The sequence below is a fragment of the Spirosoma spitsbergense DSM 19989 genome, assembly GCF_000374085.1.
In the GTDB taxonomy this organism is placed as follows: Bacteria; Bacteroidota; Bacteroidia; order Cytophagales; family Spirosomataceae; genus Spirosoma; species Spirosoma spitsbergense.
The window spans coordinates 27496-85166 of sequence record NZ_KB893548.1; the positions used below are offsets into that span (position 1 = coordinate 27496).

Consider the following 57671-nt stretch of genomic DNA (forward strand, 5'->3'; position numbering starts at 1 on the left):
TCGAGCGTGGGCTCCTGCTCCGGCAGTTCGCCCGTTATGCTGGAAATCGGCGACTCCGCAACTCCCGATGAATCAGTGGCCGGAGCCGTGTACAATTCTATAATCATGTCGAAAAGAAATAAAATATACAGGCTTAACAAGCTGCGGCTCGTTTTGATAACGGGAATCCATTACTGAATGAACAAATTGACCGGCTGGTGAGAAATTAGTGCTGTTCGGCTACCCGGGGAAAGTCGCAGGCTACGGCGAAACACCTTTTTTTGAACAAACGAGTCACTTTTATTTGTTTAGTTTTTCATCGATACTCATTTTTGAACACGCAACAGTCGGTATGACGTCCAACTCCGGTCAAACAACAACTACCCTCTTTGATGCCGCCCGTAAAGGTGACATTGCTTCACTACAGCAACTCATTGCCAGCGGCCTGAATGTAAACATGCAGAATGAAAAGGGATTTACGCCCTTAATCATCGCGGCTTACGATGGTCAACTACAGGCGACCCAGGTTTTACTGGCGGCCAACGCTGATCCGAACATGCAGGACGACAGTGGAAACACGGCGCTCATGGGCGTATCGTTCAAGGGCTATATTGAAGTTGCCCGGCTTCTACTAGAAAAAGGCGCTGAGTTAAACCAACGAAACGGTAACGGGGGTACGGCACTCATGTTTGCTACTATGTTTGGCCGAAATGAGCTGGTAAAACTGCTACTCGACCACGGAGCCGACCGTTCCATTCGGGACCTGCGCGGTTTGAGTGCGCTTGACCTGGCCCTTCAGCAGGGTAATGAAGAAGGCCTGGCACTACTTCAACAGCCGTAATTCCAGGCCTTCGGGCCAAACAGGTTATTTACCCCCGGGTCGGGTGGGCCGTACTTCAATTTTGCTGGGCAGAGTGCGCGGGTTCATTTTAATCAGGTCGTACACCATCTCGCCAATATCTTCTGGCTGGATTTTCCAGGCGTCTTTTTCGCTGGGTTGGTGGTCGTTGAAATGCGTAGCTACTGAGCCGGGCATGATGGTGGTCACCTTGATGCCTTCGCTTCTTAAATCGAGCATAATGGCCTGAGTAAAGCCAACCAGGCCAAATTTGCTGGCGTTATAAGCCGACCCCTTCTCGAAGAAATTAGTGCCGGCCAGGCTGGCAATGGTGATGAAGTAACCTTCTGTCTTTTTCAGAGCGTCCAGTGTCGCTTTAGCCGTGTAGAAAACGCCCGTCAGATTGATGTCGATGGTTTCATGCCATTGTTCGGGGGTAAGTTCCTGAATGGAGGCAAAATGACCCACGCCCGCGTTGGCAATTACATAATCGAGCTGACCCCACTGACTCACTATGCTCTCTACTACGTTTTGCTGCGAGGTCAGATCGCGCACATCAGCCGCCATACCCAGCGCGTAGCCGGGTTTGATCTCGTTTAGTTTTTTTGCTGCCAGCTCTGCCGCCACCGATGAACGGCTGGTGATCGCGACTTTGATTCCCTGATTGATAAGGACTTCGGCAATACCGTAGCCGATACCTTTCGAACCGCCGGTAATGAGGGCGGTTTTTATATTTTCTGCCATAACTGGTTGGGTAAATTGGTAAGAATAACGCGCCAAACTGCGTATATGGAAGAATAACTCCCTGATTGGCGGAAGGGTTTACACAACCACCCAGGCAAAGCCTGTTTGCGTACTAGCCGCCCGCTTTTTTTGCTTTGTATCCTTTACCAACAAGCCAGTTCAGTACTTTATCGCGGTGGTCGCCCTGAATCAGGATTTCACCGTCTTTACCGGAGCCGCCCGCTCCGCAAACGGCCTTGAGTTGTTTTGTCAGTTCAGTTAGATCGGCGTTGGTGCCGATAAACGCCCGAATGGCGGTTACCACTTTATTACCACCCAATTTTACCACCCAGATTTTGAGATTCTGTTGAGCCGGGGGCAGGGTTTCCGCTTCGGGGTCGTCGTCGGATTGGTATTGAAAGTTGGGGTCGGTGGAGTAGACAACACCACTGCTTTTTTTCTTGCTCATGCGGTTATCCACCTGCGGAAAATCGTCAATTATTACTGGTAAATCGGATTTTTGAGTAGTAGGTCTGCCTGCTCAGATAGTGCATCGAGTGAACTAACGTTTTTTTTAATCTCTGATCGTAGCTGGGTTTGCATAAACTGACGAGCGTGTTCTCGCTCATCAACAGAAAGCGTTTGTAAAAAAGCCTGATACCGGGCCATCAGAGTTGCTTTTTCCTGCGATGAAGAAAGATTTCTGTATTCTTCCAAATACTGTTTTGCCTTATCCATATTTAGTTAGATAGCTAAAGTTCAAGTAGTCGATTGTTAATTTTGAGGAGTGTATCCCGGTAATTTGCCGCCTTTCGAATCAGAAAACGGTATTCCTCATCATGCTCATGGGGATCACTAAAAATTAACTGGTCCTCAAATTGGCTGAGTTGTATTTCCATTCTCTGCTTCAGGTCAAGCAGCAGCGTTTTTTCGTCCATATAATCAACTCGCTCTAAGCAGTTGCTTAGTGATAAAGGTAGGCCAGGGGAAGCTGCTTTGCAAAATAATGGCTGGTCAAAAATGTCTCTGCTTTACCCGGACGCTTACCCCTATAGTTCCATGAGCTGCCGTACCGCTTCGCCATACGTACTGCCACTAGTTAGCTTTGTCCCTTTTTTGTCGCTCATGGCCAGCATGAATTTGCCATCGAAATGACGGTGGATCTCTGTAATCCTGTGCCGGTTTACCATAGCCGACCGACTGACCCGCACGAAGGTATCGGGTAATTTTTCATTAAGGGTTGTCAGGGTATAGGTGGTTAGAAACTTCTGACCGTCTGTGGTTGCCAGGAAAACGTATTTGTCTTCGGCTTCAAAATAGGCAATGTCGGACAGAGGGATTAGTAAGATTTTTTCGCCCGTTTTTACCGAAATGGAATGGATTTCTTTTTTGGCCGGGGTTGCGCTCAACTGCATTTGTGCCAGCAGCTTCATGACGCTCTCGGTCATGGGGTTGGTCATTGCCTGACTAGTATCACTACGCTCCACGAATGTCCTGATTTTCTGAATCGTTCGGGCCAGTCGTTCGGCTTCGATGGGCTTCAACAGGTAATCAATCGAGTTTTCTTCAAACGCCCGAATGGCATACTGATCGAAGGCGGTGGCGAAAACAACCATCGGCATGGCCGTCAGTCGGGACAACATATCGAAACCATTAAGTAGCGGCATTTCAATGTCCAGAAAAATCAGGTCAGGTCGTTCGGCTTCGATAAGCGTTAACCCTTCGGCACCGTTGGTTGCTTCGCCTATAATCTCAACAGTGTCGTGGTGCTTGTCTAATAAACGGCGTAACCGGCTGATTGCCAATGGTTCATCGTCGATTAGTATTGTTCTTAATGAGTGTGTCATAAGGACTTGAGCCTAATTGGTCGGGTGTTAAAAAAGACTGACTACTCTGGATCTTAACCATCTGGATACAAATCAATACCTGCTTGAGCGGCCAGTTTTGCAATTCAACGCGGGCATCGTCGCCGTAGAGCAGTTTGAGTTTATCCTGGATACTACGTAGTCCGTAACCACCACTCATATCGTCGGGGAAAGCGGGGCCGTTATCGTGGACACAAAGGTGGAGTTCGCTTGGTCCGGCATCCCGTGGTCCGGCGCTCCGGTTTTTTTCATAGATCCGGACATCAATCCGGCCTGAATCGGCGCGTTTGGCAATGCCGTGTTTAATGGCGTTCTCTACAATGGGCTGTAACAAAAACTGGGGTAGTTTTAAGGCACTCAGGGCGGGGTTCTCTACCTCTACGCTAAATGTAAGCCGGTTGCCAAATCGCACCTGCTCCACCTGTAGATAGGTTTTGACCATTTCGAGTTCGTCGGCCAGGGAAGCGAATAATTCGCCGTCCCGACCGGTCGAGTAGCGGAACAGTTTCGACAGCAGCAGCGTCATTTCTTCCGCTTTGCCGGGGTTTTCATGCACCAGACTGGCTATGCTGTTGAGGGCGTTGTACAGAAAATGCGGATTGATTTTGGCCTGCAATGCATCCAGTTCAGCGCGGGTTTTCAGCTTTTCCATGTTGAGGAGTTGAAACTCCTGTTCCGATAGTTTGCGCGTAAGCTGACGACCCTGCTGCAGCACGTACAGAAAAATATTGGCAATCAGCAAATCGCCCATGACGTAAAAGTACCAGTCGGCTGTTCCGGCAATTCCTCCCGGACGTTTGTTTAGTTCTTCAATGTATTGCCTGCCCATCAGCATATACAAACTGGTATTGACAACAAGGAAGCTACCCATCACGGCAAAACTGATGACGATATGCCGTTGCCACACGGCCGTGAACTGGCGGGTAAGCCAACCCGATAAGGCCCATGTCAATAAAAAGACGACGGCACCATCGGTCATGTTCTGTGTAATCAGAAACCGGTAAAGACCTTTCATTAACGGGTCAGTACTTGTCAGTATAAGGTTGGTAAAATAAATGATGGCATTGCAGCCATAAATCAGCAACGCTCCCAAAAACATGCCGATCAGCGTACCCCAGCCAGGTTTTTGTAAAATGGTAGTCAGGGTGATAGGCTCCGGTCGGGTAGGCGTTTCTGGCCGGTACCGGCTGCGACCGGAAAAATTGAACGTAGCCCCTTCCACATTGGCCCCGGTCAGGTCTACCCCGTCCAGCGCGCTGAAATTCAGGTTGGCCTCGTACAGATCAGCATCCGTAAAATCGGCTCCGTTCAGGTTAGAAAAACTCAGGTTGGCCTGGCGCAGAACGGCACCCCGGAAATTAGCCCGGTTCAAGTTGGAAAAACTCAGGTCGGCCTGGGTCAGGTCGAGGCCGCTGAAGTCAAAATTGGCCAGGTCTGACGCCTGCATTTTCAGCCGGCGGCCGTTTTTTCCGATGGTGCCGATGAGTTGTTCGCGTGTCATAGAAATCAGTTGGTGAGTGAGTCAATGAGTGAACGGCTGGTGTCAGATTTGTCAGTCACTGACCGACTCACCGCCTGAGATTACTTACATTTCGCCAGCATCGGTTCGATCTGTTTTTCGCCCCACATCGGCGATAAATCACTGGCTGGTTTAAAAGTAGCAAATTTTTCGGCGGCCTGTTTCAGTACGGGACAGGCAGTGCCCGTACCACCGCCAAACTGCTCTGGTGTATACATCAGCGAGGAGCCTTCGAGTGCGTAAATGCGTGGATTGTTGGGGTTCAATACTTTGGCTTTTTCCAGCCCCGCCTGAAATAAAGGGCCGTATTGCTGCCACCGGCTCATGGGGTCAACGACCATCCGGGCCTGGGCAATGTAGGCTTTCAGAACAGCCAGTTCGTCGTTTTCCGGTGTTATGGCTTCGGCCGCTTTCAGGTTAACATCGGCCTGGTCAAGATAGGTATCTTTTTCGGCTTCGTCTTTACCCATAAAACCCAGGTATACGTAGTTCAATCCAGCATAGTAACGGGGTAGCCATGCTGTAGGCTCGGCACTGGCAATCCGCTCAAACTGGTTGGCCGAGGCCAGCATATCGGCTGGCGGTGATTTTTCGCTATGCGATTTCATGGTGTTGATGGCAGCACTCATAGCTTCTTTGTATTGATCTGATTGTGCCCAAACGGGGTTGTTGGCGGCAAGGGCCGTGATGATAAGAATGATGATCGTTTTCATGATTGGAGTTGTGATTACTGGTTAATAAAAAATATATAGTGGATTTGGGAAAAGGGTAGGGTACTTACAATTCATTGACGTTGACTTTCGCCTTTTTGGAGAGCATAACCATACCCCCGACAAAGACACTCCGGTAAGACTGGGGACCGACAGCGTAACGTGTCTTCCCATCGGTAAAGACGTTATGCGTGTTCAGGAGGTTGTCGACGGATGCGTATAGTACTACCCTATTCTTTTTTATGCTGGTAATATGGCTGGCTGAAAAACTCAGGTTATTCACCATCGGTGTACGGTCGACCAGAAAGCCCGTAGTCGTTTCGTCACGGTTGGGGTTATAGTAGGGGCGACCGCTGCTGATGGTGTAGGTAAGTGCGAGATTAGTGCTGATTTTTTCAAAATACCGTTTGCTAATCAGGCTGATGTTGTGGTTTGAAATGAATGTAGGCATAGCCTCCACGGGGTACTGCTGAAAGAGCCGTTTGGAATCGACGTAGCTGTAGGTAATCCAGTAATCCAGCCCCTTTACGGTTTTCTGGTCGCGCCAGAACACATCGAAACCCTTTGCGTAACCATAGCCGGTGTTATTTGTCTGACCAATCGGGAAACGATACGGGTTGGCGTCAAAACGGGCCGCCGAACCGGGTTGATTCATAAATTCCCGTACCAGTTGCGCGTAGTTTTTGTAAAATGTCTCTACCCGGAACGTGCGCTTGTTTTTTATGACTTGATAGTTCAGAATCAGGTGGTCGGCGCGTTCGTAGTTCAGGGTTGTATTCCGGTACAGATAGCGGTAGTCTGGCGTTTGGTAGAACTGCCCGTAGGCCATGGATACCTGACTGTACGGCCCAGTTTTATAGGCCAGTGACAGGCGGGGGGCCAGATTGAACCGGCCAATGACCGATGAATACTCTCCCCGAAGACCCACCTGCACCGCCAGATTTCGGCCCAGATACGTCTGCGATTCAACGAAAACGGCTCCATACTTGTCGTGCAAAGAAAAAGTATTGCCCGTAATTGTATTTCGGATGGTAACCCGGCTGGCTTCGGTACCAAAGAGCAGGGAGTTCGGTCCGGCATTTCCATGTCCGAACAACCGCGTTAGTACGGCCCGGCCCTGTAGTCGTTCGCTACCCCGCCCGAAGTCGGCTCCGCTGTAGGTTGTGGCATCGGTGTCGTAGCTGTACGAAAGTCCTGAATTGAGTAGCCATTTCCCCTCAGCCCAGCTATCGGTATAGGTGCTGGTCGTGAAGAAGTTTCGGTTGCGTTGTTGTAAGGCTGTTGTACCAGCATCAGCAGATGGGTCAAGGAAGTTCATGCCGAGTTTACTATCGGAGTACATACCGTAAAATTTCAGCATTCCGGTTTTAGTCGGTCTGAGCCGATAGGTTAGCGACGACCCGGTAAATTCCGGTACGTGCGTCCAGTCGATATTCTGGGGAACCAGGGCAAATAGTGGTTTCAGATTGCCGTAGTAGGCCGTTGCCGAAACCGACGATTTTTCGCTGGCCTGGTCGTAACTGAGCGCTGTATTGGCCAGGTTCAGACTCACACTCATGCCATTATTGCTGCTTTTATCGGTCGTGTTCAGCAATAGGACGCTGGACAATGCCTGCCCGTACTGCGCCGAATAACCACCCGTGCTGAACGACGTGCCTTTAAACATAAACGGCTGAAACCGCCCCCTCGATTGTATATCGGGCATCGTACTGAAATAGGGATTCTGCACAATCATGCCATCAATGATTACTTTGGCTTCCTCTCCTGAACCACCGCGTACAAACAGACCGGTTTGCTCACCGACGCGCTGCGTACCCGGCAGCAGATTCATGGCGGCTGTAATATCGGCGTTGGCTCCGGCGGTAGTGACAATATCCATCGGCTTGAGCATGGTCATGCGCTTCTCATCCGAGGCTTCAAACGAACCCGCTGTAATAACGACGGTATTTAATTCATTTGCCATTTCGGTCAGGCGAATGGTTAGCGATGGCGTTTGGACCAGCGTTATTTTTTGGCTGAATGGCTTATAGCCGAGGTACGATACAAGGAGAGTAGCCGTATCCCGGCGGGAAGAGGTAAAACGAAATAGCCCGGTGCTGTCGGTGTTGGCTCCATCGTAGGTGCCGCGCAAAAACACATTGGCACCCGGCAGGGCATGGCCTCGCTGGTCGGTTACCCGGCCAGTAAGTACCGCTTGCGCCGGTGCCAGAAAGGAAATTAGTAGAAGGGCTATTAAGAGAGTAGATGTATTTTCACCCCACCCCAACCACTTAACACAAGTATAGATTGCTTTCATGCGTGGCGGTAGTTTGTTGACCGATTGACTGGGTCAAAACTAACGTGTCCTCTGGCAGACCAACTGTTTTTTCCGATGAATACGGGTTGGTAAGGGGTGAACCGGGACAGGAGCCGGATGAAGTTATTTGTAGAATTGACAAACCGGATGCAAATTGAGCCTCGTAAATAACTCCGTTCTGCGCTAACAGTTGGCCGTTCCGTTTGTTAGTGACTTGTGAACTCTTTGCCTTTTGACTACTACCTTGGTTTGTTTTCCTCTTTCTGTCGGTCAGCTACGTCCCTGGCGCGAGGGCGATGAAGAATCATTAGTTCGGCATGCCAGTAACCGGCAAATCTGGAATAATGTGCGCGACTTTTTTCCGTATCCCTACACGCCCCGCGATGCACATTCGTGGGTGCGTTCCAACAAGTCATACCAGCAGCCAAACAACCTGGCCGTAGAGGTGGATGGGAAAGCGGTAGGGAATATTGGCTTTACCGTTAAAGACGATATTTACCGGTACAATGCCGAAATTGGCTACTGGGTTGGTGAGGAATACTGGGGCCGGGGCATCATGACGGAAGCCATACCGATTATGACAGACTATATTTTTAAGAATTTTCAGTTAAACCGCATCTTCGCCTGCGTGCTGGAAGGGAATACGGCTTCCATGCGCGTACTGACCAACGCCGGGTATCAGCAGGAGGCCATTCACCGGAAAGCAGCCGTGAAAAATAATCAGTATCTGGACGAATATATATATGCTATTCTTCGGGCCGAGCATCGGGAACTGAAGTCATCCATCAGTACCCGCTAACGGGCTTGCTGCCTGTTTATTTCTACGTATTGTTATCCGAAAAGAGCTTAACTATAGGCTATTTTTTGGTTATTTTGTCAAATCATTGCCGCTTCGGCGGACACGTCTGTTATGCCGAAAATAGTTATTGCCATTGATGGCTATTCCAGTTGCGGGAAAAGTACTACCGCTAAGGCAGTAGCTGCCCGTTTAGGTTATGGGTACATCGATACGGGAGCTATGTACCGGGCCGTTAGCCTGTTTTTTATTCGGGAGCGGGTGTCGCTCTCCAGCCCGAAAGAAGTGAACGAAGCACTCGAGAAAATTCATATCTCGTTCAAACACAACAATCGAACAGACCGCAACGAAACCTGCCTGAACGGCCTGAATGTGGAGGAGGAGATTCGGAAGATGTACATCTCCAACATTGTGAGTGAGGTAAGTGCCATTCCCGAAGTGCGCTGGGCAATGGTGGCCCAGCAACAGAAAATGGGGCGAAGGCGGGGCCTCGTCATGGACGGCCGGGATATCGGTACGAAAGTTTTTCCCGATGCCGAAGTCAAGGTTTTTATGACCGCCGATACCTACACCCGTGCCAAACGCCGACAGCAGGAGCTACTCGCCAAGGGGGAAATGGTCAATCTTCAGGATATTATTGATAACCTCGAAAAACGCGACCTTATCGACACGACCCGGTCTGAAAGCCCACTGGTGCAGGCCCCCGATGCTACGCTGCTGGATACATCGCACATGACCATTGAAGAACAGGTGGACTGGGTTCTTGAACTGGCCGACCGGCGACTGGCGGCAATCCATCGCAACAGCCATAAAAAAGCAGCTAACCCACTCGCCTGATTATCTATGACTGCCGACTTTCTGATTGTGGGTCAGGGTGTGGCCGGGTCCGTACTGGCCTGGACGCTCGACCAGCGGGGATGCTCGGTAATTCTGGTCGATGACCCTGCAAGACCTTCGGCCTCGGCGGTGGCGGCTGGTATCGTCAACCCACTTACGGGGCGTAAACTGGTGCGTACCTGGAAGGCCGATGAACTGTTCCCGTTTCTGCACCAGTTTTACCGGCATATCGAACAGGAACTCAATGTTCGGTTCTTTCACCCCAAAACTATCTATCGCCCCTTCCGGTCAGTGGCGGAAAAAAAGTCCTACGAATCGCTGACAGACAATCCGGCCATACAGCCATACATAGTAAACGCTGTCAATAACGAGTTGTACGACCGGTTCATTAACAACCCGTTCGGGGGGCTTGAGGTGACCCAGTCCGGGTGGCTGGATGTCAATGAGTTTGTCCGGATTATAAAAGGATATTTTATTCAGAAAAACCAGTATGCCGACGTCAACGTAAAGATTAATGAGTTGATGTTCAGCGATGGTAAAGCGGAGTGGCAGGGTATAACGGTAAACAAGGTTATTTTTTGCGACGGAGCACAGATAGGCGAAAATCCACTGTTCAACTGGCTTCCTTACAACCCCGTAAAAGGAGAGATTATAACGGCGGTGGTGCCTGATTACGCCATCTCCTCCGTCGTGAACCAGGGACTTTTTATTCTGCCCATTCGCGATGGGTTGGTAAAAATCGGGGCTACGTATAGCTGGCATGATATCGACTGGAAAACAACCGGGGAGGGTCGTACGTTCTTAGAAACGAAAGTGCGGGACATTCTGAAAGTGCCCTTCGAGGTAGTGGCCCAGCAGGCTGGTATCCGTCCGTCTACTAAAGACAGGAGGCCATTTATTGGGCTGCATCCCACCCAGGCAACTGCTGGTGTTTTTGGGGGTATGGGCACTAAAGGCGTGTCGCTGGCTCCGTATCTGGCCGAACAGTTTTCCCGGTACCTGCTGGATGGTGAAGATTTGGAGCCGGAAGCGAATATTAGCCGCTATGATTCGTTAATTAATCAAGCAAAAAAGGAGTTAGGAGCGAGGAGTGAGGAGTGAGGAGCCATCCGGTAACAAAAAACAGTCGGGATTACTTTTTTAATTATGCCGGATGGCTCCTCACTCCTCACTCCTCACTCCTCGCTCCTAACCACTACTTACTATATGCGAAATCGATACATAATTCTGTTGAGCCTGTGGCTGGGTGGGTTGAGCGTGGCTACGGCACAAAATTACCCGTCGCTGGAGCGGTTCGGGAAAAACCGGATTCAATACCGGAATTTCGAGTGGAAAATCATCCGTACCTCAAACTTCGAGATTTACTACTATCAGGATGGCCGTCAGATTGCTAACCTGACGGCGCAGTACGCCGAATCGGAATTTGACCGGATTACCGAACTGCTGGGCTATACCCCCTATAGCCGGGTGAAAATTTTCCTGTTCAATTCCCCCGCCGAACTCACCCAGAGTAACATTGGTCTCAATGCCCAGAGCGGCCTGAACAGCCGGGAACAGAACCTGTCCAAGTCGCGGGTAGAACTGGCCTTTACCGGCGACCAGATTAGCTTTCGGAAGCAGATTATCCATGATATTGCCATGCTGTTCGTCTATGACATGCTGTATGGCGGAAGCCTGAAAGATGCCCTCCAGAGCTCACTTCTGCTAACGCTGCCGGACTGGTTTATGCCGGGTATTGCTTCGTATATTGCTGGTGGAAACAGCCTGGAGCTGGATGATTATATGCGGGATGTTTCCGTAACCCGCCCCGTCAAAAAACCATCGTTGCTCAATGGTGCCGATGCCGAGCTGGTCGGTCATTCCATCTGGAATTATATCGTTCAGCGATACGGTCGGGACAATATTTCAAATATCCTGAATCTGACGCGCATTATCCGGAACGAGCAGAGCAGCATTTCAAGTACGCTGGGTGTGCCGTATAACCGGTTCCTGCGCGAATGGCGGGAGTACTACGCCAACATGGCTACCAGCGTTGGGCAGTCCTATCAGGCAGGTACAGACGAGTTTCAACTTAAAATAGGCTCCGCCGATGATAAATCGGTACTGGTAAGCCTGAAGTTGAGTCCCGATAAGCAGTTTATTGCGTACGCTATTCTGCGGGATGGTAAGTTTCAGGTTGACGTAGTCAATACCGCAACTCGTAAGAAACAAACGGTTTTGTCGGGCGGCTATCGGCTGGACGGGGTTGAAACACACGCCAACACACCGTTGCTGGCCTGGCAGAAAGATAATAATCTGCTCATCATTGCCGACGAGCTGGGGCAGACCAACCTGTACCAGTTTGAGGGGTTTGAGAAAAAAGCGAAACGTCAGTTCAAACGGCCGGTCAATGGACTCTCGGAGGTAATCTGGATGGATGCCTCGGAAGACGGGGGCAGCCTGATTTTGAGTGCCGACCGCAACGGCCAGAACGATCTGTTCCTGTACAGTATCAACCGGGGCTCCTACCAGCAACTGACCAATGACCTGTACGACGACCTGTACCCGGCTTTCATCGGTCGTACTGCCCAGCAGGTTGTATTCAGTTCCAACCGGAGGGATGATACACTGGGTGTCGATAAGGGAACCTATAAAAGCATTAGCGATGACCTGATGCTGTTTACGCACGAAGGAAGTGCCCGTAATTTGTCGGTAACCCAGTTAACGGATTCGCTGGCTCATGCCACCCAGCCAATTCCAGCGGGAGAATCGACTATTTACTTCCTCAATGATGTAAACGGTATCCGGAATCTTTACCGGCTCGAAACCGAAACCAAATCGGTTGCTCAGCTAACGGCTTTTCCGCAGAGTATTCATCTGTACGACCTCAACCCGGCAAACGGTGGGTTTGTGTATAGCAGCCTGAAGAATGGTGATGAGTTTATTGGATTCCGGTCGCAACTTAATCTTACGCAAAAGTTGCAGACGCCACCAACGCAGCGAACCCTGAATAATAATCGGACCAGTACCGTGCGTACTGCGCAGACTACGACCGATACAACTGCCCGACCCGGTCAGGCGGGCCGGGATTCGAGTGTGGCCAGTCGTACCCCAAAGACCGACGTACAACCGGATGCAACACCCAGAATTACGCTGGAACCGGACGAAGTGGATACCGATAATTACCAGTTCGACCCCGATGTGCTCAAGGCGGTCGAGAACCGGCAGCGTCGTTCGGTAGCGGGTGTTACGCCCACGCTGACTACGCCATTGCCACGCAACCGCCGTCGGGAAACGATTACGATCAGGGGGCCTTATGACTATAAAGGTACCTTTGGCATCAACGAGGCCCCATCTAACTGGCGGGTTGATCCTATTAAAGGATTTGGTTACGCGCAGGAAGTGACCATGACCGACTTGCTGGAAAATCACGTTCTCCGGGCCGGGGGCTTTATCAGTCTGACCAACACCCTCAAAAACAGCGACCTCTTTGCCGAATACACGAACCTGACGCACCGAATCGACTACGGTGCCCGTGTCGACCGTCAGACCCTGTTTCTGGATGGAGCGGGGATGTTGCAGAAGTACCGGTACAATCGGGTTGCCGTATCGGCTTCGTACCCCGTCTCGGTCAACAGCCGCTTCACCGTGTCTCCTTTCTACGCCATCACCCGTTTAATAGACCTCTCTTCTTTCAGTGAGCCAGACCGGGTTTCTGATTATGCGGGTTTGCGGGGTGAATATGTTTTCGATAATACCAAAGTAAATGGGATGAACATGGTGATGGGCACCCGAATGAAACTCCGGTTTGAAGAATACGCGGGTTTACGGAGTTCGTCGGAAAGCTTCCGTCGGCTGTCGCTCGATTTGAGGCATTACCAGAAAATTCATCGTGACCTGGTGCTGGCCACGCGGTTCGCCTTCAGCCAGTCGGGCGGACCAGCCCCCAAGCGGAGTACACTGGGCGGGATGGAGAACTGGATTGGTACCAATACCAAAGAGCAGGTCGCTTCCAATCCATTACTGGTTCCTAACACAACTCAAAATGAGATTCCCTACGACTATCGGGATGTATTCTTTCTCGATTTTGCCGCTCCTTTGCGGGGCTTCCGGCAGGGGAAACTTACCGGCAACAGCTATATGCTGTTCAACGCCGAACTTCGCCTGCCCCTGATCCGCTACCTGTACCGGGGTAACATAACCTCCAATTTCCTGCGTAATCTACAGTTGGTTGCCTTTAGCGATATCGGCACTGCCTGGAGTGGAAGTGGTCCTTTCAGTAAGCAAAACAGCCTGAATACGGAAGTAGTTGGTGGCGGCAGTATACCATTCCGGGCCATCGTAACGAACTTTAAGAATCCCTTCCTGATTGGGTATGGAGCCGGTATACGAACGATGCTCTTTGGATACTTCGTTAAATTCGACTATGCCTGGGGGCTTGAGGACCGGTCGGTAGGAAAGCCTATTCCCTACCTGACATTGGGCTACGATTTTTAAGCGAATTTATTTCCTGTTTTTTCTTAGCCGCTCCCTGGGGAGCGGCTTTTTTGTGCGGTCAAATACCGACCAATAAATATGTAACAACTCTACGGGCTGATGTCTATATTCGTACAGTCGTACCCCTGTTCCCCTAAAGAACAAGTAATCAATTGCGGACAAACTATTCCTCTTTCAGGGCTCATACATCGTCCGGTAATTGCCGGGCTATCTGTTGTCCTGAATTTAGGCTGGTTAACTATATAAACTGGCCTGGGCAGGAACCATACAGTTGGCATAATTTTCGCTAACTACCCGCAACTCCGGTCAACCCCTTCTTTCCTGCAACACTCATTCCCGTGCATAATAATGGTATGCGGTGTATATAGGTTAGTTAGGGGATAAGTAATTAAAGGACAGAAGGTTAATGTTTAGGTATGATTAGTTGGAGAAGGCAAACGTTGTTTGGCATAGTTTTAGATAAATTGTAAAAAGTAAAAGAGCGTGTTGACCACACAACTGCATATAGTGACTTGTGGGCGATTTGCTGGTCAGAATATCTCCGTATTCTGTGGATGCTATTTTACTCGTATTAAGCCTTTTCCAAATTAAGTTGCACAGATGGAAGAAATATCTACCGTTCACACAGAACATTCTGAGGCTATTGTTGACCGTATTTACCCCAGGGTGCATCATGAATCAGATAGGAATTATCCGGCTATAGCACGTATTATTGTTCGGGTCATCCGCTCTGTTTGGGAGCTGATCTACAGCCGATTGAGACTGTTTCAGCCCATTCCATCTTCGCTAATCGCTACCCGAACCCGCCTGCAGTCAGGTCAACTGCCAGAATGTAAGGAAAGAAGCGAACGTCGTCCGACTCCCTATTGCCAGGAACCTCCTGATATACCCAATCCCAATCCCCCTTCCTGTCGACTTAATTTAACAAAAGAAGCGTGTCATTTCTTTACACAACGTCCAATGAATGAGAAATTTATACTAAAAACATCCTTGCTCTCATCCACTCAGCCAGTACAAATACACGGGAGTACAGGATCAATAGCCGTAAGGACGAAATCGTACACAGGAGGTGACCTGCCCCAATTACTCCGCTCTTTCGTTAACAATAAATACAGTCAGATAGCCCCTTTTTTGACAGGGACAATGTCGCTGCTCATGCTGATATTGTTTGGGGTGGTTGGCACTTCTGCACAGGCCCAGACGCAGGCCACCATTAATCTAAGTCTTTATAAACATATCAGTACGCAGGCTCCCGCCATTGGCGATGTGGTGACCTACACCATAGTTGTAGCCAATTCTCCCGGCTCCACGACTGCTACCAATGTTTCGGTAAAAGATGATTTGCCGGCCGGGGGTGTTTCCTACGTGCCGACATCCGCCAGCGTTATTCATGGGTCGGGCGTTTTCACAACTACGGGTTCGGCTACCGCTACCGTTGGTACGCTGGTCATTCCGGCTATTGCACCCGGCGACTCTACCGTGCTGGTCTTTAAGGCTACGGTACTGGAACAGGGTGTGTGGTTCAATACGGCCGAAATTATTGCGGCCGATCAGGTGGATACCAACTCAACACCTAATAATCAGAGCATGACCGAAGACGATTATGCTTCGGTTTGCTTTTCTGTACCTATTATTTACTACTTCGGGGATGAATACACCGTCATGGTGCCATCTGGCTACGACCAGATCGTTTGGTATCGGGATAACGTCCCTATTAGTTCATCAGCCTTATCCACGTCGCTGGCAGAAGTAAACAACGACCTTTCCCTAACTATAAAAAGTCCGGGTGTTTATCGATTTGTAACGTATCGTAATGGATGTCCGGCTACCAATTGCTGCGACATACAGGTTATTCAGGGACCCTATAGCAGCTTAGGCGACTACGTATTTGTGGATGCCAATAAGGATGGGGTTCAGAACGGGGGCGATACGCCGTTGCCGGGTGTAACGGTGGTGCTGTTGAACGGTTCCAACACGGCCATCGCTTCGACAACTACCAGTATTTCGGGATTATACTCGTTTACGGGTTTGACACCGGGCGTTCCGTACAGTGTTAGTTTCGTGACACCCACGGGTTTTGTGTCGACCTCTGCACTGATTGGGGGTAACGATGCCACGGACAGTGACGTGAACCCCCTGACGGGCCAGACCCGCTCAGTAACGCTGGCGACTGGTGAGAACAACCTCAACCTGGACGCGGGCTTTTACCTGCAATCTACCTGCCCAACTGACTTTAGTCTGGTTGTATCGGGCGATGTTGCCATATGTGCCGGTGGTTCTGCTGTTCTGACAGCTTCAACACCATTCTCCTATGTACGATGGTATTTGACACTATCCGGTGGAACAGCATTTGATACGCTAAGTATATCCAGACAATCACTAACGGTAAGCCCGAAAGCAACAACGGTTTACTACGCAGAAGCGGTTACTCTGGACGGTCAATGCGTGAGTGCCCGCAAGTCGGTTGTTGTTGCCGTTACAACGATAGATGCACCGGTTATTTCGGCCAGCATCAGGAATGCCTGTCCGGTTACGACGGTTAATCTTACCACTATTCAGATTCAGAACCGTAATCCGGATTTGACCTATGAGTGGTATACAAGCCAAACCCGTTCACAAGCCACACTGGTAACCAACCTGACAGCGGTGGGTGCTGGTCAATACTACGTTTTTGCCAAAGGCGGTAGCTGTTATAGCAATCCGGCAATCCTGACGGTTCAAACCATCGACTGTAACTGCCAGAACGTAGCGGGTGTGAATGTAGGGCCGGGTCAATCGGTCTGTGCCGGCGATGTTATCTCGCTCCGAGCGGTGCTCTCCGGTTCGGCAACCAGCGTAACGTGGAAAACGAATGGTACGGGTACGTTTAGTAATTCCAACAGCCTGACAACAACCTACACCGCAACGGCTTCTGATATAGCCACGGGGAATGTTCTGCTAACCGCCACCACCAATGATCCTGACGGGCCGGGTGGCGTTTGCCAGGAAGCCACTAGTTCCGTGATTGTTCGGATCAGTAAGCGGCCGGATGCGCCCACCAACGTCGCCTGCGATGATACGCTGGTTTGCCAGGGCAGCAGTACGAAGCTGATTGCTTTTGCACCGGGTTCCCGGATCAACTGGTACGACCAGACCGGTAACTTGCTTGGTACGACACAGAGTGGTGGTAAATTAGTTATAACACCTTCAGGACCGGGTGCCGCTGTGTATTATGCCGAAGCCTTTACGGATGCCTGTGTCAGTACGCGCTCGTCGGTAACCGTTACGGTAGGTTCCTGCCAGGCTGATCTGGCTGTTACTAAAACAATTGTAACACCCGGCCCATACAGTGTCGGTCAGAAAGTTACCTACGCGATTAAGGTGACCAACAATGGTCCGGTAACGGCGACTGACGTGAAGGTGAGTGAAGTACTACCCGCATCGCTGACTTATGTTAGTTCGACACCAGTAGGCCAGTATAGCCCGGCAACGGGGATGTGGACAATTGGTACACTAACCAACGGGTCAAATCAAAACCTGCTGGTTGAAGCAACCATCGTTTCGGGTGGGTCGATTAAGAATACGGCCCTCGTGAGCGGCTCGAATAACAATCCGGCCAGAACACAAAACGACACCTCGTCAGTTAGCATATCGGTCGTTGACTGTGTGATTCAGGCACCAACCATCGTTTGTTCCATCACCGAGATTTGCAAAGGCGGAACAACAACGCTAACGGCAAAGGGATGCAACGGTGGCGAAGTGTTATGGTCGAATGGGCAATCTGGCCTAACGATCTTTGTAACCCCCGCGTCGACTACGACTTATACGGCAAGCTGTTCGGTTGCGGGCTGCATCAGCGACCCATCCAACGCCATCATCGTTATGGTGCTCGATCCGAAAACGCCAACCATCACGGCCAGTGCCGATAATATATGCCCTGGCACGTCCGTAACGCTAACGGCATCGGGTTGTGCCGGCGGTACCATCGAATGGTCGGATAAAGCGCAGACGGGGGCTTCCATTGTGGTGACTCCCTACAGCAAAACGACCTATACGGCCCAGTGCCGGATTGCCAGTTGCCTGAGTGTACCGGCACTGAAGACGATTAATATCACCACGGATATTCCGGCACCGACCATCGTTTGCAGCACATCGGTCGTTTGTCCGGGTGAGACCGTAACGCTGACCGTGGAAAACTGCGTGGGAACGCCAGTCTGGAACAGCACAACGGCCACGACCGGCAGTATTGTCGTAACGCCAACGGTTGGCAACAATACGTACTCGGTGTACTGTAGGAGTGGTGCCTGCGTGAGCAAGTCATCGAGTGTGTACATCGACATCGTAGTACCGGTTATTCCGACGGTAACGGCCAGTGTCGACACGGTTTGTGCCGGTGGTGCCGTTGTCCTGACCGCTGCCAACTGCAATGGCACGGTGATGTGGAACGTAGAAGGGAAAACGGGACCAAGTATCACAGTGTACCCGACGGCCAATATCAGCTACTACGCCCAGTGTAAATTCCGTGCCTGCCTGAGCGACCCATCGACTCCGGTGAATATCGCCGTGGTATCTCCGTCGGCTCCGATTGTGAAAGTAAGCAAAACGCTCATATGCAGTGGCGATCCTGTGTCGCTCACCGCTACGGGCTGCACCGGTACGGTTGTGTGGCATGGTGTCGATAAAGTGGGTGCCAGCATCACTATCTACCCAACGCAGTCGCTGGAATACTATGCTACCTGCAAACAGGGAAGCTGTGAAAGCGACGCGTCGAACAAGGTGCGTGTAACGGTCAATACCTCATCGACTCCTGCCCCAACGGTTACGGCTTCGACCACCACTATGTGTAACGGTGGCCTTGTATCCCTGACTGCTACGGGTTGCGAGGGCGGCAGCATCCAATGGTCGGACGGACAAACCGGACTGGTTGTTTCGGTAACCGCAACGCCATCGAACCGGGAGTTCTACGCGATCTGTAAGCCTGCCAGTGGTACGGCCTGTGGCAGTGGAAAATCGAATATTGTTAGCCTGAATATAGCGACTATACCCACACCGACGATTACCTATAGCTCATCGGCCATACGTTCGGGCGAGTCACTGGTACTGACGGTGCAAAATTGCCAGGGTATGCCGTACTGGAGTGCTACCGACTCGCACACTACCAGCATAACGGTAACGCCGTCGGTAACGACTACTTACACGGTTTACTGTCAGGACGGCTTATGCCGGAGTGCCACATCGCCGGAGTACACCATCAATGTTGCTCCCGTAGTAGCCCCAACGGCTGGCTGTGTTGCCAAAGCCGGTCGGTTGTTGCCTGCCAACGCAATAGTGTGCAGTGGTTCGAGCAGCACGGTTACGGTAGCCGCCACAATAAATGGTGGCCTGGTGCAACCCACGGGTTACTCGGTTGCCTATGTGCTGGCGGAAGGCGGAGTTATCCAGCAAACCAGCCCAACCCCACAATTCGTTGTGTCGTCTGGCGCGGCCGAATACACCATTCATATGCTGGTGTACAATGCGAATACTGCCGACCAGAACTACCTCAATCTGGCGAACATAAACCTGGGTGTAACAACGCCCGCCGATGTACTGGCATTGATTGGCAGCAAGTGCGCCAGTCTGGATGTTGTTGGCGCAAAAGTGACGGTGCATGATATTGAGCCGCCTGTGCTTTCGGCTGGCCCGTCGCTCACCGTTTGTAGCGGTGGTACGGTTTCCCTGACGGCCACCGGTTGTGCCAGTGGCAGTGTTACCTGGTCGGACGGAACGGTAGGGGCTACCTACACCAAACCCGTCTTCAGCAACCTGAATCTAACGGCTATCTGTACGGTTGATGGTTGCGCGAGCAAGCCATCGGCAAGTGTTCAGGTTACGCTGGGTACGCCATCCATTCCAATCATCGTGAGCGACAAGTCGTCAATATGCCTTGGCGAACCCGTTTCGCTGACGGCCACCGGTTGTGCGGGTGGAACCTACATCTGGTCCGACGGAACAACGATTGGCAACACGCTGACGATCTCGCCAACGGCCGATGTTACCTACCGTGTGAAGTGTAAACTGGGTGACTGTGAAGGTGACCAGTCTACTGCCGTTACCATTAAGGTAGGCGCACCTGTCACGCCGACCGTCTCGATTCTGGGTGGTAACAGCAGCATAACGGCTTGCTTCGGTGCCCCGGTAACGCTGATGGCCGAGGGTTGTTCGCCAAACAGCTACGTAACCTGGTCCAATAACCAGGTGGGTAAATCAATCACCGTATCGCTGGCCAGTTCGGCTACCTTCACGGCTCAGTGCAGCAACTCTAACTACTGTAAGAGCGCACCATCGAGCGTACTGTCTGTAACGGTACTGCCAAAAGTGCCACAGCCAACCGTGAAGGATATCACCAATACCTGTCCGATGCTGACCGCTGACCTGGCGAAAGCCGTGAGCAGCAACCCGGCCACAACGGGTGGTGTATTTGAGTACTTCACGGACGCGACGCTGAGCGATGTGTCGAAAGTGGCCGACCCGGCGCACGTAGGTTCCGGCACGTTCTATGTGGTGGAGAAAACAGCCAGTGGCTGTATGAGTCTGCCGCTGATGATTCACGTGCAGATTACCACCTGTAGTGAGCAAACGCCCTGCGATGCTGCCAACCCGGCAACAGCCAATGCAGGTGCCGACGCCAGTGTATGCGCTGCGAAGACGTACCAGCTGAGCGGTGTTATGGGTGGTGCGGGTAAAACCGCCCACTGGACCACCAGCGGTAGCGGTACCTTCGACAACAGCTTTGCCCTGAACGCGATTTACACCGCCAGTGCCGAAGATGTACTGTCGGGTAAAATAACGCTCACACTGTCGGTTAGTACAAATAACGCAGCCTGCCCGGTGGTAAAGGATGATATGCTGCTTACCCTTGAGGGCATCAAGTCGATACCCATTATAACGATGGTGGGAGCCACGAAGCTCTGCTACGGTGATTCCGTTATCCTGAAGGCACCTGCCGGTGCCGCCGGTTATAAATGGAGCGACAACGAAACCACGCAGAATATTGTCGTGAAGCGCAGTGGCGTATACAACGTACAACTGCTGGATGGCAAGGGCTGTAGCTCGGTCAAATCAGACAATGTAACGGTGCAGGTGAGTGACCCAATTCAGACTCCGCTGGTGCGTAATCTGCGGAATACCTGCCCGGCAAAAGTTGTCGACCTGACCAAAGCCCTGTCGTCAACAACGGTGGGTAGCTCGTACATGTACCGCATTTGTGAATGCATCACGTCCAACATCGTTATCCGGCCCGATTCGGTTGGTGCCGGTAACTACTGGATTGTGGAGAAAAATGCCAGCGGTTGCGTGAGCGCACCGGCTAAAGTGGTCGTGAGCGTATTCAACTGCGCTGCCGATACACTGGATACCGATGTGCAGATTACCAAACTGGCCAGCACGGCATTCGTGAAAAACGGCGCACCGGTAACCTACACCATCACGGTGAGCAACGCCGGACCGCACACCGCAAAAAACATTGACGTGCGGGATGAGCTGCCAAAAGGGCTGGAGTTGGTAGCTACGTCGGCACCCGACTATAAGGTATCCGGCGGGGTAATAACGAAGCGCATCGACAGCCTGAAAGCGGGCCAGTCGCAGCAGATTGTCTTCAGCGGTCGTGTTACGGTGAAAAAGCAGGCGGTTGTCAATACGGCCGAGATTACCTATCTCGACAATAAGGACACCAACCTGGCCAACAATACATCGAGCGTAACGGTAACCGATACGTCGAAGAATCGGCCGAGCCTGATTGGTATTGCGAAAGCGGTACTGGGTCGGCCAACAGCCGTAGGTGATTCGCTTATTAAAGTTGCGTACAAATTTGTCGTGACCAACTTTGGTGAGGATACCCTGAAACACGTACAGGCGATTGATGATCTGGCTTATTCGTTCTCACCGAACACGGTAACTGAAACGAAGCTGACGCTGTCGAACAGTGGCTCCTCGCTGAAACTGAATCCGGCCTTTACCGGTATGGGCAGCAACTCGAATATGCTTGACCCGATGAGCCAGCTGGCACCCGGTCGCTCGGAGATGCTTACGCTGAATGTAACGGTGCGCCGGACTTCGGGCGATACCACTAAATCGTTCAACAACTTCGCGAGTGCGTCGGCGCTGAATAGCTTCACCACGGTGTCGGATATATCGGTAAGTGGGGGCGATTCGGACCCGGATAATGATGGTGACCCAACCAATAACACCAGTCCGGCCAGCTTTACGCTGGGAACCAGTCAGCCACAAGGCCCAAGTATTGGTCTGGCGCTGGCAGTGGTTAAAATCGGGCAACAGCCAGATAGTTCGTACAACATTACCTACAAAGCCACCATCAAAAACTTTGGTGATGTAGACCTGAATGGTGTTGTACTCACAGATAGTCTGATTAACGCCTTCACCGCCCCGGCTTCTTATACGGTAGTGGGTACGCCGGTGGTAGGAGCAGGTAGTACGCTGGTGGTCAATACAGGCTTTAATGGAAACACGCAGCCGAATGTTCTGACTCCTGCCAGCTCACTGGCCGTGGGTGCTCAGGATACGGTGCTGATAACGGTGAACGTGAAAACCGGTGGAAACAACGGTCCGTTCTACTCCAGCGCAACGGTTACGGCCCATACGCCGGATTCGAGTCAGGTGGTTAAGGACATCTCTAACAGTGGTCTTGATCCGGCACCCGCCGGTTCGGTAGCAACAACGGTTCGCTTCGACCTGCCGAAGGCACTGCTGGGAGTAGCCAAATCGGTTGGTACGCCAACGCTGGTAGATACGGGGGTTTATGATATTCCGTATACCATCGGTCTGTTCAACCTCGGTACGGTTCCGCTGAAGAAGGTACAGGTAGTGGATAAACTCTCCGAAACTTTTGGCCACGGTGCCCTGATTGTGAGTAGCCAGATCTCAGTGACCAGTACGGGGGCCAGTGCAAACAGCCTGACCATCAATCCGCAGTATACCGGCCAGGGTATAATAACGAATATGCTCGTTGACTCGGTGAGTACGTTGCCCGCCGGTGGTAAAGCGTATCTGACCTTCCTTGTTCGGGTAGATGTGAAAAATGCTGATTCGCTGACGTTCTACAACACGGCACTGGCCACCGCCCTCACGCCCGACGGTCAGGTTGTGGAGGATATGTCGACGGCGGGTACGAATGATGACCCGGACAATGACCTCGATCCGCGCAACAACAGCCAGCAAACACCTATCACGTTGAATGGCCTCGCATCGTCGTCGTACCTTGGTCTGGCCATGTCGGTTCGGGATACTGCCCGGCAGGCCGATGGCAGTATGAACGTAACGTATCAACTGGTAGTACAGGCCTACGGACCGGATAAGCTGACGCACGTTAGTGTGAGCGATACCCTCCTGAATGTGTTCAACACCAGGACGGGTTCGACTTTCTCGGTGGTCAACCAGCCGGTGATTATCTCAACCGGCAGTGCGCTGAAACTGAACCCCGGCTTCAATGGTGGCTCCGACCCCATACTGGTGCTGGGTGATAGTACCAGTACACTGGCGGCTGGTAAAGCCGATACCATCCTGGTAGTGGTGAATGTAATAGCCGATGGTAGCACTACCACGTTCCTGAACTCCGCTTACGGCAGGGCCAGAGCGAAATCGGGCCTGGTCACGGATATTTCGACGACTGGTTTGAATCCTGATCTCAACGGAAACGGAAACCCAACCGATTCGAACGAGCGCGAAGCTACGGTGTTGATTCTGCCGCCGACGTTTGCGTCCGTCTTCATTCCGGAAGGCTTCTCGCCGAACGGTGATGGTATCAATGACCTGTTCGTGGTACGGGGAACAACCGGCCTGACCGTTAGCCTGGATGTGTACAACCGCTGGGGTAATCTGGTCTACACGAATGCTAACTACCAGAACGACTGGGATGGTAAGCCAAATACGGGTGTTATCCTCGGCTCTGATGCGAGTGGGGTGCCCGACGGAACGTACTACTACGTGATTAATTTGAGTGATGGACGCAAGTTTGTACGATATATGACGATTAACCGCTAATACCGATGTCAACTAATTTTTCAACCAAACATTGGGCAGGTGTGCTGCTACTGATCCTGGGATTCAGTAGCAGCCAGGTCCGGGCACAGCAGGACAAAATGTTCTCGCAGTACATGTTCAACATGATGGCCCTCAACCCGGCCTACGCCGGTAGCCGCGATGTACTGAGTATGTCGGCCCTCTACCGAAACCAGTGGACTGGTCTGCCGGGAGCACCCCAAACGGCCACCTTCACGGCAGATATGCCCCTTAACAACGAACGGGTTGGTGTCGGAATACAACTCTACGGCGACAAAATCGGCGTGTTGCAGGAAGCCGGCGGCTTTGCCTCCTATGCCTTCCGCATTAAAGTAGGCACTAAGTCGACGCTGGCGCTGGGTTTGCAGGCGGGTGCTTCGAGCTACCAGCTTAACCTGACGGAGGTGAGAACCTCGCCCGATGGGCAGATCGATCCGGCGTTTGCCAGCAACATTTCCAAGGTACTTCCCAACTTCGGTACGGGTATATACCTGAGCAACGACCGGTCGTACCTGAGTTTGTCGGTGCCGCGCCTGATCAAGAACAAACTGAGCGAGTACAACATCGGCGATTACCGTTCCCTACAGGCTCGCCAGGCGTATCTGGCAGCTGGGTTTGTAGTCGGTATCACGCCCGGCATAAAAATGAAGCCGTCCATGCTGATCAAGTATGCCGACGGTGCTCCGCTGGGTTTTGACGGTAACATCAACTTCTGGTTTGCCGACCGCATTGCCATCGGTGCATCCATTCGCCGGAATCAGTTTTCGTCCTGGTCCAAATACACGACCGATGCCGTTGTGGGCATGCTGGAAATTCAGTTATCTGATCAGTTTCGGTTCGGGTATGCCTATGACCACACGATGAACAATTTACAGAGTGTGGCTCCTAGTTCGCATGAGATCATGATTCGATACGAGTTCGGTTTCGGTAAGAACCGTATCCTGACACCGAGATATTTCTAATTGTGAATGATTGAATGAGTGAATGAGTGAATGGCTGACGCGGGCAGATACTATTTGCGTCCGCTATTCACTCAATCGCTCATTCAATCATTCACAATTATTTTCGGCTCAGTATTTGCTTGGGAAAAGGTGTATCCTCCTGATTCGTCGGAGAGGGGTACACCTTTTTCTGTGTTGCTGGTTATCAATTCCCATCCCGTATGAAAAACGTTTATGCTATTGTCGTACTGACCTGGCTGTCAATCGGCCCGGTGCTGGCTCAGTCGTTAGTGAAACAGGCTGACCGTCAGTTCAATGAGTTTGCCTACACGCGGGCCATTGAGTTATATGAAAAGGCGCTGACTAACCCGGCTCCCATATCGGAAGCTGAGAAACGGGATGCGCGGGCTAAACTGGGCTACAGTTACCAGCAAATACGTGATATGCCCAACGCCGAGCGTATTTACCGTGACCTGATAACGTCTGGCAACCTCCCTACCGATTATGCTCGGTACTATCTGCTTTACGCTCAGGCCCTTGCCAGTAACGGTAAATACCAGGAGGCTCAAGCTGCCTACGAGAAGTATGATGCCATGCCGTCTGGCACCAAACAAACACTATCATTAGCCAAAATCTACAGTGATGTCAGTAATCTGACCAGTAACGCAAGCAGCTACAAGGTTGATTACCTGAGTATGAATACCCGACGGGCTGAGTTTAGTCCGATGTTGTATAAAGATGGGCTGGTATTCGTAGCAGAAGGGCATAGCAAAGGTGGTCTGAAGGGGCTATTTGCGGGGAACAATTCCCATTACCTGGACCTCTATTACCTGCCCGACCTCAAAACGGTAGCGAGTTCAAGATCCGCCCGGCGGGATAGGACTCAACTGTTCCAGGTGCTGGGTAGGGATGAATACACTGCCCCCACGCCCAACGATAACAAAACGATTGGTTATTACGGCGGTCCTAACCTGAACGCGGGTTACGACGATCATCCTGTCAGCGAATCGGACCGGTTTGGCCGCACATTGAACACAAAATACCACGAAGGCCCAGCTACTTTTACTAAAGATGGGTCAAAGGTGATATTCACGCGGAACAACTACAATAACGGCCAGTTTCGGGAAAGTGCCGACGGGGTCAATAAACTCAAACTGTACACTGCTGTTCAGGCAGACGGCATCTGGAGTAAAGCGGAGGAATTGCCGTTCAACAGCGACGAATATTCAACCGGCCATCCCACGCTCTCTAAGGACGACCAGCGGCTCTACTTCTCATCCGATCGGCCCGGCGGGTTTGGGGGTACCGATATCTACGTGTCTACGTGGGAAAACGGGAAGTGGGGAGCACCAGCCAACCTGGGGCCGGAGGTTAATACAAAAGGAAATGAACTATTTCCATTCGTGGATGAGCGCGGCAATATTTATTTTTCGTCCGACGGGCGGCCCGGCCTGGGTGACCTGGATATATACTATACTACCCTCACGCCCGACGGTAAGCTGGGGCAGGTAACCCGTAACCTGGGTGAACCGCTCAATTCGGCTAAAGATGACTTTGGTATCGTAACTGATGCGGACCGGACAAGCGGCTATTTCAGCAGCAACCGTAAACGCGGTGGAGCCGACGACGATGTATACCACTTCACCCGCCAGGAATCGTTATATCCCTGCCGCGAATTAATGGTACGTATTATTGATGCGGAGTCTAAAATGCCCCTGGCTAACACCTCCCTCGCCCTGGACAATGCGATTAATGACCAGCAGAAAAAAATCACAACGGATACGGTCGGGATTGCCAAGATTTGTCTTGATATCGAGAGTGATTTTAAATTCCTGGTGAGTCGCGACGGATATGACGATAGCAAAGTTGGATTCTCGACCCGAGACCTGCTCGACGATAAGCCTTCTCAGCTGGAAATTATTCTCTCAAAGCCTAAACCACCGGTCATATCGACACTGCGCGGGCGTGTAACTACCCAAACGGGTAAAGAGCCTATTGAGGGGGTGAAAGTGTTGTTAGTGAGTGAATGCGATGGCACGTCGGAAGAAGCCACGACTAATGCCGATGGTTATTATGAGTTCGTCATTAAGCCCGGCTGCGATTATTCGATTGAGGCTCTGAAAGATAAAATGGGCACCACGGGTGGCCGGATTGCTAAAGACGGAAGCGGAACCGGCGATATCAGTATGTTCAAAAAAGGGGACATCGTTAAAATCGAAAATATTTACTACGATGTCAACAAAGCAGCTATTCGCCCGGATGCTGCTGCCGAGCTGGATAAAGTGGCGGAACTAATGAAGAAGTACCCAACCATGATTATCGAGATGCGCTCCCATACCGACAGCCGGGCAACGTCCAGCTACAACAGCATGCTATCCGGCAAACGGGCCAAGTCGGCGGTAGCGTATTTGAAATCGAACGGGATTGCCAGTAATCGAATGATTGCGAAAGGCTATGGAGAAAGTAACCTGCTCAATAAATGTAAGGATGGGGTCGATTGCCCGGAAGAAGACCATCAGCAAAACCGCCGGACGGAGATCAAAATCATAAAATTAAACTGACCGGTCCGGGATAATTCCCTTTAACCAGGCTTTTTGTACCAACCTAAAATGCCAGCTATACTGCCGGAACATCCGGTATAGCTGGCATTTTAGGTTTTACCGCCAAAACCCCGCAACTTGTTCTTTATTTTCATAACACTATGCGCTGCATTTTTTCTATTGTTTCTGCACTCCTGCTGATGGGCAGCTTCCTGATCCTTTCGGGTTCATCTGTGTATGCACAGAAAGAGGTGCTGTACTCCCAGTATCTCCAGAATCCACTCAGTATCAACCCCGCCTATGCGGGTAGCCGTGAGTCGTTTTATCTGACTGCCTTTCTGCGCCGAAAGTGGATTAGTGTGCGTTATGCCCCCGTTACGCAGAGCGTATCGGCCGATGGAGCCATTGCAAACGGGCGTATAGGACTGGGTTTTCAGGCTCTCAATGATCGGATGGGTGTCTTTACCGCTACGGGCGTGTACGGGAATGTAGCCTACCGGTTCAACCTGCCCGCCCTGGCCAAACTAGCCATTGGTGTACAAGGGGGCGTTAGCGTCGTGCCCCTCTACGATGTTACGGCGGCCGCTAGTATCAACCGGGCGGTAGCCAGTTTTGGCGTTGGTCTCTACTACCGGTCGGATCGTTTTTTCGGCGGTATCTCCGCCCCCGAACTCAGTGGGCAGGTAACAGATTTGACGGGCCGTTACCTCTATAAAAGTGTTCGCCCCATCATGGTTCAGGCGGGTATGCCCGTTACCGTTGCCGAAAACACAGTGTTGATTCCATCGGTACTTATCTCAAAAATTGCCAACCGTCCACTCGGTTTCGATATTAACCTGCGGGCCTGGTTCAACGAAGAAATTGGTTTAGGATTGTCGTACCGGCAAAATAGCCCCGGCCTGATTTCAACGAATTATGTGCAGGCGTTTGCTGAATACCAGTTAACCAAAGCAATCCGGCTGGGCTATATCTTCAATTCACAAACCCCCGAAAGCCCCAACGCCATGCAGTACGACCAAAAAGGGGTACACGAAATTATGCTCCGTTTTGCGCCCAATGTTCTGTCGTTTACCTATTAAATTCCAGTACCTACCACGCCTGCAAAATTTTTGGTAAATTAGACCCCACAAAACCGTAACAAGACTCCCCAGTGAAACCTGACAACGAAATTTTCGGGGCTGACATGTTGCGCTACCTGTCGGCCAACACCCCTATGCCCAGCCAAGCGATTATCCAGAATTTGTATATCCCCAGCGACCTAGACCGGGAATTTCCACTAGCTCCGCACTTTGTGCAGGCTTTTGGGAGTTACCCCAATTATCTTCATTTCAACGACGATTTTAAAATGTCCGCCCAGCAGTTGCTGGATAGCCGGGGGTTTACGCTGATCAATCACTCCGCCCGTGTTACCGACCAGGGTTGGCAGATGATCGAACGGATTTATCAGCACAATGACGGCGTCGTGTTAAAAGCGGAGTTTGTTGGCGAGCGCTTTTTTCGGTTGTACGGCTACTATCGGGATGAGGTATCGGCCAAGTTATTGCTCGACGGCTTTCAGGAACATAAATACGTGCATGAGGATAATCAAACGCATATTTATCTGATTCAGGCCGGGTTGGGTGGCCTGCATACGGAGCGCGTAGAGATTTTGCCGCCCGATATTGATCTGGAACTTCATTATAACGAAGACTTTCCGGCTGTTCATGACCGGTTAGTTGGTTTACTGGCTCAGCCCAAAAGTAAGGGACTTATTCTGCTGCACGGCGAACCGGGAACTGGCAAAACGACCTATATCAAGCATCTCAGTTCGCTGGTTAAGAAGGACATGCTCATTCTGCCGCCTTACATGACCAATTACCTGACCTCGCCCGAAATCATTCCTTTTTTGCTGGACAACAAGGAGTCTGTGTTGATTATCGAAGATGCGGAGCGTATCCTGCAATCGCGTGAAGCGGGGGGCGATACTAACAGCGTGTCGAACATCCTGAACCTGACGGATGGCCTGCTGGCCGACTGCATGCACATTCAGGTGATTGCAACATTCAACGCGAGTAAGCACTTGCTGGATAAAGCGTTACTCCGGAAAGGCCGCCTGATGGTGGATTATGCGTTCGGGAAATTGTCGCCCGCTAAAGCCAACAACCTGCTCAGTCATCTGGGTATGGAGTACCGGACCGACCAACCCATGACCCTGGCCGATATTTTCAACCTCGATGAGCAAACCGTTTCGGGCGAGCGGCACGAGGTACGGGTGGGGTTTTAGGTATGTAGTCGTTGAAACCATCCCGCGATGTATTGAAGTCAGGCGCGAGTTCGTACTTCTCTGTTAAAGATACTGCAATTGTTGAATCACTTCATCCGGTTGGCTTTCCACTTGCTCCGCTGCGCCGTTATCTGGGCAGGTGTTCCGTTCAATGTCGGCCGGGCCGCGTTCGGCTTCTGATTCTCCAGTAAATAAGCCGCTAAAACAATAGCCAGTTTACTTTCGGTAGTATCGGGTGTGGGTGTTAGCTTGTCCGGTGTGAAATACTTGCTCACGAACCCCGTATCGAACTGGCCCGACCGGAAGGCTTCGTGCTCCATCACAAACCGGCAGAAAGGAAGCGTCGTCTGTACGCCCGAAATCTGGTACTCATCAATGGCCCGAATCATTTTCTGAATGGCTTCCTCCCTCGATTCGCCGTACGTAATCAATTTGGCAATCATGGGGTCGTAATAAATCGGGATGTCCATACCCTGCTCAAATCCGTCATCTACTCGTACACCGTTGCCCTGGGGCCGTACGTATGTATCGAGCGTACCCACGTCGGGTAGGAAATTATTGGCGGGGTCTTCGGCATAGACCCGTACTTCCATCGCGTGGCCTTTTATCTGCAATTCCTCCTGTTTTATGGCAAGTGGTTTGCCTTCGGCAATGTAAATCATCTGCTTCACCAGATCGATGCCCGTAATCTGCTCCGTTACGGGGTGTTCTACCTGAAGGCGGGTGTTCATTTCCAGAAAGTAAAAGTCGAGCGTATCGTTCACGATGAACTCTACCGTACCCGCTCCGTAGTAGTTACAGGCGCGGGCTACATCAACGGCGGCACGGCCCATTGCTTCCCGGATTTCGGGCGTGAGAATGGACGATGGAGCTTCTTCGACAACCTTTTGATGCCGACGCTGCACGGAGCATTCCCGCTCGAACAGATGAATGATGTTGCCATGCTGATCGCCCAGCACCTGAATTTCTACGTGCCGGGGCGACGTAACGTACTTCTCAATAAATACGGAACCGTCGCCAAACGAGGAGATGGCTTCACTCACGGCCCGGTCCATCTGCTCATCGAAATCGGCTTCACTTTCCACAACGCGCATCCCCTTACCGCCCCCGCCTGCGCTGGCTTTTATGAGGATAGGGTAGCCAATTTCGGCTGAGATTACTTTTGCCTCCCGGCGGTCGGTAATGGCAGAAGGCGTGCCCGGAACCATCGGAATGTTGTAGTTGGCAACGGCAGCTTTGGCCGCTAACTTACTCCCCATTACCTCAATGCTTTCGGGCGAAGGGCCAATGAAAATCAGGCCTGCATCACGAACAGAGCGGGAGAAACCGGCATTTTCGGACAGAAAACCGTAGCCAGGATGAATGGCATCGACGCCCAACTGCTTACAGACATCAATGATCATGTCGGCCCGCAGATACGATTCTGATGAGGGGGGAGGACCAACACACACCGCTTCGTCGGCGTAGCGAACATGCAGGGCATTCCGGTCGGCTTCTGAGTAAATGGCCACTGTTTTAATGCCCATTTCGCGGGCTGTGCGCATAATGCGCAAGGCAATTTCACCCCGGTTGGCAACGAGAATTTTGTTGATAGTGGGCATAGGTTTGAGTAAGCGGATTAGTACAGTGTATCAATGATACGGAGTTATGATAAAACAATCATGGAATTGAATATTTCGGGTGTGAATTTGTGCTACCAAAAGTTAACCGTATTTTTGCATTTATAGCGCAAAAAAAAAGGCTCCGGCCTGATAAACAACGATAGATAGTGGATTTATTTGAGAAACTGCGTACTAATCTGGGTCCCATCGGTTCGAATGCACGGGATTTCAACGGACATCATTATTTCGCATTCCCTAAACTCGAAGGAGAACTGGGTCCCCATATGCGCTTTCAGGGCAAGGAGGTTTTAAACTGGAGCCTGAACAATTACCTTGGTTTGGCTAACCACCCCGAGATTCGGAAAGTGGATGCCGAAGCATCGGCAGCATGGGGCCTGGCTTACCCAATGGGTGCCCGTATGATGTCGGGCAACAGCGATCTTCATGAGCAGTTCGAACGGGAACTTGCCCAGTTTGTCGGGAAAGAAGATGCGTTCCTGCTCAACTACGGCTACCAGGGAATTATGTCGGCCGTTGAAGCTATCGTGGATCACCGCGATGTAATCGTTTACGATGCCGAATGCCACGCCTGCCTGATCGACGGAATCCGGCTGCACAAAGCCAAAATGGGTGAATATTATAAATTCAACCATAATGACATGGAAAGCCTGGAGAAAAATCTCCAGCGGGCCACCAAGAAAGCAGCCGAAAAGGGTGGGAGCGTTCTGGTTATTACCGAAGGTGTGTTTGGCATGTCGGGTAAAGTGGGTAGCCTGGATAAGATTGTCGCTCTCAAGTCAACCTACGAATTTCGGCTGCTGGTTGATGACGCCCACGGCTTCGGAACGATGGGCGAAACCGGCGCGGGTGTCGGTGAAATGTTAGGGTGTCAGGATGGGATCGATTTGTACTTTTCTACGTTTGCCAAGTCGATGGCTGCCATCGGTGCTTTCATCGCTGGCGACCACGACATTATCATGTACCTCAAGTACAATATGCGGTCGCAGACGTACGCTAAAGCACTGCCAATGCCGTATGTGGTGGGTGGATTGAAGCGACTTGACATGATTCGGAACTCATCGGAATTTCGGGATAAACTTTGGGAAAACGTTCGGGCTATACAGTCTGGGCTGCGCGAGCGAGGTTTCGACATTGGCGAAACCGAGTCGCCGGTGACTCCCGTGTTCCTGCATCATATTGAAGGGGGCGTTGCTGAAGTAGCTACGCTGACCAAGGATTTACGCGACAATATGGGGGTATTCTGTTCCATCGTCGTGTACCCGGTTGTCCCGAAAGGTACAATCATGCTGCGGATCATTCCAACGGCTGCTCACTCGCAGGCTGATGTTGAATATACCTTGGATGCTTTTGCTCAAATGGGCGATAAGCTGAAAAAGGGCACTTATCGCGGAAATACTCCCTCTGTAGACTCAAAAACGCTTGAAGTATCGGCGGAAGCAGCCACTGAGTAGGGTTTTTGATAAAAAATTGGATTTTTTTGCCATTTTTTTGTTCAAGCTATTGCGCTGTATTAGAGAATGACTAAATTTCACTCGAAAACCGCGTTTTTAGCGGAATTTAGGCATTTTTACACACTTAAACCCATACAATAGCTATGGCACGCTTCGATGAAGTAAAGAATTTGGTCATGTCACTGGAAGGTGATTTTGAGAAGTTCTACGAGAAAAATAACCAGGCTGCAGGTACCCGCGTTCGTAAAGGAATGCAGGATTTGAAGACGCTGGCGCAGGAGATCCGTTCTGAAGTCCAAAATACGAAGAACACCACTCCAAGCTAGTATTGGCTATAGTTTTACCGGCCGTAAAAAACTCTCTCATCAGACATGTTATCTGACGAGAGAGTTTTTTTTTGAAAGCCTGCATCAATAGAAACGCAATACCTGGTATTTACGGCGTGAATTGGCTGACACTGGTAAACCGCCAGGCATAGTTGGTCCGGGCTTTACATAATTTTTTCTTTGTGCATGAGCGTAGCTATGCCGCGTGTAGTAATCTTACCCGTTTGTACGTCCCGAATTTCTCCCAGAATCTGAGCGGTGTGTTTGGACAAATCAATGGACTGTACGGTAAAGGTTGCCTCATAATCTGTATCTACGAACATAGGCCGCAGGAACTCCAGCGTTTGACCCAGATAGACCGAACCATAGCCCGGAAATTCGGTACCCAACACTTTGGTAAATACACTGGCGCCCAGCATGCCATGAATAATGGGTCGTTTGAAGGGCGTTTGGGCGGCAAAGTCAGCGTCGAGGTGCAGCGGGTTATTGTCTCCCGTAACACGGGCGAAATCAATTACATCGTCCTGCGAAAACCGAAAAGTGTAGCAATGAGTAGCGTTTAGGCCAAATTCCATAGAAAAGAGAGTGATAGACGAGTGAATGATGAATTGTAAAAGATGACCGGGCTGGCAGAAGTAAACGGTCATTACTGGGAGCAAAGTTCGTAAAGAGTCGTAGTTTATTGGTACAAATGAAATTTTTATCATTGCTCCAGCGACCCATTCATCATTCATCATTCATCAGTACCTTCGTGTCTTATTATGCTTAAAAACCTGTTTTCGCTTAATACGCCGACTGCGAAGCGCGTCTTCGGCCTGGACGTTATGCGGGCCATTGCTATTCTGATGGTGGTGGATTCGCACGCCACTGTTGCCTTGAAAGAGTACTACAATGGGAGTTTTATACACTATCTGCTTCCTGATGGTGTCGAGTTGTTTTTTGTTTTGAGCGGATTTCTGATTGGTGGTATTCTGATTCGCTCGTACGAGAAGAAACAGGATTTCAATCGAGAACTGTTGCTGAATTTCTGGACCCGTCGCTGGTTCCGTACCCTGCCAAATTATTACCTGGTATTGACCGGACTGATTGCTTTTGCGTTGCTCCGTGCCTGGCGCAGCGGCTTGCATCATACTCTGCCCGACAAAGGAACCCTACTCAGCTATTACTTTTTTGTACAAAACTTCACCCACTTCATTCCCGATTTCTTTCCCGAAACCTGGAGTTTATCCATCGAGGAGTGGTCATACATTACCCTTCCCCTGGTGCTTTGGTGCATGCACCGTTTACTGGCTGCTCACTGGCCCCGTCAGCGTATCGTACTGGCTTCTATTCTGTTTATCATCATCGGTACTAATCTTTACCGGTTCATTACGGCCGTTCAGGTTCCGCTTTCGGAGGGTGAATTAGGCTATCGGGGTATTGTAATAACCCGCCTTGATGCTATCTCGTACGGCGTTTTGACAGCTTATGCCCGGCATTACTTTCCGGCCTTCTGGGGCAATGAATCACTACGAAAACGGTTGTTTGTTGCTGGCCTGATTATGACCGTGCTAACGGCTTTTGCGGCCTCCATATTTGTTTTACACATTTACTTTGATCTTGGCATCTTTCCGGCTTATACGTTTTTCAAACGTACATTTTACTACCCTTTGATTGGTGTGAGTATGGCATTGATTGTGCCCTATATGGACAGCTGGCGGTCGGCCACTGGTTTATGGGCCCGTTTTGGCATTGCCCGGGCCATCACGCACATCAGCCTGATTTCCTATTCAATGTATTTACTGAATCTGACACCTATTATGCTGAACATAGTGGAGCGAATTCCGACTACTTCCTGGACGGTTGGCTGGTTAAAAGTGGCCTTATTCTGGGGACTGGTGCTGGTTTTGTCAACGCTTCTGTATAAATTCTTTGAGAAACCCGTTACTGAGCTTCGCGAAAATTTGTCGGCTAAAGAGCCGACTCAACTGGTTAGTGAACGTGTTACCGGGGTGCCGGAGCGATAACGAAATGAGGAGGGTTGACCCGCCCTGCCGAATGGAAGGAAAGATTAAATCATGAAAGGAAATGAGTTGGATATCTGTCTGAGCAGAGGTTATTTTCGGTCCCGGCAGGATGTTTTTACCCGTCAGTACGTGTTTTTCGAGGGGACGTACTACCCCGCTTACTGGTTACGTGTCGATTTGGCCAATGTCAGGTTCGGTCTCAAGCAGTCCAGATTACTTCGGGTGAACAAGGATTTTTCGGTAGCTGTAAGGCCCTTTGCACTAAATCAGGAGGTAGAAACGCTGTACAGCGCGTATCGCAATAGTCTGAATTTTAACTCTTTCGAATCTATAGAGGCCTGCCTGATGGGTGGAGCGGTCCAAACGCTTTTTGATACCTACATCATCGAAATACGGGATGGATATAAGCTGATTGCCGGGGGTATTTTCGATACCGGTGAGCGAAGTATTGCGGGCATCCTGAATTTTTACGATCCAGATTATCGAAAACTAAGCCTGGGTAAGTACCTGATGCTGTTGAAAATACAGTACGCCCAGCTTCATAAAAAAGCGCACTACTATCCCGGCTATCTGGTAGGGGGCTATAGTAAATTCGATTATAAACTGTTCCCTTGTGAAGCGGCTACGCAGGTGCTGGATGACAGCAGTAACCAATGGCACCCCTTTTCGTGGGAAATCGTAACGTCTTTGTTTCTCGACCGCCTGGCAAAAGGCAGTCCGCTGGCGGTCAGATAAGACAAGGCGACCGGGCCGGCTTTATTTGTTCAAACCACCCGCAACAAGTACGGCTTCTTTGCTGATTGACTCACCCCCTGCGCGATCCTTATCAACTACGGGAATGAATATCCTACTCCTTAAAATAACGCTCATGCCCTCGGTCATTGCGCTGGTGACGCTGGCCATTCGAAGGTGGGGGAATCGGGCGGGCGGGTTGATTGGAAGTATGCCGTGGATTGCCGGACCGATCCTCCTTTTTTTTATTCTGGAACAGGGCAAAGCCTTCGGTATTCATTCTATTCAGGGTTCCATGACGGGTATCCTGGCGTTAATCAGCTTCTGTTTCAGCTACTCGGCCATTTCCCGAAAACTGACCTGGTTGCCTACGCTGCTACTGTCATACGGCATATACACGATTACGGCACTGTTCTTTAATTATTTACAGCTCAATTTGTGGCTGAGTTATGGGGTGGTGCTAGGATGTGTATTGCTGGCTCTCCGGTTTTTTCCCGTCCCGGGGAATATGACAATCACGCCAAAGCGTTTACCCTTCGATATTCCAATTCGGATGCTGGTAGCCACGTTATTCGTGTTAATTATCACCGGGTTAGCTGCCGTTTTGGGACCTAACTGGAGTGGTATCCTGACGCCATTTCCAATCCTGACCTCGATTCTGGCCATATTTACCCACACGCTTCAAGGCAGTGATGCCACTATACTGACGCTGCGTGGACTTCTGATCGGGTTGCTGGGGTTCACCACCTTTCTGTTTCTACAGGCCTATTTACTGCCTGAATTTTCTGTGGCCATTTCATTCGGAATTGCCTTTCTGGTGAACGCAGGTATCAATTTAGTGGCCAGTCGGGTGTGGTAAGGGGGAGACAGCATCTAATTAGCTCTTCTAAAAGTAATCAAATGTTGATTTTTGATTACCCACTCATCACCTGCTTCGATTATTCTACAAGCAGGCAAGGGTTCACCACCGTAGGCATCAGAATGAAAAGTCTCGATCAGACACTTTTTTGCTAGCGTTCGTAGACCGACGCTAGTCGCGATGGGAGTGAATCCTGCTCTATCCATATCCTGTTGTAAACGGTCAACAAAAACGTAGTCTATCGGAGATAGTTGCTGTTCCATTATAATAAGAAGCAGTGCTAGCTCATAACTTTCAAGTCCTCCAACATTGCTAATTGGTGTTTTAGTTATCGTTTCAACTCTTTTAGTTTTTGCGAGGAGAGCATTGATCTTCTCCGTTATGTCATTCTCTAATTTTTAAAAATTACTTCTTGACCCGGCTTTGTATGGTAGAATTGAACGATGTTGTATGTCAAATGGGAATCTGCCTATTCTTTCGTCTGAACAGCATACCATTACAACATCCTTTTTGCACGCGAAAGCATAACCAAGTTCATACCATACATTCGGATTATCAAGTGTAATATCAACCAAAATAATTTCTGCTGTCTTTATGCGACTTTCAATTTCTTCGATAGGAATTTCAACGGAAGGGTCTTTATCCACTCTGTATGGCTCTAAGCCAGCATTTTTGATTGCAGGCTCAAATACGTCGCTGTATCTGAGGTCAAATTTATCTCCATCAAAAGGTTGAGCTACGAAGCAAGTTCTCATCAATGTACAGAATTGTAATTTCTCACAATTATAGGCGTTTTGACTGGGTTTCTACACAAAAAAGCCCGGCTACTGTGCAGCAGCCGGGCTTCTGAAAATCAGTTCATTACATCTGACCGGCGGCCCGGTCAATCTCTGCGTCCAGATTAGTAAAGGCAATCTCGCCTTCGGGATTCAACTCCATCAGTACAACGGAATCTTTTTTGACCTCGCCCGACAGAATGGACTTGGACAGTTCATTAAGTACCCGGCGTTGCAGCACGCGTTTCAGCGGACGGGCACCAAACTGCGGGTCGAACCCTTCTTCGCCAATTTTGGTCAGTGCTTCATCGGTAGCATCGAGTTGGATACCGTTTTCGGCGAGTCGCTGTTTGATGCCCCGGAACTGAATGTCGACAATCTTGCGGATGTTAGCTTTCGTTAGTGGCTCGAACATCACAATCTCGTCAATCCGGTTCAGAAATTCCGGGCGGATGGTCTGGCGCAACAACTCCATCACGGCAGTTTTGGCCTCTTCCAGTACCAGCGAGTGATTCCAGCCTTCATCTTCGGTAAACTTCTCCTGAATCAGATGGCTACCGATGTTTGAGGTCATGATGATGATCGTGTTCTTGAAGTTGGCCACGCGTCCTTTATTGTCCGTCAGGCGGCCTTCATCGAGTACCTGCAGCAGGATGTTCCAGACATCGGGATGCGCTTTTTCGATTTCGTCGAGGAGCACTACCGAGTACGGTTTGCGCCGAACGGCTTCGGTCAGTTGACCGCCTTCGTCGTAACCTACGTAACCCGGAGGGGCCCCAATCAACCGGCTGACGGCGTGGCGTTCCTGATACTCCGACATATCGATGCGGATCATCGCATTCTCGTCGTTGAACAGGTATTCAGCCAGCGTACGGGCCACTTCCGTTTTACCAACGCCTGTGGTACCCAGGAAGATAAACGAACCGATGGGCCGCTTGGGGTCCTGCATCCCCGCCCGGCTCCGACGCACGGCATCGGCCACCACTTCAATGGCTTCTGCTTGTCCGGCCACGCGCTTGCCCAGTTCCTGCTCCAGATTTAGCAATTTTTCGCGGTCGCTCTGGAGCATTTTCGATACCGGAATACCTGTCCACTTGGCTACCACTTCAGCAATATCTTCAGCGGTTACTTCCTCCTGCATCATCCGGTCCGACGTGTCCTTGTCCGTACCTTCCTGAGCCAGTGAGTTTAGCTTTGTTTCCAGTTCGGGAATTTTGCCGTACCGAATCTCCGCTACTTTGCCATAGTCGCCGGCGCGTTCGGCCTGTTCGGCTTCAAAGCGTAACTGATCTAATTGTTCTTTCAGCGTCCGGCCTTCATTGACGGATTCTTTCTCGGTTTCCCACTTCGCTTTAAGATCGTTACGTTCTTCGCTGAGGTCTTCAATCTGCTTGTTCAGAATGCTTTCTTTTTCCCGGTTATTTTCCCGGCGGATGGCCTCCCGTTCAATCTCCAACTGCATGATGCGCCGGTTCAACTCATCGAGTTCTTCGGGAACGGAGTCCATTTCCAGGCGGAGTTTAGCGGCTGCTTCGTCCATCAGGTCAATGGCTTTATCGGGCAAAAAACGGTCGGTAATGTACCGGGTCGATAACTCGACGGCGGCAATCACAGCATCGTCTTTTATCCGGACGCCGTGGTGGAGTTCGTATTTCTCCTTGATACCGCGTAGAATTGAGATAGCATCGGGCATGTCCGGCTCATCCACGATAACAGCCTGAAAACGACGTTCTAGGGCCTTATCTTTCTCGATATATTTCTGATACTCTTTCAGTGTAGTGGCTCCAATGGTATGCAGCTCACCGCGCGAAAGAGCTGGTTTCAGCAGGTTGGCCGCGTCCATAGCACCTTCGCCACCGGCACCCGCGCCCACCAGCGTATGAATCTCGTCGATGAACAGAATAATCTGTCCGTCAGAATCCGTCACTTCCTTGATAACCGCTTTCAGGCGTTCTTCAAATTCTCCTTTGTATTTGGCACCCGCAATGAGCAGGCCCATATCGAGGGAAACGATGGTTTTGGTTTTCAGATTTTCGGGTACATCGCCCGAAACAATCCGCTGGGCCAGTCCTTCCACAATGGCCGTTTTACCCACGCCCGGTTCGCCGAGCAGGATTGGGTTGTTTTTGGTCCGGCGGCTCAGAATTTGCAGCACCCGCCGGATTTCTTCATCGCGACCAATAACCGGGTCAATTTTACCGGTCCGGGCGCGTTCGTTCAGGTTGATGCTGAACCGCTCTAACGATTGATATTTTGCTTCTGCGTTCTGGTCTTTCACCGAGTTTCCTTTTCTAAGTTCATTGATAGCCGCTTTCGTCTGTTTCTCGTTGAAACCGGCATCGCGTAATAGGGTTGCAATCTGGTCTTTACCGCCCATCAGGCCCAGCAACATCAGTTCGACACTCACGAATTCGTCGCCAAATTCTTTGGTGTAACCGCTGGCTTTGGCCAAGGCTGCGGCTGTATCGTTGCTCAGGTATACGCCATTGTTCCCCCCTGATACCTTGGGATAGGTAGTCAAAATAGCCTCTAAAGCAGCGGTCGTGTTCTGTAAATTAACCCCCAGTTTTTTGGCAACGAAGCCAACGACGTTCTCGTCTTCCGACAGGATGGCCTGGAGCAGGTGGCCGGTTTCAATGGCCTGCTGCCCGTTGCCGAGGGCGATTTCTGACGCCTTCTGCACAACCTCCTGCGCTTTTACCGTGTAATTCTTGAAGTCCATGATGGCGTAGGTTTTGGTTTTTTGTTAGTCGTATACCTAGTAACAAACCAAGTGCCGGGCTGGTTTTACGGACATTTTGGCTTGTTTATACCCCAAGAAGTTGTCAATTTCGGTTATTATGTCACATGTTGATCAAAAGTGAGAAAGGAATACTGATGGACTGGCAGGTGCTTTGGGCATCAATGAAAAAAGAAAAACCGCCTGTGAAGCGGTTTCCTGTTACAACAGAAGTTTGTTGGTTGACAAAAAAAGGGCTTTGTGTAGAAAACAGGATGCGTAAAATTATGTCCTGCCAATGAGTGCTCATCAACTATTCAACCGGGTAGATCCTCCATCCAGCGGATAATCGCAACCGGTAACGAAGCCTGCTTCATCGGAGCAGAGATAGAGGGCCAGGGCACCCACTTCTGCCGGTTCGGCCATGCGGCCGATGGGTTGCGTTTTCGAGAGTTTCTCGAACATTTCAGCTTCCTGACCGGGATAGTTTTTTGCCAGATACCCGTCCACGAAGGGGGTATGCACCCGTGCGGGCGAAATGCAGTTGCAACGGATATTATCTTTCAGATAGTCTTTGGCTACGGATAACGTCATGGTTAGCACCGCGCCTTTGCTCATCGAATAGGCAAAACGGTCGGAGAGACCCAGCGTGGCGGCTATTGATGCCATGTTGAGCACTACGCCCCCGCCATTGGCCTTCAGGTGTGGAATGGTAGCGTGCAGACAGTTGTAAACACCCTTGATGTTGATGCGGTAAATACGGTCGAAGTCGGCTTCGGTGGTCGTTTCTGCCGTGCCAATGTGTGATACCCCCGCATTGTTGACCAGAATATGAATCGGTCCCTGACCGGCAATCTGATTGACGACCTCGATAACCTGTTGCTGATTGGAAACGTCGAGGGCGTGGCTCGTAGCCTGCCCCCCCGACTCCCGAATTTGAGCAGCGGCTGCGTCGGCCTGCTCCTGATTCAGGTCGAGGATATGAACGGATGCGCCTGCTTTGGCGAACGTTTTGGCAATTGCCAGCCCAATACCACTGGCCCCGCCTGTAACGAGAGCGGTTTTGTTGTTGAGTGAGAACATAGTCAATGAGTGAATTGGCGAATGAATGAGTGAATAGTACATGCGTCAGCTATTCGCTCATCCACTCATTCAAAATTGGATTAAAGTGAAACGCCCCGTTTCCAGGGAATAAAATCGTCCTGCCCCAGCCGTTCGGCCTGGGTTATTGTTTCGCCAGAGGCTAACCGGATAATGTAGTCCAGCAAAGCATCCGCGTTTTGTGGGATGCTTTGCTCGCCATCAATGATGGGGCCGCTGTCGAAATCAATGACATCGGGCATCCGGTTTTTCAGAATCGTGTTGGTCGATACTTTCACGACCGGGCAAATAGGGTTGCCAGTTGGGGTACCAAGTCCCGTAGTGAACAGAATAACGTTTGTGCCCGAACCGGCCATGCCTGTAGTAGCTTCCACATCGTTGCCGGGGGTGCACAGCAGATTAAGGCCGGGTATGGTGGCAGGTTCGGCGTAGTCCAGTACGTCGGTCACGGGGGCGTTTCCGCCTTTCTTGGCGGCCCCTGCCGATTTGATGGCATCCGTAATCAGACCATCTTTGATATTCCCCGGCGATGGATTCATGTCGAAGCCCGACCCGACAGCTTCTGCCTGCGCCGAGTAGGTGCTCATCAGGGTGATAAACTTCTGCGCTTTGTCGGTATCGTCGGTGCGGTTGATGAGTTCCTGCTCCACACCGTTCAGTTCCGGAAATTCGGCCAAGATGGTTTTACCACCCAGGGCTACCAGCGTATCCGACAAATGCCCCAGAACCGGATTGGCCGAAATGCCCGAAAAACCGTCGGAACCGCCACATTTCAGGCCCACTGTGAGTGCACTGAGGGGAGCAGGTTTTCGTTCTATTTTATTGATTTCGGTCAGTCCGAGAAATGTTTCTTTGGTCGCCTGTGCCATGAGGGCGTATTCCGTACCCGCCTGCTGTTCGAATAGTAATAAGGGTTTGTTGAACTTCGGGTTTTGCCGTTTGATTTCGGCGGCAATCATGTCGGTCTGTAAATGCTGGCAACCCAGGCTCAGCACCGTAGCACCGGCCACGTTCGGGTTATTGATGAATCCTGCCAGCAGAGAACACAGATAACCCGAATCCTGCCGGGTGCCGCCACAACCCATTTCGTGGGTTAGGAACTTGATGCCATCTACGTTTTTGAAGGGACGATTAGCGGTAGAATGGTTCGGCTGCGTCGGTTCGATGAACGGCTGCATCTTCTTAACGACATCCATTTCGCCCGCTTTGTAGAGACTCAGTAGTTCATGTACCTGCTCGCGGTATGTTTCGGGTTGGGCATAGCCCAGTTCGCGCTCAAACGCATCTTTCAGAATGAGTACATTCCGGTTTTCGCAAAAAACCAGCGGCACCACGAGCCAATAATTGCGCGTACCTACGCCCCCATCGGCCCGGTGGTAGCCCATGAACGTGCGGCCTTCCCAGTCCGAAACGGCGGGTGGCTGCCAGGAGTAAGGCTGCTTCTTGTCGAGGCCGTAGGGATCGGCATCATGCTTAAGGTTAAAGGTCGTGATGGGCTCCCCCCGTTTAATGGGCCGGGTTGCTTTTCCAACCAGTACCCCATACATGGTGATGGGGTCGCCGGGCTGCCGGTCTTCGGTCACGAATTTATGCTTGGCCGCAACGGCGTAGGGCAGTTCGTAGGAGTCGTCTTCAAAATCAATTTGTTCGCCCACCGACAGGTTACGGAGTGCTACGATGACGTTGTCGCCGGGGTGAACTTTTAAAACACGGGCAGTCATTAGACAGGATATTTTTTAAGTATAAGAGTCGCATCAGACCGAAATATACCACTATCGGTAAAAACTTTATCGGCTCTTGTTGCGAATGTGAACACCATTGCCAAGTTTTATGGTTCAATTCCCGCTACTACCGATGCCCCTAAACCAGCCTATTTCCCCATCCGGTTTTCTGTCCGGCCGATTAATGTCGATGGATGCCTACCGGGGTTTCGTTATGGTGTTGATGGCGGCTGAAATCCTGAAATTCTATACGCTACAGGAAGCTTACCCTGACAGCGGTTTCTGGGCGTTTCTTACGCATCACCAAAGCCACGTGGCATGGGCAGGCTGCTCATTGCACGATCTGATTCAGCCGTCGTTCTCGTTTCTGGTCGGGGTTGCTTTGCCGTATTCCATTGCCAGTCGCGTAAAACTGGGACAGTCATTCGGGGTTCAATTGGGACACGCCATCCGGCGGTCGCTGATTTTGATTTTGCTCGGTATTTTCCTGCGCTCGACCCACGCCAGTCAAACCAATTTTACGTTTGAAGATACGCTCACCCAAATTGGTCTGGGCTACCCATTTCTGTTTTTGCTCGGTACCGCGAAAACCCGAACCGTTTGGCTTACACTGGGTGCCATTTTAGTTGGTTACTGGCTGGCGTTCGTGTTGTATCCTGCAACGAACGGCTTCGATTACAGCGCAGTAGGCGTTCCTGCCAGTTGGTCCGAGCACTACACGGGTCTGATGGCGCATTTCAACAAAAACAGTAACCTGGCCTGGGCGTTCGATACCTGGTTTCTGAACCTCTTTCCGCGCGCGAAACCCTTTCTGTTTAACGGCGGAGGATACGCCACACTTAGTTTTATCCCGACACTTGGTACCATGTTGCTGGGATTACAGGCTGGCCGGTGGCTGCGCTCCGGTATGTCTTCACGCGACATCCTGAAATACTTTCTGCTGGCGGGCGCTGTCGGTTTGGCCAGCGGTGTGCTGCTGCACATAACCGGTATTTGTCCCATCGTGAAACGAATCTGGACACCGGCCTGGGTTTTGTTCAGTGGTGGCTGGTGTTTCTGGCTTCTGGCCTTTTTCTACGGTATTATTGACATGGCCGGGTATCGGAAATGGGCCTTTCCGCTAGTTGTTGTGGGCATGAATTCCATCGCCATTTATTGTCTGGTGCATTTGATTGATCAGTTCATTATCACTTCTTTTTATACCCATCTGGGGCATGGACCGTTTCTATTGTTGGGTGGCCCGTTCGAATCATTACTTATCGGGCTGGCTACCCTGGCTACTTTCTACCTGATTCTCTGGTGGATGTACCGTCGAAAACTATTTATACGAATCTAATTACCCATGATTACTGCCAACATTATAAACCTGTTCGATCAGACCATTTTTTACGGCACTATAACCGTCAACAGCGGCCGTATTGATCAGATTCACCGCCTTGGCCCCGAACGGGTGGGGGAGCCTTATGTACTGCCGGGTTTTGTGGATGCCCACGTACACGTTGAAAGCTCGTTGCTCACGCCCCCGCAGTTTGCCCGGCTGGCGGTCGTACATGGTACCGTAGCAACGGTGTCCGACCCGCACGAGATTGGTAATGTGCTGGGTGTTGCCGGGGTTCAGTATATGCTTGACGAAGCCCGGCGGGTTCCCTTTAAATTTATGTTTGGGGCACCCTCCTGCGTGCCCGCTACTCCCTTCGAAACGGCTGGGGCCACCATTGGCGTACAGGATATCCGGCAACTGCTGGCTCAGAAAGAAATCGGCTATCTGGCCGAGATGATGAACTTTCCGGGGGTATTGCATCAGGACTCCGATGTGATGGCTAAAATTGCGCTGGCACAGGCGTTTAATAAACCCGTCGATGGCCACGCGCCCGGCCTGACCGGTACTGATGCCCAGCACTATATAGATGCCGGTATCAGTACAGACCACGAATGTTTTACCTACGAAGAGGGGCTGGATAAGGCACAGCGCGGTATGAATATCCTGATTCGGGAGGGAAGCGCGGCTCGTAATTTCGAATCACTCATCCCCCTGCTGGCTCAGTTTCCGGAACAAATTATGTTCTGTTCTGATGATAAGCACCCGGATACGCTGGCCGAAGGGCATATCAATCAACTGGTAGTTCGGGCACTGGAAAAAGGTAATTCCCTCTGGCATGTGCTTCGGGCAGCCTGCCTGAACCCGGTATTACATTACCGGTTGCCGGTTGGCCTGCTCCGGGAAGGGGACCCGGCCGATTATATTGTTGTGGACAATCTTCAGGATTTTCGGGTGCAGCAAACGGTCATCAATGGCGAAGTCGTAGCCCAGGACGGGCAATCCAGGATTCCCGATTTGCGGAGTGAGCATGTCAATAAATTTGACTGTTCGCTGAAGGAGCCTGCCGATTTTAGTGTGTATACGGCAGAGGGACAGGCTGGCAATTCTGCCGGGTCAATTCGGGTTATTGAAGCCCTCGATGGGCAATTGATTACCAACGAACTTCATCTGGCACCGAAACGGGTGGGTAATGAACTAGTGGCCGATGTTGACCAGGACGTACTGAAGTTAGTCGTTGTCAACCGGTATCAGGATACGCCCCCGGCGGTGGCGTTTATTAAAAATTTCGGCCTGAAACACGGGGCAATTGCCTCGTCGGTTGGGCACGACTCACACAACATTACGGCCGTTGGCTGCGACGATGATAGTATCTGTCGGGCGGTTAATCTGATTATCGACGCCGGAGGGGGACTATCGGCTGTGACTGGAGGAGATTCGGAACAGGATGAAAAGGAAGTAATGAGCCGTCGCGCATTCTTGCATCTGACTACTACGCCCGAAACGTATCTGGTGGCATTACCCGTGGCGGGGTTGATGACAGACCGGGATGGGTATGCCGTGGCGGATGATTATCGGCGGCTCGACGACTTTGTGAAGCAGGAACTGGGTAGTACGCTGGCTGCTCCGTTTATGTCGCTGTCATTTATGGCACTTCTTGTCATTCCGAATCTAAAACTTAGCGATAAGGGTCTGTTTAATGGTTTAAGCTTCTCTTTCGTGTCGTTGGAAACGGAAAATGGGTAACTAGAAAAAAAAAATATACCTGCCGTTTTTAATTCTATTTTTTATCGGTAAGTTTACACACTCCAAGGCTATTCCTAACCTTTTATCTCTCTAACATGGCTCGCACTCGTACCCAAACCGGCCCCGACGACGAAACTCTCTGGAATTTGTTTCGTAGTGGCGATGAAAACGCGTTTGCCCGATTGTATCAAAATTATGTTCAAAGCCTCTACCACTATTGCGTCCACTTCGCTACTGACCGGGCGTTGATTAAAGATTGCATCCACGACCTGTTCGTGGAGCTTTGGAAACACCGTACCACCATCGGACCAACCACATCGGTGCGGTTTTATCTGATGGCTTCCATCAAACGGAAACTGGTTCGGCATCTTACTGCTGAGCAGAAACTGGTTAGCCAGGACGAAATAGTAAACGGACGGCGTATTGGTGATACGTTACCCGGTGCCGACCCCTCCCACGAGAATCTGCTGATTTCGTATGAAGAAGATTCGTTCATGAATGATTGCCTGCATCAGGCACTCGAAAAACTTCCCCGTCGTCAGCGTGAAGCCGTACACCTGCGGTATTTCCAGAACATGAGTAATGAAGAAATTTCTACGCTGATGCAGATCAATATTCAATCGGTATATAACCTCATTTTTGGAGCGATGAGTAACCTGAAGCGTTACGTAACGCTTGAGAACGTTTCGCTCTGATACTGACTGTTCCTAAACCTCAGGGAACCCGGTAGCTGCAAGACAGCTACCGGGTTTTTTTATGACCATTAGATAGTCATTGTTTGTTATTCACGGTCATTAGTCGTCATTGATCGTAAAGCCATCAATAACAACTAATGACCGTGTAGTAGAATGACCGCGCAGCGAAATGACTAATTTTGCAGCATGAATACCGACTCAACACCTTTACCGGAACGGGTGCGCCCCCGCACCCTCGATGACGTAATTGGCCAGCGAAAACTAATCGGACCATCGGGTGCCCTCCGCCGGGCGGTAGATGCCGGACGGTTGCCGTCCATGATCTTGTGGGGACCGCCGGGCGTGGGAAAAACAACACTGGCCCTCCTGTTGGCCGAAGCAGTCAAACGACCCTTCGTTGCCCTGAGTGCCATCAATTCGGGCGTTAAAGAAATCCGGGATGTACTCAGTCGCCCCAGTGGTATGTTTCCGCCGGTGGTATTCATTGACGAGATTCATCGGTTCAACAAAAGCCAGCAGGATGCCTTGCTGGGAGCCGTAGAAAAAGGACAGATTACCCTGATTGGGGCTACCACGGAAAACCCATCCTTTGAAGTAAACAGTGCATTACTGTCCCGAAGTCAGGTTTATGTTCTTGAATCTCTCGATCGCAACGAGCTAATTCAGCTAGTGGACCGGGCTATTGCGCAGGATACTTTTTTACAATCGAAAAAGATTACGGTACAGTCCTATGATGCACTGCTCCGGCTGTCGGGCGGGGATGGGCGCAAACTGCTCAATCTGCTGGAACTGGTGGCATCGGCCCACGTATCGGCCGAGCCGCTGGGTATAAATGACGAAGGGGTAACCACTGTTGCCCAGCAGAATATTGCCCGCTACGATAAATCAGGGGAGCAGCATTATGACATTATTTCGGCCTTTATCAAATCCCTGCGCGGCTCCGACCCCAACGCGGCTTTGTACTGGATGGCCCGGATGATGGTAGCGGGCGAAGACCCGATTTTTATTGCCCGCCGGATGCTGATTATGGCCTCGGAGGATATTGGCAACGCGAACCCAACGGCTATGATTATGGCCTCAGAAGCGGTGCAGGCCATCCAGGCCATTGGCATGCCGGAAGGCCGCATTGTCCTGTCGCAGGTAGCGGTATACCTGGCTACGTCGCCCAAGAGCAACGCGAGCTATGTAGCCATTGATGCGGCCATGGCACTGGCCGAACAAACGGCCCATCTGCCCGTGCCGTTGCATCTGCGGAATGCACCCACCAAACTGATGAAGCAGATTGGATACGGGGCCGATTACCAGTACGCGCACGCCCACGAAGGTAGTTTTGCCCAGCAAAACTTTTTGCCCGACGACCTGAAAGGCCACAAACTCTACGAACCCGGCCACAACGCCCGGGAAGCTGAAATCCAGCGGAGTTTGCAGAAGTGGTGGGGCGACTGGTACGGCTATTAAGTCGAACGATGGGTACATCTATCATCATTTACAGCTTTTCTATTTATGAGACCTACCAGCAAACGTAGACATTTCAGCCTACGTCCGCTTCGTTACGTGGTTTCGATATTTAGGCTTGAGAGCGGCCTCTAAAGCTAGGTACCTTAGCGTGGCTGCTGCTTATGCCGGCCTGCATGAACCTGAAACTCCCGCTATCGGCTCGCTTTAGCAGTGAGCTGTCCACCCCATATGTATTGGCTTCACCGTACTTTAGCCTGCCGGTACCACCCTAAAATGGTCCACTGAATCACCATTACTATCAATCCTGGGACTATTTCTTTTGGTTAGGGGACATTCTATTAATCGGTTAACTAATTCTTGGTTTCGTGCAATACATTAGCTAGCGGTATGTAGGTGCCGGGTAGGTAAGCGCGTGCCTCTAATCCACCTATAGTACCCCTCTTCCGGATAAAAAATACAGATGCCTAACCAGAATAGTCGGTACCATAATGCAGTACTTACTAAACTTTACACACTAAAAATTAAAGCCATGAAAACGCCGTTCAATGACGTGATTTTGCCGGGTAGCGGCAAAACCACCAGCCTCCCATCCAGTATTTTTTTAACGCTGCTGTTTATCATTTTTCTGACTGCCTGCCAGGACCACCGCACTCCCGATCCCGTTCCCTTATCGAATGTAACCGCTACCTATTCGGCCGATGTAGCCATTAAATGGATCAGCCTGGAGCTTAAGCTCGTAAAAACTACGGCTGGTTTTACTCCTCCCATTGTAGCTCGTGCGCTGGGGTATACCGGTCTGGTTTTATACGAAAGTGTCGTGCCGGGTATGAGTACATACAAGTCATTGGCCGGTCAGTTGAATGGATTGCCCGCATTGCCACAACCAGATGCAACGAAAGAATACAACTGGGCACTGGCCGCCAATACAGCCCAGTATGCGCTGACAAAATCGCTATATCCAACAACGAGTGATGCCAACAAACTAACGATGGATTCATTGAGACTAAGTCTGGAGGCCAGTCTGAAGGCTGGCGTAGCATCGGATGTAGTAGATCGGTCAAATCTGTTTGGAACGGCTATAGCTACGGCTATTTTCGAGTATTCTAAAACGGACGGTGGCCATGAAGCCTACAAAAACGTGTTTCCGACGGATTACGTATTGCCGGCAGGCCCAGGGCTTTGGGTGTCCACCAGTGCTCAGCTCATTCCGTTGCTGCCCTACTGGGGTAGCAACCGGTCTTTTGTTGCGGCCAATGCCAGTGTAAACCCACCGGCACCCTACCCGTACTCGACCGCTACCAATTCCGATTTTTATAAAGATGCGCTGGAGGTGTATACGGCGAGTAAGAATTTAACGACGGACCAAAAGAATATTGGCCTGTTCTGGGCCGACGGCGGTGGGTCGATCACCCCTCCCGGGCATCATATCAACATTGCGGCTATCGTTCTCAAAAAAGAGAATGCCCGTCTCGATAAAGCAGCCGAAACCTGCGCTAAAGTCACCATAGCTGTATCAGACGCGTTTGTAGCGTGCTGGAGAGCCAAGTACACCTACAATGTACTGCGTCCGATAACCTATATCAGAAGCCATATTGATCCTACCTGGACACCCTTGCTTGATACGCCCCCTTTTCCTGAATATACCTCCGGGCATTCGTCTGGTTCGGGCGCGGCTTCGCAGATTTTAACCGATCTCTTTGGGGATAATTACGCTTTTACTGACGACACGTGGCAAGGTACATTTACCAACCGTTCCTTTAACTCGTTCTTCGATTATGCGAATGAAGCAACTATCTCCCGGCTTTATGGGGGTATTCATTTTCGGAACGGAAACGAAAAGGGAATAGCAAATGGCAAGCTCATTGGTAAAAACATCAATGCACTGGCTTTTAAGAAATAGTACCTGTTGCCTGCCCGTCGAACCAGCGTTCGTCATTATACGGAAGCGGAAAGGGTTGAATAACATAAACCTTTCCGATTCCGTAAAATGAGGTTAACCCCAAAACTACCATGAAACTACCTACTACCCTGCGTTACGCATTGCTTGCTTTGAGCCTATTGATGGCGACGCCAGTACTGGCCCAGTCCAATAGCTCTCCCGAAACCGCAGTCGGTCAGTTTCTGACGACGCTTAACGCCGATGAACGCTCGAAAACGACCTATTCTTTTGATGATACACTGCGCCGGAAATGGACTAATCTGCCCGTAGGGATGGTACCGCGTCCCGGCATTGCCTACGGTGCCCTGTCTGATAAAAGCCGGCTGGCGTTTCACCGGGTGCTATCGTCCTTACTCAGCTCGCAGGGATACCTGAAAACGACCAGCATCATGGCACTCGACGATATTCTGAACACGCTCTATCAACAGGCGTTTGATGATGGGAAGATCGATCAGAAAACCCTGAAAATGACCCAGGATTTGAAGTGGGCGCACGGTAACTACTACATTTCTGTCTGGGGCAAACCGCAAGCAAAAGACCCCTGGGGGCTTGATTTTGGCGGACACCACATGGCGCTGAGCATTACAGTGAGGGGTACTGAAGTGGTTACCTCACCCTACTTTTGCGGCACCGACCCATCGGAGGTGAAGTCAGGGAAATATGCCGGGTTGCGGGTACTTAGTAAAGAAGAGGACTATGGTTTTCTGCTCATCAATGCCTTGTCCGGAAGCCAGCAGGCAACGGCTATACTGAAGCAGGACGTACCGAAAGACATCATTACCAATCCCAGCAGCAGCCAGCGTATAACCAGTTATTACGGTATTTCGGCGGGGGTATTTAACCAGGATCAAAAAGATATTCTGACGATGATCATTCAGGAATACGTCCACAATTTTGAGCATCATACAGCGCATCGACTCTATGAAAAACTAATGAAAACCGGTCTTGACAAGGTATATTTTGCCTGGGTTGGCAGTCTGGACAACAACAAACCGCACTACTACATTATCAACGCGCCCGACTTTCTGATCGAATACGACAATGTAGGTTTCCAGAACGACGGCAACCACATTCACGCCATTCTCCGCGAGAAAGGAAACGACTTTGGCGACGACCTGCTCAAACGGCATTATCTGGAAGCTAAGCATTGAGGTACCCAATGCGGACAGGCTCCGATTGCACCGGTCACTGTTATGAATCGGGCTGACTTTCGTACCAATTTCTGCTGAGACCGACATCGTTTTTTTTTGTTTTTCATTTCCAAACACAACCAAACCAATAAACCCCAGTAAGTATGATTTCGCTGACCGTTCTTTACCCCAAAACCGCCGAGAGTCATTTTGATATGGACTATTATCTCCACACCCACACGCCGTTGGTGCGTGAGCGGCTTACGCCTGTTGGTCTGACAGGGGTAAACTTACAGGCCGGTATGGCGGGTGCTGCCCCCGACAGCCCGCCCGTGTATGCCATGATTTGTCTGCTTCAGTTTACCACTGTCGACGAAATGCAAACGGCCCTCGCCACCCACGGTCCCGAGCTGATTGGCGACATTCCAAATTTCACCAACGTACAGCCACTGATGCAGGTTAGTCAGGCGGTTTAGTTATACTTGGCTATCGGCTGTAATGGGTGCTCTGGTAGAAATGGCGACATCGGTCACAGTACCGGGCAACCCGGTTGAAAACGTATAGCCTTAACCGGAGCTTGCCAGGAAGCGTCTCACCCACTGGTTGGGTGAGACGCTTCCCTTTAGGAGCAGATACTACGGATTGACGTTGCCCGTATTGACCCATAATTTCTGACTTATCCCCCTTTGGTATAGACATAAACTATATATAGGTTGAGGTATCGATTAGACCAGCGGTACACGAATCTATAGTACCACAGCTCGCCAGTCTATCTGTGCGAAGAATCGATAAAACGGGGAGGTCAATTGTACAGCCCACCCAGACAATAGCATCAAAACGGGTAGATATGGCGGATGCTATCCTTCCTGTAACGTACTCTATTCATTATCACTCAAAAAGTACTGTCCCATGAAACACGTTGCCCGTCAGTTAGTCCATATAACTCCCGTACTCTTATTTCTTACTGTCTGTGCGGCCATGATACCTCTGGCAAAAGAGCCGGTTGGGGTGGGTGTTAAAGCACCTAAAGGGGCCGAAGTGCTGTTCGACGGGTCGCGGAAAATGCTGGACGAAAAATGGATGTACTGGGAAGGTCCCCGTCTGAAGGCGACGATGCCCATCAAATGGCAAATCGAGAAAGACCCCGCCGGAAGCGGTACGGTCATGAATACCAATGACCCCGCAGCCGCCGGTGGTTTGTACGGAGCCGCCGACATTGTAACCAAAGAAACGTTCCGGGACTTTCGGCTGCATGTTGAATTTTACGTTAGCAAGCCAGGTGGTAATAGTGGTGTGTATCTGCAAAATCGATACGAAATTCAGATTTTCGATGGCGATACGACCTCGCACGGGTTGGGAGCCATCATTAATGAATCGCCTTCACCGTATAAACTGTATACGGGTCCCGGCAAATGGAACGCCTACGACATCGAGTTCAGGGCTGCCCGTTTTACCGATGGCAAACGCACCGAACCGGCCATGGTAACCATCTATCTGAACGGGAAAAAAGCCCATACCAACCATCCAATCAATCAGGTGTGGGGAGGTCCTAACTCCGGCATCGACGGGGGTAACGACGGAGGTAAGGGTATCACCGATACGCCCGGCGGCATCAAACTCCAGGCCGAAGGCCACGATGTATTCTATCGAAATATCTGGATTAAGCCCCTGACGCTGAAACAGGCCAATACGGACTTTTAAGCAATGGCCTGCTTTCCATAAAGAGCAAGCCGGGGTCCTAAATGCTGATGCGTCTGTCAAATGACAGGACAGAAAAGCGACCTATTCCGAATAAATAATCTTCATAACCCGTTCTAAAGGCAAAAACTTGTTTTCCTGATTCGGTAAAGTACCGCTCAAGACTTTTTAGCCGGGCGGTACTTTACCGAATCGGTCGATACGTACGCCCATGGAAAGAAGACCAGTATTGCCGATAGCTATTCGCTTTTTATTGCTCGTATTCCTGTCAATCAGTTTCCTGTATTTGTCCGGTTGTTCAGGCTGCTCCCGGTCGGGCAGTCATCAGCCGCGCCGAACCCGGAGCAATCCGGCCGACAAGGCCGCTACGGCGGCTAACCCTTCAGAACCCAAACCAACGCTGATTCAACTGGGAAACGGCCCCACCGAGGTACGTATGAAGAAGGAAAATGGGGTGTACAAAGTCCCCGTAACGGTCAATGGAACGCCCATGCAATTTATCCTGGATACGGGAGCGAGCCTGATTTCTATCTCCTCGACCGAGGCCGAGTTTATGATGAAACAGGGTACCATTACCGACGATGATATAGTAGGGCAATCGCGGTTTCAGGATGCCAACGGCGATATTTCGCCCGGTTCTATTATTCGGCTCAAATCCGTACAAATTGGCGACCGGGTTCTGGAAAACGTACACGCCAGCGTCGTTACTGGTGCCAAGGCTCCCCTGCTGCTGGGTCAGTCGGCTTTATCGCAGTTCGGTAAAATTTCACTGGATTATCGACGAAATATTGTGACGTTCGACTGACATTTGGTGTTTAGTTCTTATTTACCCCAATGAGCTATTTATGACCGAAACCGAACTGACCGACCGATTGCGCGAAGCTATTGTTCTCGACGGCCCCGATGCCTGGAAGACCAATGGGTACCTTCAGGATGCGCAACAGGCGGGTGTTTCGCTAACCGACGCGCTGAAACGGGCCAATGAGATTAGCCAGGAGGTAGCCGGTAATAAACTCTTGTTTCAGAACATACAGGCCCGCATTGCCCGCCTGGCCCAGCCCTCGCGCAGCCCGTATATAGAGCAGGATTTGAATCAGATTGTCAACGCGGCCTCTTCGTTAAAACTTTCTCCTGATTTTGTTAAAAACCAGTGGGTTCCCACGGTATTGCAACGACTGGTAGCCGAATCGGCACCCAGTGTGCCCGAATCAGCGCCAGTTACCCCGGTACCAAAACCAGTGCCCTCTGTACCGGAGCAAACCGAAGCACCGCAGGTATCAAAAACGACGGCCTTCGAGGAGCTAATCGAACAGAAATCCGAACCGCAAAAGCCGGTCGAAAAAAAGGATACTTCCCGCCCGCCCGAACCGGTCGTGCTTCCCGTTACCCCAAAAACCGCTGCGCCAGAATACACCCTTCCCGAACCAGCACCCATTGTGCGTTCATTTACGGCGGTTCCGGCCCGCGTACACAAGGGGCAACCCGTTACGCTGACCTGGGAAGTGGAAAATTTGCTGGCCGTTACCATTGATGACCTGGGCGAAGGTTTGTCGCCAAAAAACCGGGGTTGGGTAAAACCATCGAAAAGTACGGATTACACGCTCTTCGATGTCAATAATAATCCGCTGAGTACGGTTCGGGTGGAGGTTATTCCCCGCGACCGGAGTGGGGTGTACGGGGTCGTGTTTGCCCTGATACTACTGGCTATTATCTACTGGTTTATCAAGAGCAGCAATGCCAACAGTAACGCACCAAAACCCACTCGCAAAACCGACAGGACCAGTCAGTCGGCCCGGCAAAGAGAACCTTATCAGGACGTAGCCAGCGATACCCGTCAGGAACCCAATCGTCAGAATCCATCCGCTACAACCATCGAAAACCCGGTAGTGCCAACGGGGGCGCCGGACGTGGCCTTATCCGAGAGTCCTAAAAAAAAAGGGGAAGCCACCGATAAGCCGGTTGAGGAGGAAACGCAGCCAGAACCGGAAGCTAAACCCGCCACGCCTGCCGATGCCCGACAGGGCAAGTACGAAGAAGCGTTTGGCGATAAACCCTACGATAAAGCCGAATTGGGAACCGACGAACGCGGCTGGCGACGTGCCCGGACTAATGGTCGCTGGGGATACATCAACGAAGTCGACGAATGGGTAATAAAGCCCGAATTTGAAGCGGTAACGCCCTTTCGGGGCAATACGGCCTCTGCCTTCCTGAACGGGCAGCTTATCACCATCAACCGAAATGGGGAGCAGGTAAGGGAATAGCAATCAATTTATTATTGTTGCGCCATTACCGATAGGTTCCTGAATTTCATGGTCGACGGACCCGTAATAAAACCGATGCTGTTCCCTCTGAATGGGCGAAACTCATACGGGCTGCCTGTTATTTCCTGACCGTTGATGTAAAAATAGAGTTTGTTCTGCTGCTTGCTTACCGTTAATAGGTTGGTTTCCTTATCGATGGGTACACCACTCGCTGATTGTTGTCCCGGCATGTAACTGGCAAAGGTCCGTCCGTCACGCAGTGACTTTATGATAACGCTGTTTTGTCCAGCTATGGAAAACTGCATCATATTCTCCACGTCCTGAACGCCAAACAGGATGCCGCCCGTTGGGACTTCGCCCGGTGCCGCAGTCATCTCGACCGAAATCGTAAAGGATTCTGCTTTCGTTAGATTCATGTTGGCAGGCAAATCGACGTAGCATCGGCCGGCTTCCTGTTTGGCATCAGGTAATCGGCGGATGTAATAGCTCCCCTTATTCAGTTCAAATTCGTATCCTTTTCGAGTGCCCGTAAACCAACCATGGTTGTTACGCTCGAATGAATCGCTGAACGAAGACACTGCAGGGCGGGTACTTTTCGTGCTTTTGGCAGGTGACCCGATTGGCGCACTGGGAGCCGTACTGGGGCTCATGGTCCTTTTTGCTGATGAATCGACTTCAATCGGTTTGAGCGTGTTCGTAACAGTGGGTTCACTGCGGTCTGATACGGATTCAACCGCCCGGTTGGTTTCAGGAGCAGTAATAGGGGTATACGTGCCTGAGGCAGGCCCAATTGTAACGCCAAGCTTCTGAAACGATGTCCAGTAACCGGACGATGTTACGCCGATTCCATTACCGGGAAGCATTTTAAATAGATAGGGGCTACTCCGGATTTCCTGCGCATTGATATAAAAATGCAGGCCCTGCCCTCTGCGTTCAATCATAAGCCGGTCCCGATTTTTTTCGACCAGTACGCCCGGCAAAAAATAATCACCCGGCATATAGTCACCGAAGGTTTGCCCGTTTGCTACCCGGACAATAGAAACCTCACCCTTTCCATTCAGCGTAAAAGCACAGTAGTTGAGTGAGTCCAGTACGCCGAAGAGTATTCCGCCCGATGGAACCTGCCCCGAATCGGCTAGCATATCTACTTTTATGGTAAATACATCAGCCAGATTGAGGTTAATAGTAGTGGGGAGTTCTACCGTACTGAACGCTGCCTCCCTGGTGTTGGCATTGCGTTTTCGGATACTGTACCGACCCAGGCCAATCTGATAATAATAATCCCCTCGATTCCCCGCTTTCCACCCATTTCGGTTAGTGGCAAAGTCGCCGGTGAAGGCAGGGCGGAAATCGACCTTTTCGGCGGATGCCGACTGGGTCGATGTATTGGCCCGACGGGCCTGAGTCGTTGCCCGAAGGGTTGATTTGAGCACTATCTTCTGCCAATCGCTGGAAGTCGAGTAAACCGTTGACTTCGTACGTTGCCCGGTCGACTGTGCTATGCAAACAACCGAAAGTGAGAGGAGTAGGCTAATAGTCAGGTAGGTACGCATAAGTAGTTAGTTTTTGAACGTGGCCACGCGTGCTGAATAGCTGGTTAAAATGAATACCTGACCACAGCTGTTGGCTGCCCTGCCTGCATACCAGGCCGGAGGGTGATACCCTGGATCTGCCGTGCTTCCTGCCCATTCCGTAATCCTTTAAAAAGCGTTAGAATAACATCGGCAGCAGCAATAACGATAGCGCCCCGCGTAGCCAGAAAGTAGCGATGATAGTAAGCGTTGGCCGTATTGTAATAAGGCTCTCCGGCCGCCAGATTTTTCTGTTCCTTATAGATGTCGTACTCGTCATTTGATTTCTGTCGTTCCGTTAGCCCATACGCCACCAGTCCGTAGCAGGCCACGGTTAATAACGGACGAAACCCAACTTTAGGCTTTGGGGTCTGTACAAAAATATTCCCGATACCGGGTGCTACCGCTGATAGCAATGCCCAGGCGGGGCCAGCGTATCGGGTTCGGGGCGGTATTATAGAGTCAACTCCCGTTAACCGATTTGGGTCGGCCGGTTGCACCAGGGGTGGTTGTTGCGGAGGAACGGACCGTTGCTGTATGGGCGGTGTAGTGCCTGATACGGGCTGCGTTGGTTTTGACTGGCTGGGGTCGGCCAGCACAACAGTAGCCTGTTTTTTGCGCCTTCGCCCGGAATCCGTCGGGTTCGGCGTTACGGTTACCGGTTTGGTGGGGTTCGGTGGCGCAACGGCAACGGGTTCGGGAGGGGGTGTCCCGACCGGTGTTG

41 protein-coding genes (1 of these 41 running past the window's edge) are annotated in these 57671 nt (G+C 50.9%); 25 read left to right on the forward strand and 16 right to left on the reverse strand.

Annotated elements, in window-relative coordinates; genetic code table 11:
• Positions 1-331: 331 nt before the first annotated feature.
• Positions 332-820, forward strand: a complete 489-nt coding sequence (locus tag B157_RS0116320) for an ankyrin repeat domain-containing protein (protein WP_026308743.1) — start codon at positions 332-334, stop codon at positions 818-820.
• A 24-nt stretch (positions 821-844) separates the two neighbouring features.
• Here B157_RS0116320 and B157_RS0116325 read toward each other — a convergent pair whose 3' ends face one another.
• The 7 genes from B157_RS0116325 to B157_RS0116360 all read right to left on the reverse strand — a co-directional run bounded on the left by B157_RS0116325 (position 845) and on the right by B157_RS0116360 (position 7930).
• Positions 845-1561 (reverse strand): SDR family oxidoreductase, encoded by a 717-nt coding sequence (locus B157_RS0116325; protein ID WP_020604376.1) that lies wholly within the window; start codon positions 1559-1561, stop codon positions 845-847.
• A gap of 112 nt (positions 1562-1673) precedes the next feature.
• Positions 1674-2009, reverse strand: a complete 336-nt coding sequence (locus B157_RS0116330) for a translation initiation factor (protein ID WP_020604377.1) — start codon at positions 2007-2009, stop codon at positions 1674-1676.
• Between the two features lie 32 nt (positions 2010-2041).
• Positions 2042-2278 (reverse strand): hypothetical protein, encoded by a 237-nt coding sequence (locus B157_RS0116335; RefSeq protein WP_020604378.1) that lies wholly within the window; start codon positions 2276-2278, stop codon positions 2042-2044.
• 311 nt (positions 2279-2589) lie between these two features.
• Complete coding sequence (locus B157_RS0116345) at positions 2590-3387, reverse strand: LytR/AlgR family response regulator transcription factor (protein ID WP_026308744.1); 798 nt, start codon at positions 3385-3387, stop codon at positions 2590-2592.
• Positions 3350-4906: a histidine kinase gene (locus tag B157_RS0116350; protein ID WP_020604381.1), complete on the reverse strand. Its 1557-nt coding sequence runs from the start codon at positions 4904-4906 to the stop codon at positions 3350-3352. The genes B157_RS0116345 and B157_RS0116350 overlap by 38 nt, the downstream gene beginning before the upstream one ends.
• Positions 4907-4986: 80 nt before the next feature.
• Entirely contained in the window at positions 4987-5637 is a 651-nt protein-coding gene (locus B157_RS0116355; RefSeq protein WP_020604382.1) for a hypothetical protein, read from the reverse strand.
• Between the two features lie 64 nt (positions 5638-5701).
• On the reverse strand, positions 5702-7930 hold the full coding sequence (locus B157_RS0116360) for a TonB-dependent receptor (protein ID WP_020604383.1): 2229 nt from the start codon (positions 7928-7930) through the stop codon (positions 5702-5704).
• A 232-nt stretch (positions 7931-8162) separates the two neighbouring features.
• Between B157_RS0116360 and B157_RS0116365 the strand changes: the two genes are divergently transcribed.
• The 9 genes from B157_RS0116365 to B157_RS0116405 all read left to right on the forward strand — a co-directional run bounded on the left by B157_RS0116365 (position 8163) and on the right by B157_RS0116405 (position 29818).
• Positions 8163-8729 (forward strand): GNAT family N-acetyltransferase, encoded by a 567-nt coding sequence (locus tag B157_RS0116365; protein ID WP_245565103.1) that lies wholly within the window; start codon positions 8163-8165, stop codon positions 8727-8729.
• Between the two features lie 111 nt (positions 8730-8840).
• Positions 8841-9563 carry a (d)CMP kinase gene (cmk, locus tag B157_RS35500; RefSeq protein WP_020604385.1) on the forward strand — a complete coding sequence of 241 codons (723 nt, stop codon included), beginning with the start codon at positions 8841-8843 and terminating at the stop codon, positions 9561-9563.
• A 6-nt stretch (positions 9564-9569) separates the two neighbouring features.
• Positions 9570-10664, forward strand: a complete 1095-nt coding sequence (locus tag B157_RS0116375) for an NAD(P)/FAD-dependent oxidoreductase (protein WP_020604386.1) — start codon at positions 9570-9572, stop codon at positions 10662-10664.
• 105 nt (positions 10665-10769) lie between these two features.
• Positions 10770-14039: a hypothetical protein gene (locus B157_RS0116380; RefSeq protein ID WP_020604387.1), complete on the forward strand. Its 3270-nt coding sequence runs from the start codon at positions 10770-10772 to the stop codon at positions 14037-14039.
• 960 nt (positions 14040-14999) lie between these two features.
• Positions 15000-24056, forward strand: a complete 9057-nt coding sequence (locus B157_RS0116385; protein ID WP_245565107.1) for an Ig-like domain-containing protein — start codon at positions 15000-15002, stop codon at positions 24054-24056.
• 5 nt (positions 24057-24061) lie between these two features.
• Positions 24062-25036, forward strand: a complete 975-nt coding sequence (locus B157_RS0116390; RefSeq protein ID WP_020604389.1) for a PorP/SprF family type IX secretion system membrane protein — start codon at positions 24062-24064, stop codon at positions 25034-25036.
• Positions 25037-25236: 200 nt separating this feature from the next.
• A complete protein-coding gene (locus tag B157_RS0116395) occupies positions 25237-27576 on the forward strand; it encodes an OmpA family protein (protein WP_020604390.1) in 2340 nt (779 codons plus the stop codon).
• Between the two features lie 140 nt (positions 27577-27716).
• The gene (locus tag B157_RS0116400; RefSeq protein ID WP_020604391.1) at positions 27717-28634 is read left to right on the forward strand and encodes a PorP/SprF family type IX secretion system membrane protein; all 918 of its coding nucleotides are present in this window, start codon (positions 27717-27719) and stop codon (positions 28632-28634) included.
• Positions 28635-28738: 104 nt separating this feature from the next.
• Entirely contained in the window at positions 28739-29818 is a 1080-nt protein-coding gene (locus B157_RS0116405; RefSeq protein WP_157618469.1) for an AAA family ATPase, read from the forward strand.
• An 86-nt stretch (positions 29819-29904) separates the two neighbouring features.
• Here B157_RS0116405 and accC read toward each other — a convergent pair whose 3' ends face one another.
• Positions 29905-31419: an acetyl-CoA carboxylase biotin carboxylase subunit gene (gene accC, locus B157_RS0116410; RefSeq protein WP_020604393.1), complete on the reverse strand. Its 1515-nt coding sequence runs from the start codon at positions 31417-31419 to the stop codon at positions 29905-29907.
• 167 nt (positions 31420-31586) lie between these two features.
• Here accC and B157_RS0116415 point away from each other — a divergent pair, with 167 nt between their 5' ends.
• Together B157_RS0116415 and B157_RS0116420 are read left to right on the forward strand one after the other, a co-directional pair.
• Entirely contained in the window at positions 31587-32891 is a 1305-nt protein-coding gene (locus B157_RS0116415; protein ID WP_020604394.1) for an aminotransferase class I/II-fold pyridoxal phosphate-dependent enzyme, read from the forward strand.
• Between the two features lie 143 nt (positions 32892-33034).
• The gene (locus B157_RS0116420; protein WP_020604395.1) at positions 33035-33217 is read left to right on the forward strand and encodes a hypothetical protein; all 183 of its coding nucleotides are present in this window, start codon (positions 33035-33037) and stop codon (positions 33215-33217) included.
• A gap of 164 nt (positions 33218-33381) precedes the next feature.
• On the opposite strand, the gene B157_RS0116425 is transcribed toward B157_RS0116420, so the two are convergent.
• Positions 33382-33792 carry a MaoC family dehydratase gene (locus tag B157_RS0116425; RefSeq protein ID WP_020604396.1) on the reverse strand — a complete coding sequence of 137 codons (411 nt, stop codon included), beginning with the start codon at positions 33790-33792 and terminating at the stop codon, positions 33382-33384.
• Between the two features lie 186 nt (positions 33793-33978).
• Here B157_RS0116425 and B157_RS0116430 point away from each other — a divergent pair, with 186 nt between their 5' ends.
• The 3 genes from B157_RS0116430 (at position 33979) to B157_RS0116440 (ending at position 36814) form a co-directional block, all read left to right on the forward strand.
• Positions 33979-35223 carry an acyltransferase family protein gene (locus B157_RS0116430; protein WP_020604397.1) on the forward strand — a complete coding sequence of 415 codons (1245 nt, stop codon included), beginning with the start codon at positions 33979-33981 and terminating at the stop codon, positions 35221-35223.
• Positions 35224-35274: 51 nt separating this feature from the next.
• On the forward strand, positions 35275-35958 hold the full coding sequence (locus B157_RS0116435; RefSeq protein ID WP_020604398.1) for a hypothetical protein: 684 nt from the start codon (positions 35275-35277) through the stop codon (positions 35956-35958).
• A gap of 103 nt (positions 35959-36061) precedes the next feature.
• Complete coding sequence (locus B157_RS0116440; protein ID WP_026308747.1) at positions 36062-36814, forward strand: hypothetical protein; 753 nt, start codon at positions 36062-36064, stop codon at positions 36812-36814.
• A gap of 14 nt (positions 36815-36828) precedes the next feature.
• Here the strand turns inward: B157_RS0116440 and B157_RS39365 are convergent, their stop codons facing one another.
• The 5 genes from B157_RS39365 to B157_RS0116460 form a co-directional block, all read right to left on the reverse strand.
• Positions 36829-37077, reverse strand: coding sequence for a hypothetical protein (locus B157_RS39365; protein WP_020604400.1), 249 nt, complete (start codon positions 37075-37077; stop codon positions 36829-36831).
• A 135-nt stretch (positions 37078-37212) separates the two neighbouring features.
• Entirely contained in the window at positions 37213-37569 is a 357-nt protein-coding gene (locus tag B157_RS39370) for a hypothetical protein (protein ID WP_211225001.1), read from the reverse strand.
• A gap of 106 nt (positions 37570-37675) precedes the next feature.
• Positions 37676-40312, reverse strand: a complete 2637-nt coding sequence (clpB, locus tag B157_RS0116450) for an ATP-dependent chaperone ClpB (RefSeq protein ID WP_020604402.1) — start codon at positions 40310-40312, stop codon at positions 37676-37678.
• A gap of 306 nt (positions 40313-40618) precedes the next feature.
• Positions 40619-41392 carry an SDR family NAD(P)-dependent oxidoreductase gene (locus B157_RS0116455; RefSeq protein ID WP_020604403.1) on the reverse strand — a complete coding sequence of 258 codons (774 nt, stop codon included), beginning with the start codon at positions 41390-41392 and terminating at the stop codon, positions 40619-40621.
• A gap of 80 nt (positions 41393-41472) precedes the next feature.
• Positions 41473-43131, reverse strand: coding sequence for a UxaA family hydrolase (locus B157_RS0116460; RefSeq protein ID WP_020604404.1), 1659 nt, complete (start codon positions 43129-43131; stop codon positions 41473-41475).
• 190 nt (positions 43132-43321) lie between these two features.
• Here B157_RS0116460 and B157_RS0116465 point away from each other — a divergent pair, with 190 nt between their 5' ends.
• From B157_RS0116465 to B157_RS0116510, 10 genes are all read left to right on the forward strand, one after another.
• A complete protein-coding gene (locus tag B157_RS0116465) occupies positions 43322-44467 on the forward strand; it encodes an acyltransferase family protein (protein ID WP_020604405.1) in 1146 nt (381 codons plus the stop codon).
• A 6-nt stretch (positions 44468-44473) separates the two neighbouring features.
• The gene (gene ade / locus B157_RS0116470) at positions 44474-46195 is read left to right on the forward strand and encodes an adenine deaminase (protein WP_020604406.1); all 1722 of its coding nucleotides are present in this window, start codon (positions 44474-44476) and stop codon (positions 46193-46195) included.
• Between the two features lie 95 nt (positions 46196-46290).
• Positions 46291-46890 (forward strand): RNA polymerase sigma factor, encoded by a 600-nt coding sequence (locus tag B157_RS0116475; protein WP_020604407.1) that lies wholly within the window; start codon positions 46291-46293, stop codon positions 46888-46890.
• Between the two features lie 186 nt (positions 46891-47076).
• Positions 47077-48348: a replication-associated recombination protein A gene (locus B157_RS0116480; RefSeq protein WP_020604408.1), complete on the forward strand. Its 1272-nt coding sequence runs from the start codon at positions 47077-47079 to the stop codon at positions 48346-48348.
• Between the two features lie 529 nt (positions 48349-48877).
• Positions 48878-50248, forward strand: a complete 1371-nt coding sequence (locus B157_RS0116485) for a vanadium-dependent haloperoxidase (RefSeq protein WP_245565110.1) — start codon at positions 48878-48880, stop codon at positions 50246-50248.
• Between the two features lie 110 nt (positions 50249-50358).
• A complete protein-coding gene (locus B157_RS0116490) occupies positions 50359-51438 on the forward strand; it encodes a DUF3500 domain-containing protein (RefSeq protein WP_020604410.1) in 1080 nt (359 codons plus the stop codon).
• 143 nt (positions 51439-51581) lie between these two features.
• Complete coding sequence (locus tag B157_RS0116495; protein ID WP_020604411.1) at positions 51582-51893, forward strand: EthD family reductase; 312 nt, start codon at positions 51582-51584, stop codon at positions 51891-51893.
• A gap of 433 nt (positions 51894-52326) precedes the next feature.
• A complete protein-coding gene (locus B157_RS0116500; RefSeq protein WP_020604412.1) occupies positions 52327-53118 on the forward strand; it encodes a 3-keto-disaccharide hydrolase in 792 nt (263 codons plus the stop codon).
• 208 nt (positions 53119-53326) lie between these two features.
• Positions 53327-53920, forward strand: a complete 594-nt coding sequence (locus B157_RS0116505; RefSeq protein WP_041952148.1) for a retropepsin-like aspartic protease family protein — start codon at positions 53327-53329, stop codon at positions 53918-53920.
• Positions 53921-53960: 40 nt separating this feature from the next.
• The gene (locus B157_RS0116510; protein ID WP_020604414.1) at positions 53961-55376 is read left to right on the forward strand and encodes a WG repeat-containing protein; all 1416 of its coding nucleotides are present in this window, start codon (positions 53961-53963) and stop codon (positions 55374-55376) included.
• 11 nt (positions 55377-55387) lie between these two features.
• Here the strand turns inward: B157_RS0116510 and B157_RS0116515 are convergent, their stop codons facing one another.
• Both B157_RS0116515 and B157_RS0116520 read right to left on the reverse strand, forming a co-directional pair.
• The gene (locus B157_RS0116515) at positions 55388-56929 is read right to left on the reverse strand and encodes a hypothetical protein (protein ID WP_020604415.1); all 1542 of its coding nucleotides are present in this window, start codon (positions 56927-56929) and stop codon (positions 55388-55390) included.
• Positions 56930-56973: 44 nt separating this feature from the next.
• On the reverse strand, positions 56974-57671 hold the 3' portion of the coding sequence (locus B157_RS0116520; protein ID WP_020604416.1) for a hypothetical protein. It continues 409 nt past the right edge of the window; 698 of the gene's 1107 nt are visible here — the last part of the coding sequence; the start codon falls outside the window, past its right edge; its stop codon occupies positions 56974-56976.

What these genes read in the sequence shown, in the direction of transcription:
- B157_RS0116320 (WP_026308743.1), top strand. Translation starts at nt 332, where the DNA reads ATGACGTCCAACTCCGGTCAAACAACAACTACCCTCTTTGATGCCGCC.
- B157_RS0116325 (WP_020604376.1), bottom strand. Translation starts at nt 1,561, where the DNA reads ATGGCAGAAAATATAAAAACCGCCCTCATTACCGGCGGTTCGAAAGGT.
- B157_RS0116330 (WP_020604377.1), bottom strand. Translation starts at nt 2,009, where the DNA reads ATGAGCAAGAAAAAAAGCAGTGGTGTTGTCTACTCCACCGACCCCAAC.
- B157_RS0116335 (WP_020604378.1), bottom strand. Translation starts at nt 2,278, where the DNA reads ATGGATAAGGCAAAACAGTATTTGGAAGAATACAGAAATCTTTCTTCA.
- B157_RS0116345 (WP_026308744.1), bottom strand. Translation starts at nt 3,387, where the DNA reads ATGACACACTCATTAAGAACAATACTAATCGACGATGAACCATTGGCA.
- B157_RS0116350 (WP_020604381.1), bottom strand. Translation starts at nt 4,906, where the DNA reads ATGACACGCGAACAACTCATCGGCACCATCGGAAAAAACGGCCGCCGG.
- B157_RS0116355 (WP_020604382.1), bottom strand. Translation starts at nt 5,637, where the DNA reads ATGAAAACGATCATCATTCTTATCATCACGGCCCTTGCCGCCAACAAC.
- B157_RS0116360 (WP_020604383.1), bottom strand. Translation starts at nt 7,930, where the DNA reads ATGAAAGCAATCTATACTTGTGTTAAGTGGTTGGGGTGGGGTGAAAAT.
- cmk (WP_020604385.1), top strand. Translation starts at nt 8,841, where the DNA reads ATGCCGAAAATAGTTATTGCCATTGATGGCTATTCCAGTTGCGGGAAA.
- B157_RS0116375 (WP_020604386.1), top strand. Translation starts at nt 9,570, where the DNA reads ATGACTGCCGACTTTCTGATTGTGGGTCAGGGTGTGGCCGGGTCCGTA.
- B157_RS0116380 (WP_020604387.1), top strand. Translation starts at nt 10,770, where the DNA reads ATGCGAAATCGATACATAATTCTGTTGAGCCTGTGGCTGGGTGGGTTG.
- B157_RS0116385 (WP_245565107.1), top strand. Translation starts at nt 15,000, where the DNA reads ATGAATGAGAAATTTATACTAAAAACATCCTTGCTCTCATCCACTCAG.
- B157_RS0116390 (WP_020604389.1), top strand. Translation starts at nt 24,062, where the DNA reads ATGTCAACTAATTTTTCAACCAAACATTGGGCAGGTGTGCTGCTACTG.
- B157_RS0116395 (WP_020604390.1), top strand. Translation starts at nt 25,237, where the DNA reads ATGAAAAACGTTTATGCTATTGTCGTACTGACCTGGCTGTCAATCGGC.
- B157_RS0116400 (WP_020604391.1), top strand. Translation starts at nt 27,717, where the DNA reads ATGCGCTGCATTTTTTCTATTGTTTCTGCACTCCTGCTGATGGGCAGC.
- B157_RS0116405 (WP_157618469.1), top strand. Translation starts at nt 28,739, where the DNA reads ATGTTGCGCTACCTGTCGGCCAACACCCCTATGCCCAGCCAAGCGATT.
- accC (WP_020604393.1), bottom strand. Translation starts at nt 31,419, where the DNA reads ATGCCCACTATCAACAAAATTCTCGTTGCCAACCGGGGTGAAATTGCC.
- B157_RS0116420 (WP_020604395.1), top strand. Translation starts at nt 33,035, where the DNA reads ATGGCACGCTTCGATGAAGTAAAGAATTTGGTCATGTCACTGGAAGGT.
- B157_RS0116425 (WP_020604396.1), bottom strand. Translation starts at nt 33,792, where the DNA reads ATGGAATTTGGCCTAAACGCTACTCATTGCTACACTTTTCGGTTTTCG.
- B157_RS0116430 (WP_020604397.1), top strand. Translation starts at nt 33,979, where the DNA reads ATGCTTAAAAACCTGTTTTCGCTTAATACGCCGACTGCGAAGCGCGTC.
- B157_RS0116435 (WP_020604398.1), top strand. Translation starts at nt 35,275, where the DNA reads ATGAAAGGAAATGAGTTGGATATCTGTCTGAGCAGAGGTTATTTTCGG.
- B157_RS0116440 (WP_026308747.1), top strand. Translation starts at nt 36,062, where the DNA reads ATGAATATCCTACTCCTTAAAATAACGCTCATGCCCTCGGTCATTGCG.
- B157_RS39365 (WP_020604400.1), bottom strand. Translation starts at nt 37,077, where the DNA reads ATGGAACAGCAACTATCTCCGATAGACTACGTTTTTGTTGACCGTTTA.
- B157_RS39370 (WP_211225001.1), bottom strand. Translation starts at nt 37,569, where the DNA reads ATGAGAACTTGCTTCGTAGCTCAACCTTTTGATGGAGATAAATTTGAC.
- clpB (WP_020604402.1), bottom strand. Translation starts at nt 40,312, where the DNA reads ATGGACTTCAAGAATTACACGGTAAAAGCGCAGGAGGTTGTGCAGAAG.
- B157_RS0116455 (WP_020604403.1), bottom strand. Translation starts at nt 41,392, where the DNA reads ATGTTCTCACTCAACAACAAAACCGCTCTCGTTACAGGCGGGGCCAGT.
- B157_RS0116460 (WP_020604404.1), bottom strand. Translation starts at nt 43,131, where the DNA reads ATGACTGCCCGTGTTTTAAAAGTTCACCCCGGCGACAACGTCATCGTA.
- B157_RS0116465 (WP_020604405.1), top strand. Translation starts at nt 43,322, where the DNA reads ATGGATGCCTACCGGGGTTTCGTTATGGTGTTGATGGCGGCTGAAATC.
- ade (WP_020604406.1), top strand. Translation starts at nt 44,474, where the DNA reads ATGATTACTGCCAACATTATAAACCTGTTCGATCAGACCATTTTTTAC.
- B157_RS0116475 (WP_020604407.1), top strand. Translation starts at nt 46,291, where the DNA reads ATGGCTCGCACTCGTACCCAAACCGGCCCCGACGACGAAACTCTCTGG.
- B157_RS0116480 (WP_020604408.1), top strand. Translation starts at nt 47,077, where the DNA reads ATGAATACCGACTCAACACCTTTACCGGAACGGGTGCGCCCCCGCACC.
- B157_RS0116485 (WP_245565110.1), top strand. Translation starts at nt 48,878, where the DNA reads ATGAAAACGCCGTTCAATGACGTGATTTTGCCGGGTAGCGGCAAAACC.
- B157_RS0116490 (WP_020604410.1), top strand. Translation starts at nt 50,359, where the DNA reads ATGAAACTACCTACTACCCTGCGTTACGCATTGCTTGCTTTGAGCCTA.
- B157_RS0116495 (WP_020604411.1), top strand. Translation starts at nt 51,582, where the DNA reads ATGATTTCGCTGACCGTTCTTTACCCCAAAACCGCCGAGAGTCATTTT.
- B157_RS0116500 (WP_020604412.1), top strand. Translation starts at nt 52,327, where the DNA reads ATGAAACACGTTGCCCGTCAGTTAGTCCATATAACTCCCGTACTCTTA.
- B157_RS0116505 (WP_041952148.1), top strand. Translation starts at nt 53,327, where the DNA reads ATGGAAAGAAGACCAGTATTGCCGATAGCTATTCGCTTTTTATTGCTC.
- B157_RS0116510 (WP_020604414.1), top strand. Translation starts at nt 53,961, where the DNA reads ATGACCGAAACCGAACTGACCGACCGATTGCGCGAAGCTATTGTTCTC.
- B157_RS0116515 (WP_020604415.1), bottom strand. Translation starts at nt 56,929, where the DNA reads ATGCGTACCTACCTGACTATTAGCCTACTCCTCTCACTTTCGGTTGTT.